The sequence below is a fragment of the Afipia massiliensis genome (genome assembly GCF_001006325.2).
Classification (GTDB): domain Bacteria; phylum Pseudomonadota; class Alphaproteobacteria; order Rhizobiales; family Xanthobacteraceae; genus Afipia; species Afipia massiliensis_A.
On record NZ_LBIA02000001.1, the window covers coordinates 2,116,883 to 2,171,235 of the forward strand.

The following is a 54,353-nucleotide window of genomic DNA, read 5'->3' on the forward strand; positions in this document are numbered from 1 at the left end:
ACTAAGCTCCGGGCCTAGCCGCGCGGTCGTTGTTCTTTCCATCACACAGGTGCTGGGCTGGGGCGTTCTGTTCTATCCGCCCGCGCTCACCATGACGCACATCGCCGCCGCCCATGGCTGGTCGCTGGCGCAGGCGCTGGCGGGGTTCTCCATCGCGCTTGGCGTCTCGGGTCTGTGCGCCCCGCTGGCTTGCGGATTGATCGATCGGCACGGCGGGAATCTGGTGATGGCCTTCGGCGCGCTGATCGGCGCGCTCGGCCTGCTGATCCTGCCGCTCGCGGATCGATACTGGCTCTATGTTCTGGGCTGGATGTTGCTCGGCGTCGCGATGGCGTCGATCCTCTATGATCCGGCATTCACCACCCTGACCCGCATCTTCGGGACAGCGTCGCGACGGCCGATCACGCTGGTGACGTTTGCCGGTGGCCTCGCCTCCACCGTGGCATGGCCCGTGACCCATTTATTGATCGAACACGGCGGATGGCGCAGTGCCTATTTCGTTTTCGCCGGCGTACTTGTTTTCATTGTCGCGCCGCTCCACGCATTTGCGCTGCCGCGCCACGCGGTGCATGTGCCGCCTCCGCCGGTGGCGGGCGCTCCGATAGCCGCCCCGGCCAAGATCATTCCGCCGAGCGGCTGGCCGTTCATTCTGATGGCCACGGGATTTGCAGCCCACGCCTTCGTGCTGTCCGGGACGTCCACGCATCTGCTCGCAATCCTGCAACGCGGTGGTCTCGATGCCGGGACGGCTGTGTTTATCGGGGCGCTGTTCGGGCCTGCTCAGGTTCTGACGCGGTTTGCCGATTTCATGACCGGAGGGCGATTGCATCCGCTCTGGGTGGCGCGCGTCTCGATGGCGTTGATGGCCTGCGCTTTCATCCTGCTGGCAACGGCAGGATTCTCCATCGGGATCGCGGCCCTGTTCGCCCTGATGTATGGCGCGGCCAACGGCGTGGTGACGATTGCGCGCGGTGCTTTGCCGCTGGCGATGTTCGGGGCTGTTGGATATGGGCGCGTGGTGGGGCGAATATCCCGGCCGGCGCAGATTCTCCAGGCGCTGGCGCCTTTCGCGCTGGCATTCGTGATCGAACGCTGGTCCGATCAGGGGGCTCTTGAGATCTCGATTGCAGGCATTCTGCTGGCGCTGGCGTGTTTCGCGGCGCTTCGGCGGTCGACATAAGCAAAGAGCCCGGAAGCGAGGCCTCCGGGCTCTTTGAACCTGTTTTGAAATGTCGCGGCGCTTAGCCGAACATCGCGTCGATATCGTCCTGCGAGGCGTGTCCCTCGTCGTCCATGCCCTTGGGGCCGTTCAACAGCTTGGCATCGCCGACGCGGGTGTCGATGATGGCCGGAGCGTGCTGCTTGATCGCATCGACGCCGCCCCAGATTTCCATCATGACGTTGATGTGATGCTCGATGAACTTCATCGTCGTCATCACCTTGTTGATGCGCTGGCCGGTGAGGTCCTGGAAGTTGCAGGCCTCGAAGATGCTGACGACGCGCTCCTGGATGTCTTCACTGAGCTGAGCCTGCTGATCTGGCGGCATCACTTTGCCAAGCGCGCTGGCGGCCTGATCGATCGCCTCCGCGGCTTCGAGGATCTGCTGGGTGGCTTCCTCGGTCCCGCCGACAACTGCGCCCAGTTCGCCGGTGACTTTCGACATCTCGTCGCCGCTGAAGCTCTTGCCGTGCAGCACCGCGATTTCCTGCTTGGTGCGGTTGATGGCGTCGTGAATCAGATCGAGTTCGACCTTCAGCTTTTCGCACTGCTCGATTTGGGCGCGATAGCTTCCAAGGAGCTGCTGGGCTTCCGTCAGTTCCTGCGGCGAAGGATTTGCGTCCTGCTCGGCGACCGGTCCGTTGTGATGAGATGCCATCTGCGCGCGAATGGCGCGCAGCTCGCTCATGATCTGATTGTGATGCGGCGCGGCATCGCCTTCGATGAGGTCGAGTACCGGCATATCGCCAGACTGAATTCTTTCAATACGAAATCGCTTACGCTGTACGGCCATGGTTTTCCCCACTCCCTGATGAAGTGTTTGTACCCGCTGACTTTTAACGTGAGGTTTCAAACGGAATTGCGGATGCCATTATGCAGAATGCGCTGCATACCAACGATTAACCATGCGGTTCGCGCCTTCATCGAAAATAAACGCTACCGCGAGGAACACGCCGCACTTGTTGACGTGGTGAATCCCAAACCCGGCCCCGTTTACCAAACCGACGCGATTTTAAATCTAAATTGAGCGTGTTCAGGCGCGCTGTCCGCGCGTCAACGACGAAACAGTGCAGAGTACGTCGCGATGACCAGAAAAATGTCCCTCGCGCTCATGGCGGGCGCAGTGTGTTTTGGCGCCAGTTCCATACAGGCCTTCGCATTTGACGAGCCCCGCGTGATCTACGCGCAACCTCCGTCAACACCGCCGTTGCCGATCCGCGTTGCCTATCAAGAGCGATCCAATATGGGCGGCGGCTTGATCGAATTCCTTTTCAGCGGCGGTCAGTCCGGCGACCCGAATTATCAGGCGCCGCGCTACGAGCAACGCTATGAGCAGATGCCGTCGCGCGGGGGATTGCCGCCGATGGATCCGCAGTACCGTCAGGATATGCGTCAGGGCGATATGGGGATCGAACCTGTCCGTCCGGGGATGGACCCGAAATTCGAGAAGCAGGTGGTCGAATACAGTGGCCGGCATGCACCGGGCACGCTGGTGATCGATACGCCGAACCGGTTTCTTTATCTGGTGCAGGGCGGCGGCAAGGCGCTGCGCTACGGCATCGGTGTCGGCAAGCCGGGCTTCGAATGGTCCGGCGTGAAGACGATCTCCGCCAAGAAGGAATGGCCGGCGTGGACGCCGCCGCCGGAAATGCTCAAGCGCCGTCCCGATCTGCCGCGTCACATGGAAGGTGGTCCGGAAAATCCGCTCGGCGCGCGCGCGATGTATCTCGGCTCGTCGCTGTATCGCATTCACGGCTCCAATGAGCCGTGGACCATCGGCATGGCGGTCTCTTCGGGCTGCATCCGGATGCGCAACGAAGACGTGATCGATCTCTATGGCCGGGTGAACGTCGGCACGCGTGTTATCGTCATCTGAGCGATTCCAAGTTCAAATAAAAACGGCCGCTGAACCTGGTGCGGTGGTTCGCAAGTCCGCCTGATTGTGAAGCAGGGTCCATTTGCGGACTTGCGAACCAAAACCGCACCAGAATTATATTGGGCTAGTGTCCTTTCGAATCCGAAGTTCGCTGCGGAAAGTGCCGCGAAAGTCTGGCGAACTTCGGATTCAGGATACCAGCGGCCGTTTTCTTTTGTCCGGTGCGACACCAATCAGGCGAAATCGCTGTCGCCATCATCGAAGTCGTCGTCACCGTAATCATCATCGTCATCGTGGCCCTGATCGGTGTCGGCCTGCGCCTGATCGTAAGAACTCTGACGCTGGCTGTCGCCGCTGCCGCTCTTGCCGACGTCGTTGACGCCCGCATCGCGCGCGAGATTGCCCGAGGACTGGCTGCTGTTATCCCACGGCATCTTGCTGCCGCCGGACTCTGCGGTGTTGCCGAGGCTCTGCTGCTGGCTGCTCCCGCCGCCCATCATGCCGCGAATGCTGTTCATCAGCATCGATCCGCCGATGACACCGGCCGCCGTTGCCGCCGCTGTTCCGAGGAACGAGCCGCCGCCACCACCGGCATTGCCGCCGCCGAACAGTCCACCACCCGGATTTCCAGACCTTGGATCATTGAGCCTTGAATCATTAAGTCTTGAATCATTAAGTCTTGGATCATTCATACGGGGATCAGCGTTCATGCGCGGATCGCCGCCCATGCGCGCGTCGGCCTGTCCCAGCGCCTCACCGCTGTTCCAGACCGGACCACGTTGCGAACCGTCTCCTGGACGCACGCTCGGCACCGAACCGCGACCCTGACCGGGGCCGAGAATCGCATCGCGCATCGAATCAAGGAAACCGCCGGAGGGTTGCTGCTGCTCGGCGCCGCCTTCGAGTTCCTGAATGCGGGCGTCGGCACGCCTCAGCGCTTCGTCCTGCACCAGCACGGTCTGCACGAGCGCGTAGACGGCGTTGGGCGCGCGGCGCAAACCCTGCGCGATCGCGGCATCCGCATCCGGCTCGCGTGGCGACGTCTCCAGCCTCGCAAGGCGGTCGAACAGATCGTCGACGAGTTGGCGTTCCTGTGGCGTCATAACATCCTCCTGAAGCATCCGGCATGCGAATGCGCGTCATGATGTAAGGCCGCATTGTGTCGGGTTAAGTCCCGGCGCGAATTAAATTTAGGAAAGCCGGTCATCGCGGTGCGACAAAAAGACTTAACCCACGCATTGAACCATCAGGCCCGGTCGAGCGTGACGTTGTTCGCGGCCAGCATACGCGGGAAATCGTCGCCGGCCAGAAACGCGAATTCGCGTTCGCGCTGATGGGTCACGTTGTCGAGGCTGAGTAGCGTCTCGTCGACGAAACCGGGATGGCACATCACAAGGCCGCCGTCCGGCAGGCCGTTGAGAAAGCCCTGCATCGCGTCGGCGAAGTCGCGGCCGCGCACCATGTCATAGGCGCCCGCGAAACCTGGATTGAATGCGATGCCGAGGCGGGCGCTTTTCTTGCGGAACGTATCGCTCAGCGTATCGAGCAGCAGCGCCTTCGGACTGTCGAGCCGCTGCGCCAACGGCAGGCTGCGGCCGCACTGGCGCACCCACGCGCCGGGAGCCGCGTCTTTCAACGCAGCGAGAAACGCGTCGCGGATCTGCGGAAACAACTGCACATGCTGATGGCCGTCGATGTAATCGGGTGCGCGCCCGAACATCTGTCTGAAGGCGGCGATCTGCGCCAGCAGTTCAGCCTGAATGATTTCCGGATCGAGCCGCCGCAGCAGGCTTGCGCGCAACAGCCTGCCGAGTGGCAAAAACTGGCCGCCGTTGAGCGGCTTGAAATGCATGGTTAGCGGGTGGAACGGGGCGGTGAGCGTCGCATGCAGGCCGATGGCGCAGTTCGGATTGGCAGCGACGGCCTGCATCAAACCATCTATCTCGGTGCGATCGACAGCGGCACCGACCACCATCACCGAGGTCGCGTTGAGCCGCTTCATGCTGATCAACTCGCGGATCGCGCGATTGACGCCCGGGCTCATGCCGTAATCGTCGGCGCACAACCAGATGCGGCGCGGCGGCAAATCCACGCTCATTCAGCCGCGGTCTGCGGGGTCTTGTCGGCAGCCGCCCCGGCGTCGGCGTTCTTCACGCTGTGCTCCGCGACGAAGTAGATCGGGCGCGCCTTGATCTCGGACAGGATCTTGCCGATGTACTCGCCGACCACGCCGATCATGATGAGCTGCACGCCGCCGATGGTCATCAGGCCGACCACCAGCGAGGGATAGCCGGGGACCGACTTGCCGTCGATGAAGGTCTCCCACAGGATCGACAGGCCGAACAGGAACGCGACGAAGGCGAGCAACAACCCGAGCAGGCTGGCTGCACGCAAAGGCGCCACCGAGAACGAGGTCAGGCCTTCGATCGACAGGCCGAGCAAACGTCCCGGGCTGAAAGTTGTGACGCCATGGGCGCGGGCTTCCGGCTCGTAGTCGACGCGGATTTGCTTGAAGCCGATCCAGGTCGCCAGCCCCTTGAAGAAACGATTGCGCTCCGGCAGTTGCCGCAAGGCCGCGGCCGCGCGGGGCGACAGCAAGCGGAAATCGCCGGCATCTTCCGGAATTTTCTGACGCGCACCCCAGTTGATCAGCGTGTAGAAAGTGCGCACGCCGAGCCGCCGCAGCGCCGACTCGTTGTCGCGGTGCGCCTTCGCGGTATAGACCACATCGTAGCCGTCGACGATCCAGTGCTTGACCAGCCGCTCCACCAGTTCGGGCGCATGCTGGCCGTCGCCGTCCATGAACAGCACCGCGCCGCGGCGGGCATGATCGAGCCCGGCCATCAATGCGGCTTCCTTGCCGAAATTGCGCGACAGCGACACCACCTGCACATCGAGCGCCGTCGGCGGCAGACCGCGTGCGATGCTCAGCGTTGTGTCGCTCGATCCGTCATCGACATAAACCACTTCGCAGGCGAGGTCGTATGTCTGCCGGAGCGTGCCGGCGAGCGCGCACAGACGTTCATGCAGCAGGGCGAGACCCGCCGCCTCGTTGTAAACGGGCACGACGATCGACAGGCCCTGAGTCGGTGAGCCTTGCGCAGCCGGAGCGCGGCTGCTGCCTGGCAGGTTCGAAATATCGGCACTCGGCGTCATCGGTCGGTTTCCAGCACGTTACGTCCGGGCATGATGCGATCCGAAAACCGCTTCACATTGTTCGGCGTCATGTTCCTGATCATCATATGGTCATCGCCGCGCTGTCGCCAAGGTAGCGGAGTGTCTGATGGTCGGTTGCACCGCCGCAAGCCTTGAATCCTATTGCCCCAGGAATGTCTGGAGTTTGGCGAAAAGCGGATTGTCGCGGTCGAACACATAGTCCAGCGACGCGACCGATACCGTCTCCGCGCCGCGATCGCGCAGGAAACTCCCAAGCGCATAGAGCTGAGCCGGCGGACAGTGCAGCGTCACCATGCCCGACGAGGTCGGCCCGCCGAACGGCGACACCACGCCGAACCGGTTATGAGCCTCGGCCAGCAGCGCGGCATCGCAGGCCGCGAACCGGGTGCGGACTTCCTTGTATTTGCGTGCCCGGGCACTGGCCGCGATGTGATCGAGGATGATCCGCGCCGTCTCCCGTGCGCTGTCCGACCAGTCGGCCTCACGCGAGGCCACGAGATTGGCGTGGCTGCGCAGCATCACGCCATCGTCGAGCACCTTCAGGCCGTTGGCCGCGAGCGTGGCGCCGGTGGTGGTGATATCGACGATCAGTTCGGCTGTTCCCGCGGCGGGGGCGCCCTCGGTCGCTCCGGCGCTTTCCACGATGCGGTAATCGACGACGCCCTGCGCGGCGAAGAAACTGCGCGTCAGGTTGATGTACTTGGTCGCCACCCGCATGCGGTGATTGTGCCGGGCGCGGAACGAGGTCGCGACATCGTCGAGGTCCGCCATGGTGCGCACATCGATCCACGCCTGCGGCACGGCGACAACGACGTTGGCGCTGCCAAAGCCGAGGCTTTCGATCAGCATCACGCGCTTGTCGGCGTCGTGAATGTTCTCGCGGATCAGATCCTCGCCGGTGATGCCGAGATGCACCGCACCGCGCGCAAGCTGGGCAGCGATTTCGCTGGCTGAGAGATAGGCGATCTCGACATTGTCGAGGCAGGGCATGGTGCCGCGATATTCGCGCGCGCCACGGGGCTTTGCGAGCGTCAGGTTGGCTTGCGCGAAGAAGGCCTCGGCGTTTTCCTGCAGGCGTCCCTTGGAGGGAACGGCGACGACGAACGGCGTGCTCATGCGGCGCTCCCTTGCGAAAGCGCTTCGATCCAGATCGAGAACCCGACCGCTGGAATGGGCGCGCGTGCGCCGAGCCGCGTCAGCAGCCCGTCATAGCGTCCGCCGCCGACCAGCGGCTCCGTGCTGTTGCCCTTGGCGTGCAGTTCGAATTCGAAGCCGGTGTAGTAATCGAGACCGCGTCCGAACGCGGTGGAAAAGCGGATCGTCTTGGTGTCGATGCCGCGTGCGGCCATGAAACCGGTGCGGCTTTCGAACTGGTCGATGGCAGCGTTCAGGTCGAGCTTCGCGTCCGAGGCCAGCGTACGCAACTGGCTTGCCGCATCGTCCGGTTCGCCGGCAATGCCGAGGAAGCGTTCGATCAACTGCAGCGCGTCGCGCGGCAATGCGCCGCCCTTGAGAGTCGATTGCTCGAGAAAGCGGTCGGCGATTTCCGACACGGTGCGGCCGCCGACATTGCTGGTGCCGGCGATCGACATCAGGTCGGTGACAAGCGCCAGCGCAGCCTTGCGATCCGAGCCTGCGAGCGCGGCCAGCACGCCTTCATATTCATTGCGGGTCTTGCCGGTCTCCAGCGTCAGGCGCTGCAGATCCTGCGCGAGCGAGATCTTGCGGTTGAAATCCTTGATCAGCCGGCGCTTCCAGACCGGGTACAGATCGAGCGCGTCGATCAGCGCTGCGAACAGTGCGACGTCGCCGGTGCGAATATCGAGGCTCGCGACGCCGAAGGCGGCCGCGGCCTCGACGCCGAGCGCCAGCATCTCCGCGTCAGCCGCCGCGCGATCCTGCCGGCCGAAGGATTCCACGCCGGCCTGGTTGAATTCGCTGGCGGTGCCGCCGCGAAAACGAAACACCGGCCCGAGATAAGAGAACCCCGCGGGGGCGCCTGCGCGCTTTGACGCGAGATACTCGCGCGCCACCGGGATGGTGAGATCAGGCCGCAGGCACAGTTCCTCGCCGGTGGCGTCGGTGGTCAGATAGAGGCTCTTGCGAATGTCTTCGCCGGACAGATCGAGAAACGGTTCCGCCGGCTGCAGGATCGGCGGCCGCGCATGGGTGTAGCCAGCCCGCGCAAAAGTCTGCAGCAAGGCCTCCGCCTGTGCGGCGGACCCGGTCGCGGTTGCGGCACTGGTCTGGCTCATTCTTCGGTGTCCAAATAGGGTGTAAAGGCTTGAATCGGCAGTCCCTTAGCACGGGATTGCCGGGGTTTCGACGACGATCCGGAAAAGGGCTTAATAAGACGCTTTCCGGAATGCAACCTCAGCGTGCATCGGGTTTGCCCCAATCGCCGAGGGCCGTCTGTACCACGGCCAGTGCCGCGACCGCAGCCGTATCGGCGCGCAGGATTCGCGGTCCGAGCGCCAGCCGCGCGACGTGCGGTTGCTTCAGCAGCAATGCGCGTTCCTCCTCGGCAAATCCGCCCTCGGGACCGATCAGCACGTCGGTGCCCTTTGTGCCGTCCGCACCGGCGAAGGCGGCCATGGGATCGGCGATCGGGGCGTCCTCGTCGCAGAACACCAGCAGGCGCTCGCCATCGCGCTGGTTCAGGTAACGTTCCAGCGGTTCCGGATCGTGGACGTCGGCGAGGCTGAGGATGCCGCATTGCTCGGCGGCCTCGATGACGTTGGCGCGCATGCGCTCGACATTGACGCGGTTCGCCTGCGTAAATCGCGTCGTGACAGGCCGCAGCGCTGCAACGCCCATTTCAACGGCTTTTTGCACCATGTAGTCGAGCCGCGCATGTTTCAGCGGAGCGAACACGTAATGCAGATCGGGCAGGCGATCCTGGGTGCGGGTCTGGCTGACGATTTCCGCGCGGTCCGGCCGTTTGCGGCCGGCGAGATTGGCTTGCCATTCGCCGTCGCGGCCGTTGAACACCAGCACGGTATCGCCGGCGGCAAGCCGCAGCACGTTTCCGAGGTAATTGGACTGGTCGCGATCGAGTGCGATGCCGGTTTCGGCCGCTAGCGGAGCATCGACGAAAAGCCGGGGGCTGCGAAAATCGAGTTTGGGCATCACACCAATCCGTTCATTTTCCGACTTCTAGCCCAAATGATTACGGATTCGCAGCTAATTGGGTGGCGAACTGCCGCGCTGCTGCCGGATTCATCGGGTTGTTAAGCGGCGGCGAGAATCGTAAAAGTCCCCAGTGTGGTGGTTCGCACTAGGGACACTGGAACCCGCCGGAGGAGAATCCGTGATCGCCTACCGTCTTATCGCATCGCTGGCTGCCGCCACGTTCGTCATGCACGCCGCGGATGTCCGCGCGCAGGGCGCGTTTCCGGCGCCGCTGCCGGGGCAGGCTGCGCCACCGCCTGCCAGCAATTCGTCGCCATTTCCCCCGGTGAACAATGCGGCGTCGCCGTTTCCGCCCGTCAATGGTACGGCCAGTGCGCCGGTCAGGCAGCAGCCGTCATCCAATGCCTTCTCGACCGGCGCTCCCCCGGTTGGCGGCGGTGGCTTCGGCGCGCCGCAGCAGCAGGCCGGCCCGCCGCCCGGCGCCGAGGAGTGCCAAAAGGGCTTTTTGCCATTGCGTGCGGATGCCGAAGCCAAGGCCAAACTGATTCAGGCTGCCGGCAAGCGCAAAGCGCCGCCGCAGGAGGCGTGCAAGCTGATCGGAAATTTCGCGCAAGCCGAAACGAAGATGATCAAGTTCGTTGAAGCCAACGCGCAAAAATGCGGCATCCCTGCTCAGGTCAGCGACCAGATGAAGAAGGGCCACGCCAACACCTCCCAATTGCAGCAGAGGGTGTGCGCAGCCGCGTCGCAGGCTCAGGCCGCACCGGCGGGTCCCAGCCTGAGCGAAGCGCTCGGTTCCGCATCGTTGCCCGAGGCCAAGCCGTTGAAGCGGGGCGGCAGCACTTTCGACACGCTGAACGGCAACGTCCTGACCCGCTGATTGGCTCCGAATGAAAAGGTTGCGATGAGCAACGCCGCAGCCCCCGTCGCCGACTCAACCGCCAACTGGGTCGATACCCACGCGCCGATCTGGATGCGGCCCTATCTGCGGCTGTCGCGGTTCGACCGCCCGATCGGATGGTGGCTGCTGCTGCTGCCGTGCTGGTGGTCGGCTGCGCTGGCGGCGGGCATTGCCCATGATGTTCGCGGTCTGCCGCTGGTCATCGTGTTGTTCTTTATCGGCGCGGTGGTGATGCGCGGTGCGGGATGCACCTGGAACGACATCACCGATCGCAATCTCGATACGCAGGTCGAGCGCACACGGTCGCGGCCGATTCCGGCGGGGCAGGTGACGGTCACGCAGGCGGCGATCTTTCTCGTCCTGCAGGCGCTGATCGGGCTGGCGGTGCTGCTGCAGTTCAACCGCTTTGCAATTCTCACCGGCATCTGCTCGCTGGTGGTGGTTGCGGTCTATCCCTTCATGAAGCGCATCACCTACTGGCCGCAGGTGACTCTCGGTCTTGCGTTCTCATGGGGTGCGCTGATGGGATTTGCGGTGATCCTCGGCCGGATCGATGCCACCGCGCTGGTGCTGTACGCCGGATCGATTTCGTGGGTGATCGCCTATGACACGATCTACGCCCATCAGGACACCGAGGACGACATCCTGGTCGGCATCAAATCGACGGCGTTGCTGTTCGGCGAACGGACGCAGATGGCGCTGACGATTTTTTACAGTCTGGCGGTGGTGCTGATCGGTGTCGCGCTGTGGCGCGGCGGATCGCAATGGCTCGCATGGATCGGGCTCGCGGGGTTCGCCGCGCATCTGGTCTGGCAGGTGCGGACGATCCGGATCGACAATCCCGCGCTGTGTCTGCGGCTGTTCAAGTCGAACCGCGATGCGGGGCTGATGCTGTTCGCCGGCCTGCTCGCCGACGCTGTGCTGCGTAGCTATTAGAAACTAGTTGCGCGCGATGATCTCGCGTTCGCCGCGATGAATGGATATCTCCATCGCAGCGCGTCCGGCCTTGCGACGCACCAGAAATTTCGGACGACGATCCTTGATGATGTTGCGGCGGCGGCGGCGCGGAGCCGGTTCGCGTGCTGCTTCGTTTTCATCCTCGATCTGCGGCAGAGCGAACAGGTCGCCCCACATCTGCCAGGCCAGATCGAGTTGCAGTTCATCCGCGGTGACCAGCAGCGGCACCGACAGCGACGGATCGCTGTGAACCAGCACCAGCGCGCGTCCGTCGTTCGTTTCGCGGCAGGCGATGCCGAGAAAATCACGCACGCGAACATTGATCGCCATCCGAATGCCGCCAATGGCACGACGCACGGTGACGCGCTCGCGATTGATTTCGATGTGCCTGACGCCGCCATCGGCGCGGCCATCGCGCGCTTCAAAGCTGACGGGCAGGGAATGGGGGTCGAGCTGCAACATGCAGCTCGACCCGACGGGTTGCACCCCGCCGACTCCGAATTGACGCCTCACGACTTTATCTCCCACGCCGGAATTATGTTCCCGGTCGATGGGAGGAGCATGCCAGAGCCGTGTCCGAATCCGCTTAAGAAGGCTGGTTAATCGTCTCTCACTGCTATTGCTTCAGTTCTCATGATTGACGAGAGGTTGGCGCGGATGATTGACGAGACCTTGCCAGTGTCCAAAATCCGACGTTCGCCTGCATTTTGCCGCGCGTGCCGTAGCGAACGTCGGATTTGTAAGGACACTGGAAATGATGATTGCTGGTGGTCCTTTGGTTCTGACATTCGCGGAGGCCGATGCCGCGACGGGATGCGAATGTCAGAACCGGACCACCAGGGCCCGCCGAAATATCTTCCGCAATGGCCTCGAAAACGCTTGAAGTCCGCGTAAAACAGGCACATCTCATGATAGGTTGCATTCGTCTCCAAGTTTCTTGAATCCAAGCCTCGGGAATTTGTTTGTGAACTCTTCACCAAACGCGTCGTTGTCGCCGTCGCCGAAATCAACAACATCCGGACTTCTTGATCAGAGCGCGCTGAGCGATCTGGCGCAGCGTCTCGTGGAAGCTGCGAAGCGCGCGGGCGCCGATGCAGCCGATGCCATCGCGGTGCGCGGCGTATCGCAAGGCGTTGAAATCCGTGAAGGCAAGGTTGAAGAATCCGAGCGCTCCGAAGGCGACGATGTCGGCTTGCGCGTGTTCGTCGGAAAGCGGCAGGCCGTGGTCTCGACCAGCGACATCGGCGGTGATGTCGCCAAACTCGCCGAGCGTGCAGTGGCGATGGCGAAGGTCGCGCCCGACGACGATTATGTTGGTCTCGCCGATCCGTCGCTGCTGGCGAAACAGTTTGCCAATCTCGACCTGCTCGACCCACAGGTGCCCTCCGTCGATGAACTGGAGCGACGGGCGCAGGAAGCGGAAGCTGCGGGATTGGCGGTCAAGGGTGTATCAAAGTCCGGCGGTGCATCGGCATCGGCAGGCATCGGCGGTATGGTGCTCGTGACATCGACCGGTTTTCACGGCTCATATCTGAGGTCGAGTCACGGCATCTCGATGACGGCGATTGCGGGTGAAGGCACCGGCATGGAGCGCGACTACGATTTCACCTCGGCGATCCATGGCGCCGATCTCGAATCTCCTTCGAGCGTCGGACAAAGTGCTGGTGAGCGCACCGTGGCGCGGCTCAATCCGCGCAAGGTCGCGACCTGCAAGGCGCCGGTGGTGTTCGATCCGCGTGTGTCGAATTCGCTGGTCGGCCATCTGATCGGCGCGGTCAACGGCGCATCGATTGCGCGCAAGACCAGCTTCCTGAAGGACCGCCTCGGCCAGCAACTGTTCGACAAGAACATTCGCATCATCGACGATCCGCTGCGCGTGCGCGGAATGCGGTCGCAAACGTTCGATTCAGAAGGTGTTGCGACCAAGAAACTTGCCGTCATCGATGGCGGCGTGCTGACCACATGGCTGCTCGATTCCGCCACCGCGCGCGAGCTGGGCATGGCGACAACGGGCCACGCCCATCGCGGTGTGTCGTCGTCGCCCTCGCCCGGGCCGTACAATCTTCATCTCGAAGCCGGCCAGGTTTCGCCGGCGGAATTGATCTCCGACATCAAGGAAGGCTTCTACGTCACCGACCTGATCGGCTCCGGCGTCAACGGCGTGACCGGCGACTACAGCCGGGGTGCCGCGGGCTTCTGGATCGAAAACGGGAAACTGTCGTATGCGGTCAGCGAGGTGACCATCGCGGGCCATCTGCTCGAGATTTTCAAGTCGATGGTTCCGGCCAACGATCTGACGTTCAAGTACGGCGTCAACGCGCCGACCGTGCGCATCGGGGAATTGACGATTGCAGGCCGCTAACACCGACATCTCCAGCGCGGACCTGACGCGCGACGCTGCGCTGCTGGCCGACGTGGTGCGGGAAGCCGGCGCGCTGGCGCTCAGCCTGTTTCGCACCGAACTGAAAACCTGGATCAAGGGCAAGACGTCCCCGGTGTCGGAAGCCGACATTGCCGTCAACGACCTGATCGAGGCGCGGCTGCGTGCGGCGACGCCGGATTACGGATGGCTGTCGGAAGAAAGCGCTGACGATTCCGCGCGGCTCGGCAAATCGATGACTTGGATTGTCGATCCGATCGACGGCACCCGCGCCTATCTGGCGCGGCAGGACGACTGGTCGGTCTCCGTCGCGCTGGTCGCGGACGGGCTGCCGGTATTGGGTGCAGTGTTCGCGCCGGCGAGCGATGAGTTCTTTTTCGCAACGCGCGGGCGGGGCACCGCGCTGAATGGTGCGCCGATCGCCGCTGCGCCCGGTGCGGAAATTCACTTCCCGAAAATCGCCGGGCCGAAGCCGTTGGTCGAGCGCCTCGGCGGCATGCGTGACGACGAAAGCCTTTACCCGCGCATAGGCTCGCTGGCGCTCCGGCTGGTCCGGGTGGCCGAAGGGCGGCTCGATGCCGCATTCGCAGGCGGGAACAGCCGCGATTGGGACCTTGCCGCCGCCGATTTAATCGTGCACGAAGCGGGCGGGGAAATGACCTCACTGGCTGGCGAGCGCCTGGTTTACAATCAAACCGACGTGCGTCATGGATTGCTGGTGGCGGCGGGGCGTGCGCGGCACGCGCATATCGTGAAACATTTTCGGGAAAACCCGATTCCGTGGTGATCGCAAGCATGTTTTTTGCTTGAATTCATCAGTCGGTCCTTGGTTTTAGGAAAACACCTCATGTCCGAAACTGTGCAACCGCAGTTGCTTCATCTCGTCATCGGCGGCGAACTTCTCGACCTCGATCATGTGACCTTCAAGGATCTCGACAAGGTCGAGGTCGTCGGCCTGTTCCCGAACTACGCCACGGCCTATGTGGCGTGGAAGGGCAAGGCCCAGCAGACCGTCGATAACGCGCACATGCGTTATTTCATCGTCCATCTTCACCGGCTGCTCGACCCGGGCCAAGATGCGAAGCCGTCCCATTGAAAGCCACGCTTCGAAAACTCGGCCGCGCCAGCTGGGTGCAGCATGCTGCGGGTTTCACCGCGGCTGAATTCCTGCGGCTGGTGTGGTGGACGAATCGCTTCACGCTCGATCCGCCGGACGTTTACAAGCGCGTCGAGCCGGACATGCCCGTCATCATCGCGTTCTGGCATGGCCAGCACTTCATGATGCCGTTCCTGAAGCGCAAGGAATATCAGGCCAAGGTCCTGATCTCGCGTCATCGCGACGGCGAGATCAATGCCATCGCGGCGGAGCGTCTCGATGTCGGAACCGTGCGCGGGTCCGGCGATCATGGATCGGAATTTCACCGCAAGGGCGGCGTGAGCGCGTTCAAGGCGATGCTGCGGACGCTGGATGAAAAGATCAACATGGCGCTGACCGCCGATGTGCCGAAGGTTTCGCGCAAGGCGGGGCTCGGCATCATCATGCTGGCGCGCGAATCCGGACGGCCGATCTTGCCGGTGGCGATCGCCACCAGTCGCTTCAAGCGCCTCAATAACTGGGACCGCTCCGTAATTCATCTGCCATTCGGACGCGGTGTCATCGCAGGCGGCGAATTGATCAGGGTGCCGCCCGACGCGGACAATGAGACCATGCAGACGATCCGCTTACAGCTTGAAGAGCGGCTGAACGAAGTAACGCGCCGCGCCTACGAATGCGTGGGCCGTCCGGACGAGGGCATCCATGCCTAGCGCTCTGCCAGCGACGCTTGCGGCGTATCGGCGGCTGTCGGCCCTTGCCGCGCCGCTCGCGACCCCGCTGATTGCGCGGCGGCTGAAGCAGGGCAAGGAAGACCCCGAACGTCTCGGCGAGCGCCGCGGTGTTGCGAGCGCGCCGCGCCCGCCGGGGCCGCTGATCTGGATTCATGGCGCGAGCGTCGGCGAGGTTCTGGCGGTTGCGGGACTGATCGAACGGCTGCGGGCGCTGAACGTCCGCATCCTGCTGACGTCGGGAACGGTCACGTCGGCTGCGATTGTTGCACGGCGGTTTCCGCCTGACGTGATTCATCAATATGTGCCGTTCGACTCGCCGCGCTTCGTCTCGGCGTTTCTCGATCACTGGAAGCCAGGTCTGGCACTGTTCATCGAGTCCGATATCTGGCCCAACCTGATCCTGTCGAGCGCCGAGCGGCGCATTCCGATGGTCATCATCAATGGCCGGATGTCGCCGCGCTCGTTTCCGCGCTGGCGGAAACTGCGCGGCACCATCTCGGCGCTGCTGGAATGCTTCGACCTTTGTCTCGCGCAATCCGAGCGCGACGGCGAACGCTTTGCGGCGCTCGGCTGTCCCAATGTCGTCACCTCAGGCAATCTGAAACTCGATGTCGAGGGACCGCCGGCGGATGTGCGGAAGCTGGAACGCCTCAAGGAGGCGATGCAGCGCAGGCTGGTGTTCGTCGCGGCGTCCACGCATCCCGGTGAAGACGAAATCGTGCTCGACGCGCACCGTCGTCTGGCATCGCGCATGCCGCAGTTGCTGAGTGTGATCGTGCCGCGTCATCCCAACCGGGGCGGCGCCATCGCGCAGATGCTGACGGCCGCCGGCATGCAGGTGGCGTTACGCTCGCAGGATGAATTGCCGGGTCCCGACACGGATATGTACGTCGCCGACACCATGGGCGAACTCGGATTGTTCTACCGGCTGGCGCCGGTGGTGTTCATGGGCGGATCGCTGGTGCCGCACGGCGGGCAGAATCCGATCGAGGGCATCAAGCTCGGCGCTGCGATCCTGCACGGGCCGCATGTGTTCAACTTCAGCGACATCTATGAGTCACTCGATCAGGCGGGCGGCGCCATTCGCGCCGAGACCGGCGAGGACTTCGTCAAACTGCTCGGGCACCTGCTAGTCAATCCGATTGCGCGGCAGCGGTCGGTGGGAGCTGCGGAAGGCGTCGTGAACAGGCTCGGCGGCGCGCTAGACAAGACACTCGCCGCGCTGGAGCCATATCTTCTGCAGTTGCGGCTGGAGGGGGGCTCCGATGCGTGAGCCGGCCTTCTGGTATCGGCCGCCATCGTTGTTATCGCGACTGCTTGCGCCGCTTGGTGCGATCTACGGCGCCGTTACCGCGCGGCGCATGGCGCGCGATGGTGCATCTGCCGGGCTTCCGGTGCTCTGCATCGGAAACTATCATGTCGGCGGCGCGGGCAAGACCCCGGCGACTTTCGCGCTGGTGAAACTGTTGCGGGAGATGGGCGAGCAGCCGTTCGTTGTCAGCCGGGGTTACGGCGGTTCGCAACAAGGTCCCGTTCGTGTCGATCAGGCTGAGCACACGGCTGCGGACGTGGGCGATGAGCCGCTGATGATGGCTTCAAGCGTGCCCGTCGTCGTGTCGCGCGATCGTGTGGCCGGTGCGGCGCTGGCGCGTGCGCAGGGTGCGAGTGTCGTCCTGCTCGATGATGGTTTCCAGAATCCGGCGCTTGTGAAGAACGCCTCGCTGATCGTGATTGATGCGTCGCGCGGGGTCGGCAACGGCGGTGTGTTTCCGGCCGGTCCGCTGCGTGCGCCGCTCGAACCGCAAATCGCGCGCACCGATGCGTTGATCGTGATCGGTGCGGGCAACGCGGCCAATGGCATCGCGGCAAGAGTGTTGAAGCATGGAGCGCCGGTGTTGCGCGCGCGCCTTGTACCCGATCAGGGCTCGGTCGACAGGCTGCGTGGTCAACGCGTGCTTGCCTTTGCAGGGATCGGCGATCCAGCGCGATTCTTTGCGACATTAACGGCCTGCGGCGTGACTGTGGCCGAGGAAAAAGCCTTCGCCGACCATCACCCGTTCACGCCGGACGAGATTGAGCGGTTGGTATCCGGTGCTGCAGAAAGGTCGTTGACGCTGGTGACGACCGAAAAGGACATGGCGCGCATCCGCAGCGATGCCCGCTTTCGAGAGCAAACGAATGGCATCGCGACCTTTCCGGTCACGCTCGATTTCGATGATGCGGCGATGTTGCGGAATTTTGTGGCCGAGCGGCTGGCAAGAGCGCGTTAGATTCGATCAACCCGCAAATCTCTCATTCGTCATGCCCGGGCTTGTCCCGGGCATCCACGTCTTCTTCTTCCAGGCAAATCAAGACGTAGATGGCCGGGACAACCCCGGCCATGACGGAATTCAACCGTTAGCCTTCAATTGCGCCGGATAATGCCGCTGCAACACGGCTTCCGGTGTCGCGTAGGCTTCCTGCCGGTCGACGCTCCAGTATTTCAGTTCATCCAGCGGGATGTGTTCGCCGGTGATGGCGCAACGGACGTAGGACCCGGGAGAGGTCACGCGAAAATCGCCGTCGAGATATTCGACCTGCGCTTCGCCCTGGCCGGAAGGCCCGAATTTATTGAGCACGATAATTGTCCTTGTGGGATCCGGCAGATCTTCGTCCGGAGAGATTGCTCAAATATATGCATGATCCCGAAAGGTGGAAACCGGTTTCGGGAACGATCATGCGAAAATCAAAAGCGAAATCTCTCAAAAAAGGTCGCCCTGGACCTTTTTAACGCCGAAATCGGTGGTGCGCTTCGACGCGGGCTTTGCCGGCGCCGCTTTCGGCTTCGCTTCGGTTGTTCCATAGCCATCCGCCGTCGCACCGATGCGCCCGTCGGCGAATTCGATGGTGAGGCGCTGGCCGGAACCGACATTGGCTGCGGCATGCAGCGGCTGGTCATGCTCGTCGCGCACCAGTGCGAAGCCGCGATCCAGCACGCCCTTGTAGGAGAGTGCCTTGAGAAGCTGCGCGACATATTTCAGGCGCGTCTCGCGTTGCTGGATCTGCAGATCCGCGCCGCGCCGCGCGCTTGTCGCCAGCCGCGCCACCTTCTCCTTGCCGCGATCGATTTGCGCGCGCAACGCCGTCACCGTCAGGCGTCCGCCGATGGCCGACAGCCGCCGCTCGTAGACATGCGCGTTGGCGCGCAACGCGCGGGGCAGTTGCGCGCTGGCGCGATCGAGGCGCTGGCGCGGAATGTTCAGCAGCTCGGTTGCCTTCGGCAGCGCGCGGGCCGCTGCGCGCAGTTCACTGCGCCGATGTTCCTGGCCGCGCTGCCAGCACAGCATCGCACGCCGCTCCAGTGAGGTGACCTCGACGAACAGTTCGGCGCGCACCGGCACCGCCATCTCGGCCGCTGCAGTTGGCGTCGGTGCACGCTTGTCGGCGGCGAAATCGATCAGCGTCACGTCGGTCTCGTGGCCGACGGCCGAGATCAGCGGGATCATGCTCTCTGCCGCTGCGCGCACCACGATCTCTTCGTTGAACGACCACAGGTCTTCCAGCGAGCCGCCGCCGCGCGCAACGATCAGCAGATCCGGCCGTGGAATCCTGCCGCCTTCCTCCAATGCGTTGAAGCCGTGGATGGCGGCGGCGATCTGCTCGGCGGAGCCTTCGCCCTGCACCCGCACCGGCCACACCAGCACGCGGCGCGGGAATCTGTCTTCGAGACGATGCAGGATGTCGCGGATCACCGCGCCCGTCGGCGAAGTCACCACGCCGATCACTTCAGGCAGCCATGGCAGCAACTGCTTGCGCGCCTCGTCGAACAGTCCCTCGGCGGCGAGCTTCTTCTTGCGCTCTTCCATCAGCGCCATCAGAGCGCCGACGCCAGCGGGCTCGATGGCTTCGATGACGATCTGGTACTTCGATGAGCCGGGATAGGTCGTGAGCTTGCCGGTGGCGATGATCTCGAGGCCTTCCTGCGGCTTGAACCGCATCCGGCCATGAACGCCCTTCCAGATCACTGCCTCGATCTTGGCGCTCTCGTCCTTCAGCGCGAAATAGCAGTGGCCGGAAGAATGCGGTCCGCGAAAGCCCGAGATTTCGCCGCGCACCCGCACATGGCCATAGGCGTCCTCAACCGTCCGCTTGAGCGCCGAGGACAGTTCGGAAACGGTAAATTCCGGCGAATTGGGCAGCGGTGTGACAGCAGCTTCGGGCATCGAATCGATCTTTCAAGATGAAGCCGACCGTAAGCTCTCCTTGCCGATGATGCCAACCGGGCGAGGGTCTCGCCATTGACTCTGTATTATAGAGTACTCTATAAATACATTACGGCGCCAAACAGGTGAGAAGTGTCATGTCGAGAACGGTGCTCCGGGGAATGCTGAAGATTTGCGGCTGCAGCCTGGCCGCCATAGGCTTTGTGTCTCTGCTGCTGTTCGCGTTGATCGTGCCGTCGGTCTCTTCGCCGCCCGCGCTGGATTCGATTGCGCAAACGGCCCGCTCTGTTGACAGGGCCGGGATGCCGGAACCCGGACAGTTCCAGGCGAGGGACGGCACGTATCTCGCGTTCCGTCACTATGCGCCCCGCGCCGCGGGCATCAATAAAATCGTCGTCCTGGTGCATGGCTCGGCCGGGTCGAGCATCAATGTCCACGCGCTCGCCAAGGCGTTCGCCGAGCGCGGTGTCGAAACCTTCGCGCCGGATATTCGCGGCCACGGTCGATCTGGAACGCGCGGCGACATCAGGTATGCCGGCCAGTTGCAGGACGATCTGGCGGATCTGGTTGCCCATATCCGCCAAGCGCATCCGGCCACACCCCTCACTCTGATCGGTCATTCCGCCGGGGGTGGATTCGCGCTTCGCATGGCGGGATCCCCGATCCAGAACCTGTTTGTGCGCACTGTGTTGCTCGCGCCGTATCTCGGCTATCGGGAGTCGACCAACCGGCCGAACGGCGGCGGATGGGCTGCGCCCGATTATTCCCGAATCATCGGCTTGGCCGCTTTGCGCGCGATGCACATCGCTTGCTGCGACTCGCTGCCGGCGATTGCTTTCGCGGTGCAGCCGCAGTTCAAACAATTCGTGACGTCCAACTATTCCTACCGGCTGCTGCAGGACTTCGGGCCGGGTTGGAATTTCCGCACCGAACTGGCGGCGGCCACGCGGCCGGTGTCGATCTACAGTGGCGCGGACGACGAACTAATGCAGTCCCAAAATTACCAAGATACGGTTGGCCGTGATGTGAATGTCACGATTCTCAAGGGCGTTACTCATATGGGCATTGTCGGCGATCCCGCGGCGGTGTCGCGTATCGCGGACGACATCGCCATGACGGACGTAAAATCATGACCAGCATCAACCCACAGGAAGCCGCTTCGGCGCTATCGGATGTCGATGCGATCTCGCGGCGCGTGCGACAGTCGGTTTTCTACAACCACGCCAGCCAGATGCTGGTTCTGTGGGGGGCGCTGGTTTTCGCGGGTCACGTTGCGAGCTACGCATTTCCACGGCAGGCGCAGCTGATCTGGATCGCCGTCTATGTCGCGGGGATCGGCGGATCGCTGATAATCGGCGCACGCGATCACAAGCGGTCCGGCGTTCGCACCTTCGACGCCCGGATGCTCACGGCGCTGCTTCTGTTCTTTGCCTTCGGCTTTCTGTGGTCGGTCGGCATCGTGCAGCTCACGCCCCGCCAGCAGTGCGCATTCTGGCCGACCTATTTCATGCTTGCCTACACCCTGGTGGGGCTTTGGCTGGGCTGGGCCTTTGTGGCGATCGGCCTCGGCATTACCGCGCTGACCATGGTGGGCTATTTTCTGATTGGTTCCTGGTTCGATCTGTGGATGGCCGTCGTCAACGGCGGCGGCCTGATACTGGGCGGTCTCTGGATGCGGCGGAACTAGGCGATGGCAGAGCTGGATGAAATCATTCATCAGCCGCTTCGCCTCAGGATCATGGCCGCGCTGAATGCGCTGCCCGTCGGCACGGGACTGGATTTTCCCCGGCTGAAAAAACTGACCGGAGCCACCGACGGCAATCTCGGCGCCCATATCGAAACGCTGGCAAAGGCGGGTTATGTGGCGGTGGCCAAGGCATTTGTCGGCAAGAAGCCGCAAACCACGGTGACCGCCACCCCCGCCGGACGGGGGGCATTCACGCGCCATGTGGCCTCGCTGCGGCAGATTATCGAGGCCGGCGGATAGCGTTTCGGACCTCTTGTGCAGGCTGCGCCGACCCGGTAACCGAACGGGTTAGGAGACATCATGAACATCCTCTTGATCGGTTCCGGCGGGCGCGAGCACGCGCTGGCGTGGAAAATGGCGGCCTCGCCGCTGTTGACGAAGCTGTGGTGCGCGCCGGGCAATGCCGGCATCGCGCAGGACGCGGAATGCGTCGCGCTGGATGTCGCGAACCATGCCGCGGTGATCGACTTCTGCAAGGCAAACACGATCGACCTGGTTGTGGTCGGGCCGGAGGCACCACTGGCGGCGGGTATCGTCGACGATCTTGCCGCGGCGGGTATCAAGGCTTTCGGTCCGAGCAAGGCTGCCTCGCAACTCGAAAGCTCCAAGGGCTTTACCAAGGACATCTGTAAGGCGAACAACATCCCGACTGCGGCCTATGAACGGTTTCGCGATGCGGACGCGGCGAAGGCCTATATCCGCAAGCGAGGCGCGCCTATTGTCGTAAAGGCCGACGGCCTCGCGGCCGGCAAGGGCGTCGTGGTGGCGATGACGCTGAATGAGGCGGAAGCCGCGGTCGATGCGCTGTTCACCGCTGCCGGTGCGGAAGCCGTGGTCGAGGAATTCATGGAAGGCGAGGAGGCCTCGTTCTTCGTGCTGTGCGACGGCGACAATGCGCTGCCGTTGGTCGCGGCACAGGACCACAAGCGCGCCTTCGACGGCGACAAGGGACCGAATACCGGCGGCATGGGCGCCTATTCGCCAGCGCCGGTGTTCACCGACGCGGTGCGCGAGCGGACGATGACCGAGATCATCCAGCCGACGCTGCGCGCGATGAAGGCGATGGGCATGCCCTACAAGGGCGTGCTGTTCGCTGGACTTATGATTACGAAGGATGGTCCCAAGCTGATCGAATACAATGCGCGCTTCGGCGATCCGGAGACGCAGGTGCTGATGATCCGTTTGATATCGGATCTGGTGCCGGCGCTGCTGGCGTCGGTCGACGGCGAATTGAAGCATTTCGATCTGCGCTGGCATTCCGAGCCCGCACTCACCGTGGTGATGGCGGCGAAAGGATATCCGGGCGACTACGCCAAGGGCACAACCATCGAGGGGCTCGATGATGCCGCGAAGGTGGAGGGCGTCGAGATTTTCCATGCCGGCACCAGGGCCGACGGGAACAGGATTCTCGCCAATGGCGGCCGCGTGCTGAACATCACCGCGACAGCGAAGACCGTCAGCGAGGCGCAGCGCCGGGCCTATGAGGCGATCGATCGCATCAAGTGGCCGGAAGGGTTCTGCCGCCGCGACATCGGCTGGCAGGCGGTGGCGCGGGAGAACAAGCCTTAAACGGCGTATTGTCCTGCGAGGACGGGGACCCAAACCCCGCCAAATCGTTATATCTGCCGAAATATCCTTTGTAGTGTCGCGTTAGTGCAAGATTGAACTTCGATAATTGAATTCAGTGAGGGCTTGTCCCGCGTTCGCGGGGCGCCGCCAGGGTCTAGGATTTTCCATGCCTGATCTCGCCGATCTCTATCCCGGATTTGCGTCTGAATGGGTCAGCACGTCGCGCGGCCGCATTTTCTCTCGCGTCGGCGGCAAGGGTCCGCCGTTGCTGCTGTTGCACGGTTATCCGCAGACCCACGTGATGTGGCATCGCGTCGCGCCGATGCTGGCAGACAAATTCACCCTCGTGATTCCTGATCTGCCCGGCTACGGCTGGTCCGACGTGCCGAAGACCGACGAGGACCATACGCCGTTCACCAAGCGCGCCATGGCGCAGGTGATGATTGAGGTGATGGAAAAGCTCGGCCATGTGCATTTCGGCCTCGCGGGTCATGACCGCGGCGGTCGCGTTGCGTACCGGCTGGCGCTCGATCACCCCGGGCGGCTGTCGCGCTTGGCGACGCTGGATATTCTGCCGACATATGACTACTGGGCGAAAATGGATCGCGGCTTCGCGCTCAGGATCTATCACTGGGCGTTTCTGGCGCAGCCGCACCCGCTGCCCGAAAATCTGATCGCGTCCAATCCCGACGATTATTTCGGTCGCACCTTCAAAAGCTGGGCCAAGGCCGATGCACCCACTCCGTTCGATCCGCGTGCGGTCGAACATTACCTGACGGCGTTTCGTGATCCGCTGCGCATTCATGCGGCGTGCGAGGATTATCGCGCCGGGGCCTATGCCGATTTCGAGCAGGATAAGGCCGACGTTGAAGCCGGCAACAAGATCACTGTGCCGCTGCTGGCGCTGTGGGGCGGCGCAGGCATCGCGTCCTCGGCCTCGAGCCCGCTCGACACCTGGCGCAGGTGGGCGACGAACGTCAGCGGGAACGCCATCGATTCCGGACATTTCCTTGCCGAGGAAAACCCTCAGGCAACGGCTGACGCATTACTTGAATTCTTTTCGGAGCAGGGTTGATGGCATTACGAGAGGCACGGCGAGAGGACATCCGACGCATCGTCGAAATGCTGGCGGACGATGAGGTGGCGCGTGGGCGCGAGGATTTCTCCGGTGACATGGCGGCGTATTATGCCGCCTTCGACGCCATCGCGGCGGACCCCAACAACACCCTTTACGTGTGGGATCACGAGGGAACGGCGATGGGTTGCCTGCAACTGACGTTCATTCCCGGCATATCCTATCACGGCGCATGGATCGCGAAGGTCGAGGGCGTGCGGGTCGATCGCTCGCTGCGCGGTCTCGGCATCGGCGAACAGATGATGGATGCGATGATTGCCAGGTCACGCGCGCGCGGCTGCAAGCAATTGCAGCTTACGACCGACAAGCGGCGTGCCGACGCGCAGCGCTTCTATGCGCGGCTTGGCCTCGACGCCTCGCATGAGGGCATGAAGATCAATCTATTCTAGCGCCGCGCCTTGAAGAAATTCGTCAGCAGTGTCGCGGCTTCGCTTTCGCCGACCGAAGGATAAATCTCCGGCGCATGATGGCAGGTCGGTGAGGCGAAAAATCTTACGCCGCTGTCCACCGCGCCGCCCTTTGGGTCGGCCGCCCCATAGTAAAGCCGCCGGATTCGCGCGAAGGAGATCGCTCCCGCGCACATGGTGCAGGGTTCCAGCGTGACGTAGAGGTCGCAATCGGTCAGCCGCTCGCTGCCGGTGACGCGGGCGGCCTCACGGATCGCCAGAATTTCGGCATGCGCTGTCGGATCGCGGTCGGCGAGGGTGCGGTTGCCGGCCTGCGCGATCACCGTGCCGCCCCGCACGATGACGCAGCCGATCGGCACTTCCCCGGCTGTTTCGGCGATTTCGGCCTGTTTGAGCGCCAAATCCATGAAAGATCGTGCCGTCATGCCTCGTTTCCGGCAATAAACTCTGTTAGTAAGACGTCTTCAGCAAACGCGAGACCGGTTTTGCGCGAAAATGCGCCCTGACTTAAAAGGGCGCGTGCCGCCAGCCAATTTCACGTTGTGCGACAGTCCCATATTCCGCCCAACGTCCTGAGAGATCATTCATGCCCCGCGACAACGATAAAAACAACGGCCGTCCGCCGCGCCGTGAAGGCGGAGCCGGTGGAGGCTTCAAGGCCGGTGGCAGAGGCCGCCCCGGTGGAGGCTCGCGCAGCGGAGGAAGCTCGCGTGACGAGCGGCCCGCACGATCGGCCGGCCCGCGTGGTGGTGACAAGAAATTCGGTGATCGCAAGTTTGGTGACAAGCGGCCGTCCGGCGACAAGCGCCCTTATGCGGCGAAGCCTTACGCCGGCAAGCGCGACGATTTCCGCAAGGACGGACCGGATCGCGGCCCGCGCAAGGACTTCGGCTCGCGGGATCGCGGCGAAGCGCGTTCATTCAAGCCACGCGAGGATCGCGGTGAGGGACGCCCGTTCAAGCCGCGAGAAGATCGTGGCGAAGGCCGCTCGTTCAAGCCGCGTGAGGATCGTGGCGAGGGACGTCCATTCAAGCCACGTGGAGATCGTCCTGAAGGACGTTCATTCAAACCGCGCGAGGATCGTGGTGAGGGACGTTCGTTCAAGCCACGTGGAGACCGTCCCGAAGGGCGTTCGTTCAAACCACGTGAGGATCGTGGTGAAGGACGTTCCTTCAAGCCGCGTGACCGCGACGACCGCGCGCCGCGCAGCGCGGGTGCAGGACGTTTCCAGGACAAGAAGTTCGGTGAGAAGCGGCCTTACACGCCGCGCGGCGAGGGCGGCGATGCACGTCCGGCCCGCTTCAATCGGGACGACCGGCCGCAGCGCGATGAGCGCCCGCGGTTCAACCGCGATGACCGGCCCGCGCGTGGAGCGCCGGACCGCGGACCGCGCAAGGATTTCAGCCGCGGTGAAGACCGCGGTGGCGACAAGCCCTGGCAGAAGCGCGGACCGTCACGCGACGCTGAGAGCCGTCCGCCACGCCGCGAAGGTGGCGGTTTCGACAAGCCCCGGTTTGACCGTGGCGACCGTGATCGCGATTCCAGCGAACGTCCGCGTTTTTCGCGTCCCCGCTTCGACAAGCCGCGTGATGACCGCGCGCCGCGTGGCCGCAGCGACTGGCAGGAGCATCCGCGCAGCGAAACCGGTGATCGTCCGCGCCGCGACAACGAGGACGACAGCAAGGTCTTCGCCAAGCGGCCGGCATTTGGCGGGCGCGGCGAATATCGCGAACGCAAGCCCGATTTCGAAAAGCGTGCGCCGCGTGCCGCGCCGGAGAAGAAGAAATCCGGCGAACGCATCGCCAAGATCGTCGCGCGTGCGGGTCTGTGCTCGCGCCGCGATGCCGAGGAATGGATCGTGCAGGGCCGCGTTGCCGTGAACGGCCGCGTCATCAACTCACCGGCGCTCGATGTCACCGCCAATGATGTCGTCACCATCGACGGCAAGCCGTTGCCGGAGCGCGAACGCACGCGGCTGTTTCTCTATCACAAGCCGCGTGGCCTGATGACAACCCACGACGATCCCGAGGGGCGTCCGACGGTGTTCGACAACCTGCCGGAAGGTCTGCCGCGCCTTATCAGTATCGGCCGGTTGGACTTCAACACCGAAGGCCTGTTGCTGCTGACCAATGACGGCGGGCTGGCCCGTGCGCTGGAACTGCCGGACACCGGCTGGCTGCGGCGCTACCGCGTCCGCGCGCATGGCGAGGTCACTCAGGGTCAGCTCGATCAGCTCAAGAACGGCGTCGAGGTCGATGGCGTCAAATATGGTTCGATCGACGCGACATTGGAACGCGACAAGGCGGCCAACGTCTGGATCGTGTTTGCGATCCGCGAAGGCAAGAACCGCGAGGTCCGCAACGTCATGGCGCATCTCGGCCTCGAGGTGAATCGCCTGATCCGCATTTCTTACGGACCGTTTCAACTCGGCGAGATCGAGGAAGGCCAGGTCGAGGAGATCAAATCGCGGGTGCTGCGCGAGCAGCTCGGCGACAAGATTGTCACGATGTCCGGCGCGCAGTTCGACAAGCCGGTAAACGGCGCGTCCCGCGGCGAACAGCCGAGTGGCGGTCCGAAGCCCAAGCCAAAGCGCAGCGTGACTGAGGATCGGAAAGGCCGTCGTGTGCTTGTGATGCGCACAGGCAGCGAGAACACGCGTGCGCGCAACGAGGAAGAAGCCAACGGCTACGGCCCGCCGCGCCGCCCGACGCGCGGCTACAAGGGCAAGCGCGATCTGAAGCCCAAAGACGACACCACGGAAGACTGAGCACATCCATGCGCGTCGTCGGTGGTCGTCTGAGAGGCCGTAACATCGCCTCGCCCGCGTCGAATGACATCCGTCCGACGCAGGATCGCCTGCGCGAGTCGCTGTTCAATATCCTGATGCACGCCTACGAAAATCCGATCGACGGTGCGCGGGTGCTCGACCTGTTCGCCGGCACTGGTGCGCTCGGCATCGAAGCCGTGTCGCGCGGCGCAGCGTTCACATTGTTCGTGGACAACGGCGCGGAGGCGCGGGCGCTGTTGCGCAACAATGTCGAGGCGCTGGGGCTCGGCGGCGTCACCAAGGTCTATCGCCGCGACGCGACCAATCTCGGCCCGGCCTATCCGGTCGAGCCGTTCTCGCTGGCATTTCTCGATCCGCCCTATAAGCGCGGACTTGCCGACAAGGCGCTCGCGTCGTTGCGCGACGGCAAATGGCTGACGCCGGAAGCGCTGGTGGTTATCGAGGAATCGAAGGAGGCGAGGTTTGTGACGCCCGAGGGCTTCGAGGAACTTGAGCGCCGCGCCTATGACGACACGGAGTTCGTGTTTTTGCGGACTTCGGCCTGACTCGATTGTGGTTGTCAAACACGCGATGTCGTCCCCGCGCAGGCGGGGACCCATCGTTGCGCGAAACACTCCAGTCCGAGAATGAGGGAACGAAGGTCTGGGTCCCCGCTTTCGCGGGGACGACGTGAGTTATCGTTCCCTATCTTCGCCCGAACAGTTTCTCGATGTCGGCGAGCTTGAGTTCGACATAGGTCGGCCGGCCGTGATTGCACTGGCCGGAATTCGGCGTCACTTCCATCTCGCGCAGCAGCGCGTTCATTTCCTCGGGCTTGAGGATGCGGCCGGCGCGCACCGAGCCGTGACAGGCCATGGTGGCCGCCACATGCATCAGCCGTCGTTCAAGCGGCAACGCCTCGTCCCATTCGGCCATATGCTCGGCGAGATCGCGCAGCAGTGAGGCGGCATCGGCCTTGCCGAGCAACGACGGCGTCTCGCGCACCGCAACGGCACCGGGCCCGAAGGACTCGATGCTGAGTCCGAATTTCTCCAACTCGCTTGCGCGCGCGACCAGCCTCTCGACGGTGGCCTCGTCCATCTCGACGATCTCGGGGATCAGCAGGATCTGCCGCTGCACGCCGTTGCGTTCGAGTGAGGCCTTCAGCCGCTCATAAACGATGCGCTCGTGGGCGGCATGCTGGTCCACCACCACCAGTCCGTCGCGGGTCTGTGACACGATATAGGTTTCGTGAATCTGCGTGCGAGCCGCGCCGAGCGGACGGTCGATCAAATCACTCGCGGGGGCCTGTTCGTAGCGCACGTCGGCGGTCGGCGCGCCGGTGTCGAACGCGGCCTGCGCGGCTTCGGCGAACGTATTGGACGAAAATGCATTCGCATAAGCCGGCGCAGCAGGCGCTGCTGGAAAATTCGGCGAGCGCCGCCAGTCCCATCCGCCACGCGGAATGCTGCCGGGCCGGAACGCCATGATTGCGGCGCCGTCGGAATTCGCCGCCGTTCGCTGGCCTTCGCGGGCGAGGCCGTCCTTCAGCGCATGCACGATCAGCGCGCGCACCAGACCGGCATTGCGAAAGCGGACCTCCGTCTTGGCCGGATGCACGTTGGCGTCGACCTCCTGAGTGTCGAGGGTCACGAACAGCGCTACCACCGGATGCCGGTCGCGCGGCAGATAATCCGCATAGGCTGCGCGCACCGCGCCGAGGATCAGCTTGTCGCGCACCGGACGGCCGTTGACGAACAGATATTGTCCGAGCGCATTGGCGCGGGTCAGCGACGGGGCTGCCGCAAAACCTTCGACGCTCACACCATCGCGTTCGGAACGCACTTCAATGGCGCTGGCGCGAAAGTCCGCGCCCAGAATGTCGCCGAGCCGCGTTAGCCGCCCCGGTGCACCGGGCAGCGCCGCCGCCCATGTCACAGGCGCGCGTTCTTCGCCCGACAGCGAGAACGCAATGTCAGGCCGGGCCATCGCGAGACGGCGCACCACTTCGCGCACCGCTTCGGCCTCGGTGCGGTCGGTTTTGAGAAACTTCAATCGCGCCGGTGTGGCATAAAACAGATCGCTGACCTCGACGCGCGTTCCGGCGGTCAATGCCGCCGGCACAATGTCGGACTTCGCTCCGGCATCGACACTCAACGTCCATGCATGAGGTTCGCTGGCGTGCCGCGTGGCAATGTTGAGCTTTGACACCGCGCCGATCGACGGCAGCGCTTCGCCGCGAAAGCCCAGCGTGCGGATGCGCAGCAGGTCTTCGTCGTCGAGTTTCGAGGTGGCGTGGCGATCGACCGACAGCGCGAGATCGTCGTGGGTCATGCCCGCGCCATCGTCGGTGATGGCGATGCGCCGGCGTCCGCCACCTTCGGTGAAAATATCGACGCGGGATGCGCCCGCGTCGATGGCGTTTTCCACCAGTTCCTTCACTGCGCTCGCAGGCCGCTCCACCACCTCGCCGGCGGCGATGCGGTTGACGATCTGAATGGGAAGCTGGCGGACGGGCATAAATGTTCCTGGCGCGACTCGATGCGGCGTGGATGCATTTTACCGGGTCGGATGCATCAAAGGGAACCTCAACCGCATCTATTTGTCCGGCTTTCACCGCTGCGCACAGGGAAGATCAATCGCCGCATATGCGGTCGGCGTGTGGCGGAATGTCCCCAAAATGACCCTGAAATCTCTGAACAATGGTCACACGACGCAGTTTGCATGCGGTCACGCCGTTCGTGAGAGATATCTCGGCGAACTGATCCGGCAGATGCGGACGGCGCATGAACGAAACCGGACTGGACGCCGCCATTGAAGGAGAAGTGGATGAAGGTCGTAAAAACTGCAGCGATCGTACTCGCAACCTCGGCAATGCTGACCGGCACCGTGCTGGCGCAGGGCGCTTCGTCTGACACGCGGGTTCGCGGTGGCGCGCAGGGCGGTGTCTCCGGCCCTGCCGGTGTGACTGGCGGGGCCAATACCGGAGCCGGCGTTGATTCACATGTCGGAGGCTCGGGCGCGCATGTCGGAGCCGGCGGTCAGACTGGCGCGAAGGGCACTGTCGGATCGGGCGCCGGTGGAGCCGTCAACGGGGCGGCCGGCGCAGCCGGTGGTGCTGCGGGCGGCCTCAAACGCTAGAGCGCCCGAAAGCTCTTAGTCTCTCCGCACAACAAGAACTCCGGTCGCGTCCGCGGCCGGAGTTTTCAATGGATGTGACGGCAATCAATCGTCGAAGCTGCGCGTATTGCGCTTTGCCTTGACGTCGCTGCGACGTTTCTTGCCGTCGAGCCGGCGTATCTTGGAGCCCAGCGTAGGCTTGGTGGCGCGGCGCGGCTTCGGGCGCACCGAGGCTTCGCGCAGAAGGTCCAGCAGCCGGTCGATGGCGTCGGCGCGGTTGCGCTCCTGGGTGCGGAAGCGCTGGGCGTGAATGACGATCACGCCGTCCTTGGTCATGCGCTGGCCCGCGAGTGTTGTCAGCCGCATCATGGTATCGGGCGCCAGCGCCACGCGGCTGACATCGAAGCGCAACTGCGCGGCGGTCGAGAGCTTGTTGACGTTCTGCCCGCCCGGCCCGGAGGCGCGGACGAAGGCGATGTCGAGGTCCTTCTCGTCGATGGTGATGTCGCGGGTGACTCGGAGCATACAGAACGCCTAGCACGATCCGGATACGTCGGCACCGGTTTTCCGGAACGACGGCGAAAAGCTCTAGGCGTAAATCTTCGCCAGCATGTCGCCCGCGAGATAGATGCCGAGCAGCAGCATGGCGATCAGAAACCAGCGCCGGAACGTGTCCGCATCCATGCGCGAGCGCAGCAACTGGCCGAGATACATGCCGGAAAAGGCCGCGACCATCGCGACAAGGCCGGGAACGGCGACCGTTGCATTCAGCAACCCCGCGCTGGTGAGGTTGAATGCCAGTGCCACAGTCGCCGTGGTGAAGAACACACCGAGCGCCTGGACCAGTTCGTCCTTTTCCATCCCGATGGCCTGCATGAAGGGCATCGATGGAATCACCTGCACGCCGGTCGCGGCCGAGATGACACCCGTGACCAGTCCGACGATGCCGCCGACCCATTTCTCGTTCCGGCGGGCGACGCTGAAGCGGACCTTGGACAGGCCGATGATCGCGTAGATCACCAGCAGCACACCGAGAATGATGGTGCCGTAACGCGCATAGGGACCGGTCATCAGTCCTGCGCCGAGCCAGATGCCGATCATCGTCGCGATCATTAGCGGCCACAGCCTGCGCACGATGTCGCGCAGATAGGGGCCGACGAAGGTTTGCCAGATGTTGGTGACGATGGCGGGCACGATCACGATGGCGAGGGCGTGTGCCGGCGGCATCCTTGTCGCGAGAAGGCCCATCGCCACAGTCGGCAGGCCGAGACCGATGGTGCCCTTGACGAAGCCTGCAAGGAGAAACACAGCGGCGATGGTGATGATGAGAATCGGATCTGACATTGAACTGAGCATGGCACGCACATTGACCGGCAGCGGCAAACTGCACAATCTGGAGAATACGGAGTTAGCCTTCGGGTGTGGCGAAGGCCGTGTAAAGGGTCCAGGCCATGCATTTTGATCTGGTGGATATGCGGCTGTTCGTGGCGGTCGCCGAGGCACGCAGCATCACCCACGGCGCGGAACGATCGGCCCTGGCACTGGCGTCGGCCAGCGCGCGCATCAAGAGTATGGAAGCGGCGCTGGGCGTGCCGCTGCTCGAGCGGCAACGGCGCGGCGTCCGGCTTACCGCCGCGGGTGAAAGCCTGCTCGATCATGCCCGCGTCGTGCTGCATCAGGTGGCAGCGATGCAGGGCGAACTCACCGCATACGCGCGAGGCCTGAAGGCGCGCATTCACATGCTCGCCAACACGTCCGGCGCAAGCGAACACCTGCCGAAGGCGCTGGCGTCGTTTCTCGCGAGATATCCCGCGATCAGCGTCGACGTGGAGGAACGCGAGAGCGCGGAGATCGCCACGGCGGTGGCGTCCGGCGCGGCCGATATCGGTCTCGCCGTCGAGGCGATGCTGCCCGAGGGGCTCCACCGTTTTCCGTTCTGCGACGATCGGCTGGTGCTGATCGCGCCGCCGGGTGACGAGATCGCGCAGCGGCGGCAGACGAATTTCCGCGATGTCGCGGCGCGCGATTTCGTCGGTCTCACCGAAGCCAGCGCGCTGCAGAATCATATCGCGATGCAGGCCGCGAAACTGGGAGTCCGCCTGCGGATAAGGGCGCGGCTCAGAGGCTTCGATGCGATCTGCCAGATGGTGGAAGCCGGCGTCGGTCTTGCGATTATTCCGGACGTAGCCGCGCGCCGCTACAGCCGGTCAATGCGAATCAAAATGGTCCGCATGTCCGATCCATGGGCCAGCCGCAGGCTGGCGATCTGCATGCGCAGCCGGCAGTCACTGCCCCGGCCGGTGCAGCAACTGGCGGATCATCTGAAGGCGTTTGTGAAGGTGTAGTGCCGAGGGTGAACGCCTTACCCATTCAGCAACTTCAATGCCTCGTCGTGTAACCGCTTGTCGCCGGCCGCGACGATGCGTCCGCCGGACTGCGCGGGCTTGCCGTCCCAGGTGGTGATGATGCCGCCGGCGCCGGTGACGATCGGGATCAAGGCGGCAACGTCATACGATTTCAGCTCGGTCTCGATGATGAGATCGAGATGACCGGCAGCGAGCATGCAGTAAGCGTAGCAATCGCCGCCGTAGCGCGACAGCCGCACGCCGGCTTCGACGCGCTCGAACTGGGCGCGGTCCGGCGCATTCATCAAACGGGGGCTGGTGGTAAACAGCGTGGCCTCCGCCAGCGTCGCGCAGCGTCGCACCGACAGTTTGCGCTTGCCGGAAGGCCCTTCATAGCGCGCGGAGCCGCCGTCGCCGCTGAAACGCTCGCCGATGTAAGGCTGATGCATCATGCCGAACACCGGCGCACCGTTATGCATCAGCGCGATCAGCGTCCCCCAGATCGGCAGGCCGGCGATGAAGGACTTGGTGCCATCGATCGGATCGAGCACCCAGACATACTCGGCATCGGCCCGCTCAGATCCGAACTCCTCGCCGACGATGCCGTGTAAGGGGAAGCTGTCCTTGATCATCCGGCGCATCACGGCCTCGGCGGCGCGGTCGGCTTCGGTGACAGGATCGAGGTCGCGACCCACGTTCTTGTTCTCGACGCTCAGCGAGGTGCGAAAAAAGGGAAGGATGGTGTCGCCTGAGGCGGTCGCCAGTCGTCCGATAAAAGCGGTGAAGTCGATAACCGTCACGGGGATTCCTTTGAAGCGACTGCGAGTGGGGCGGACTGTAAATGCGAACTGGTGACGGCCCTAATATGAGTCCGGGCGACGGCAAGCATCGAAAATTTAACCCGCGTACCACTAATCCAAATGTTCATTCCTTACTTCCTGATTCCAAAGCGAAGGTCGAAATGAAAGCCTCTCAGGCTAAATATAGTATTTGAGATTCATTTCATGGGTGCGATTCCAAGCTTTTTTGGCAGTTTGGAGAGGACTATATTTCGATTAAGTGTTTGTATTTAAACGTGTATTTCCTCATAAATCTCGATTTCGGTCGCAAGTCTGTTATGCATTCAGAGCATGACAAAATCTTTAAAAATACTTGCCCTGAGTGCGCTGCGGTTGCATATTGTTGCGGTGCGATAACGCCTTGCGTTATTGCTGCCCTCCTTGGGCGTTTCCTCCCTAGACTTGGGCCACTTGCTTTCGCGAGTGGCCCTTTTTTTCTGTCCGGCGATGGGGGAAGCAAACGCCGGCATTGATTCATCATGCACAGGAAAAATTTCGCGCGCTGAAACAGGCGCGGGAAGACGCCTATTCGGCTGCGGCCTGGAATGGCCCGAGACTGTCGAGCGGGATCGCGGCCAGTGCCTCGGCGAGCACGATGAAATCATCAGCCACCTTGCGGAATTGCGGGCCACGCTCGCGCCGCCGCTCGTCCATGTAGATCGCGCGGTTGAGTTCGAGCTGAATCGTATGCAGTCCGCTGGCCGGGTTGCCGTAGTGTTCGGTGATAAAGCCGCCTGCGTAAGGCTTGTTGCGGCCGACCGAATACCCCTGCGCCGTCAGCGTTTCCTCGACGACATCAGGCAACAGGCTTGCGCAGCTTGTGCCGTAACGGTCGCCGATCACCACGTCGGGACGCTTCGGCTCGTCACGCGACACGCCGACCGACGGCATCGAGTGGCAATCGACCAGGACGACCGTGCCGAACGCCTGATGCGCCTTGTTGATGAGGCGACGCAGCGCACGGTGATAAGGCTTGTAGAGCGCCTCGATCCGGTTCAGCGCGTCCTCGACATCGAGGCGCTCGAAATAGATCTCCTGGCCGTCGCCGACCACGCGCGGAATCGTCCCCAGGCCGCCCGCGACCCGCATCGAACGGGTATTAGCGAAGCTCGGGAGCCGGCCCGCGAACATGCGCGGATCGAGCTCATAAGGCTCGCGATTGACGTCCACATAGGAGCGCGGAAAATTCACCCGGACCATGGGAAATCCGCGGCCGGTGAGATCCGCGATGATTTCGTCCATGAACGAATCTTCCGAACGGCGCAGCGCAGCCTCATCGATGCGGGAAGCGGCCAGAAACTCGCGCGGATAGACCGATCCTGAATGCGGGGAGTTGAAGATGATCGGCGCGCGCCAGACCGGCGGCTCGATAATTTCGAATGGAGGCGACAACTCGTCCTCGAACTGGGTCATTGCCACCTCTCTACTTCGCCATTCGCACCCGCGGCGTTATTTTTGCCGCTGCTGAAATGCCTGACCAGACAACACATTTTCGCCGGAAAAGCGGGTGTTTTGTGCAACATCATTGTCCGCAAACCTAACCGATCTGCCAATAGGAACTTCGCCTTCACCCGAAATTTACTACCGTGCGGGCAAATAGAGGGCAGGGGACTTTCTCCATTCACGGGATTTGACGACCAGCGCCATGCAGCACAAAATTCTCCTTGCCGAAGACGACAACGACATGCGCCGCTTTCTGGTCAAGGCACTGGAGAATGCAGGGTTTCAGGTCTCGTCCTACGATAACGGGCTGTCAGCCTATCAGAGGCTGCGCGAAGAGCCTTTTGAAATGCTTCTAACCGACATCGTGATGCCGGAGATGGACGGGATCGAACTGGCGCGCCGCGCCTCCGAGCTGGATCCCGACATCAAGATCATGTTCATCACCGGTTTCGCCGCCGTGGCGCTGAATTCCGACTCCGAGGCGCCGAAAAACGCCAAGGTGCTCTCCAAGCCCGTGCATCTGCGCGAATTGGTCAGCGAAGTGAACAAGATGCTGGCGGCCTGAGGCGGCTGTCGATTGGGGGCGATTTGCCCCGAAAACACGGTTTCCCGTCCTTGCCTGCGGCGATCCAAGCCGATATAGGGACGCATCCCGGCACCAGTGGTCTTAAGGGCGCGTAGCTCAGCGGGAGAGCACCTCGTTGACATCGAGGGGGTCACAGGTTCGATCCCTGTCGCGCCCACCATCCTTTCTTCTCAATGCGCGCAGCTGCGTGACCTTGCAGAGACACTCCTGGTTTGAATCTCGGCCCGCGAACGTGCGCCGATTGTAACCCACAGACTCCCCCTCTACGACTTCTTCGGGGACTGGGGGATTTCATGACCAAAACAGCCGTTTTTTCGGTGATCGCGGTGCTTGCCTTTTCGGCGCTGCCCGCATCTGCGCAAACTGCCCGCGATATTGCGCTTCGGGTTTCACCTCCGGCCCCGGTGGCCAATCCCCTTTCGTGGGGCGGCCTTTACATCGGCGCGGGTTTTGGCCGCGAAAAGAAATCGCTCGATCAGGGAACGGCCTACCAGACGGTCACGCCAAGTGGGCCTGGCTTCGCGACGAACGAACCGATCCCGTTGCAGAACACGAATTATCTCAATCGCGGTCACGTTCTTGGGGGATACCTCTGGCAGTACGAACGGCTTTTGCTCGGAGCCGAGGGAGACTATTCGTTCGGCGACCGTGTCCCGACTTCGATTCCGTTCGGGCCTGAGCCCGGCGCATGCGGCGTGGGAACGACCGGCAACTTTATCTGCGGCAGCCCGACATCCTTTGGCTCGGTCGAAACGATGGGACATTTGCGCGCAATCGCGGGCGTTGCCATCAGCCCGAACCTGATGGCTTTTGTCAGCGGCGGTGCCGCCTTCGGCAAGAGCGATACCGTCGGCTCCCATGTCGGGTTCTTTTTGACGAGCAGCCCGAGTCTACCTGTTCTTGTCACCGGAAACTCTTTAGCTCCGAACAAGAATCTGGTCGGCACATCCATCGGCGGCGGCATCCAGGTGAAAGCCAGCCAGAATCTCGTCGCCCGGCTCGAATATCTGAAGGATACCTACGATGGCGTGGTGACGAGCGGCGCAGCCGTTCAGGCCAATCTCGGCGGCACACTCGTGACGATGACGTCGCCGAGCGAGAAAGTGAAAGTGACCAACGAAACCATTCGTGCGTCGCTGATCTATCGCTTCGATCCTGACATGTCGCCATCTTCGGCCGCCGCCCTCGGCTGGCAGTCGTTCACGACCGATCCCGCGCTTTATGCCAACACATGGGCAGGCTTCTATGTCGGCGGCGGCATCACCCAGAATAATTACAGGGTCAGCCAGGACAGCGGCATGACGCTGACCATCGATGACAGCAATACGCCCGGCTTGGACGTGTCCAAACAAGGAGGTTTTGCACGAACGATGGATCGCACCGGCGATCACCTTCTTCTCGGCTATCGCGCGCAACTGCACAGGTTCTGGCTCGGGGTCGAAGGAGATTTCGAGTTCAATTCGCTCTCAAGTCTCGCGAGCAGGAAGAGCCCCGGACAGTTCGGAGGCCCGGGGGGAGGTAACATGACCTGTTATCTCCAGTTCACGAACACCACTCATTGCCTCGGGTTGTCGATGCAGGGAAATCTTTCCGTCGAAACCAAAAATCACCTTCGTCTGATGGCCGGCTTCGTCATCACACCTCAACTGTCCGGATTCTTCTCCATCGGAAAGTCCTACGGCGTGGTCGCGGGCAGCCTTGGAACGAGCGCCGGCGGCATCGTTTCTGTCCCGCCAAGCTGGCCACTCGTAGGGGCCGCAACAGTCACCCGGACTTTTGCTCCCGAGAACCTGATCGGCAACACGATCGGCGGCGGGTTTGAATTCAAGGCGACGGAAGATCTTTCCATCCGGGGCGAGTATCTGCGCGACACGTATGCGTGGAAGCATCTCGGGGGCCACGGCGCAGGCTTTGGCGGAACCATTGGCACTGTTACCACCAACTCCTTCGCCGCGACGGCCAGTGAACATAAGATCGTGAACGAAGCCTACCGGGTCTCGCTGGTCTATCGTTTCCTGAATCCGCAGAGCGATCGGTTCTGTTCGTTCTGCTGGTGATCTTCGTTGCAGGCAATCGCGCCTGCCGGTCCTGAGATCGGCGGGCGTTTTCTTGTGTGCGGAACTCTCAAGGCGCTGCCGCGTTGCATGTGTCGGAGGACCTGACATGCGAACTTTTCTGGGAATGGTACTGGGCTGCCTGCTGACCATCGGCGTGGTTTATGTGCACGATTCGATGGCGACATCGACGGTCGCCAGCGGCGCATCGGCGGGCACGTCGCGCCAGATCGTGAACTGGGACGTCGCCGCCAGCGAGTGGGGACAGGTCAAGGAGAATGTCCGCACGACGTGGCTGAAGCTCACCGCCAGCAGCGGTTAGAGACTTCCCTGACTCACGCGATTGACATTGGACGAGCCCGGCAGCAATGCCGGGCTTTTGTTCGGATGGATCAGACGTCCGTTGTCTTCTTCTCCAGCATGCGCGTGGCGCGGGATCGGATCGTCGCCTGAACGCCGTGCGCCAGGCCCGCAAGCAGCCAGGGCAGCGTCACTTCGACTTTGACGTGATCCTCCGCGACATCGACCGTTCCGCTGACCTGCTGTCTCAGCGCCGTCAGCTGAAACGCGAGACGATCGCCGCTCCAGATCTCCTCGTTGATCTGGAGAATCTTTGCGTATTCCGAACGGACGCTGCCGAGCCCGGCTTTCAGGCGGCGGGCCGCTTCCTCCTTGCCGAGCTTGTGGGGAATGGAGACGATGAACGGTTGAGCCAATGTCGTGCCTCGGAACAATGCGATCCGCGTTTCGGGGCCGACTATAGCAATTCGGGCTCCGCGACGGCGGAAAATAACCCGGCCCGCGGTCCCGGCGGCGTTTCATCTTCATTAACGCTGAGGCGTGCGGCCGCGTGCGGCGCAGGCCTTCTCGTGCTATTTTGAAGCATGCTCCGCCTTGTGACAGTCGCGTCCGTGCTGTCGTCGAATACTGGTGCGCGTCCCGCACCTGTGATCGACACGACGGATGACGCCGCCACGGGCTATTGGGCTTACCGCCTCAGCGTCTCGCCGCAGGATCTTGCCGCTGCGATCGAGGAGGTCGGACCCGCTGTCGCCGCGGTGCGCCGGCATCTCGGCAAATAAACATCTTCCGAGCAAACAAAACTCGCCGAGTCGTGGCGAATGGGCGCACGCAAAAGCCCGGCGCGGGGCCGGGCTTGAATTCGCAAAATCAGATGATCGGTTGAATTGGCAGTTCCATCAATCGCATTGCTGGTAGCCGGACGAGGCGCACTTCTGCGCCTTTGCACGTGCTTCCGCGACCTGCTGTGAGCTGAGCTGGCTGGACACGGCTGCGAGTTCTTTCTTGGCCTCGTCATTCCCCTGCGTCGCGGCGATGTCGTACCACATGTACGCTTTTTCGATGTCGTCGGATTCTTTGCCTTCGCCTTTGTAGTACAGGCTTCCCAGCAGGACCTGCGCGTCCGTATTGCCCTGCTTCGCGGCAAGCCGGCTCCATTTCTGCGCCTGCTTGCGGTCTTTGGAGACGCCCAGTCCCATCTTGTGCATCAACGCAATTCGATACTGCGCGACGGCGCTTCCCTTTTCCGCCAGCGGGCGAAACAGTTTCGCCGCGGCGGCATATTCCTTGCGCGCAAAAGCCTTCACGCCGTCTTCCCACGTGCCCGCCTGCGCGACAGGAGCACTGACAATCAATCCGAACGCAACGACCGCCGCAGTCAATCCAGTCAGTCTGAACATTTGCAAGACCCCGTTCCCCGATGAAATTCAGCAAGTATGGAATCCCATATATCCTGAACGTCACATCGGCACAACGCGGACACGACGTCTCTGCCGATCGGCGGGCTTCGCCGGCAGACGAAAGTGTCGTGCAAACATTCTCAATCCGCGCACGCGTCCCTTGCGCATGCCAAGGCGCGCGTTGATACGCGCGCCTTTCGCTCAATGCGTTATCCTGAATCAGTAGTAGTCGCGCAACGATCTGCGGCGGCGCGGCTGCCGGTTCAGCATCAAGGCCAGCGCGAAACCGACCGCGCCCGCGACAAGCAGCGCGCCGAGCGGCTGTTCGCGAACGGTAGATGCCATCGCCTTGCTGCCGTCACGATAAGCCCGGCTACCGGTATCGAGCGCGTCCTTGGCGTAATCACTCGCTGCATCGCCGATGTCGCGCGTGGCGTCCTTGGCCTGGCCGTACAGATTTTGCACGGTTCCCGCGGCTTCGCGCGTCCGCCCCGAGGCTTCGGTTGATGCATCGCCGGTTGCGCGGCCGAACGCGCCTTCCACCTTGCCTGCGGCGTCCTTCGCGGCGCCTGTGATCCGATCCTTGTCCATCGTGTTGTTCTCCGGGGTGATGGACCGACAACGGTCCGACCTGCCATGGGTTCCGTCTGAAGGCGCCGCAATCTCTGAACAATTAAAAAACGGCCCGCTTAATGAGCGGGCCTTTTCGCAGGATTCGTTGTCTGTCAGCTTTTGATGAACGCCAGCAAGTCGGCGTTGATCGTCTCGGCTTCCGTCGTTGGCATGCCGTGCGGAAAACCCTTGTAGGTTTTCAGCGTGCCGTTCTTCAGCAGCTTGGCGGATAGCGGTCCTGAATCGGCATACGGCACGATCTGGTCGTCGTCGCCGTGCATCACCAGCACCGGCACAGTGATCTTCTTGAGGTCTTCGGTGAAATCCGTCTGCGAGAAGGCGACAATGCCATCATAGTGTGCCTTGGCGCCGCCCATCATGCCCTGCCGCCACCAGTTCTGAATGATGCCTTCCGATGGTGTCGCGCCGGGACGATTGTAACCGTAGAACGGCCCTGCCGGCAGATCGCGATAGAATTGCGCGCGGTTGGCGGCAAGCTGCGCCTGCAATCCGTCGAACACTTCTTTCGGAAGACCGCCGGGATTGTTCGCGGTCTTGACCATGATCGGCGGTACTGCGCTGATCAGGACGCCCTTGGCGACGCGGCTCTCGCCGTGACGCGCGATATAATGCGCGACCTCACCGCCACCCGTCGAGTGACCGACATGCACTGCATTTTTCAGATCGAGATGCGCGGTCAGCGCGGCCAGATCGTCGGCATAGTGATCCATGTCGTGGCCATCGCCGGTCTGGGTCGAGCGGCCGTGACCGCGCCGGTCATGGGCGATGACGCGAAAGCCTTTGCTCAGAAAGAAAAGCATCTGCGCGTCCCAGTCGTCAGCCGAGAGAGGCCAGCCGTGGCTGAAAACAATGGGCTGTCCCGAGCCCCAGTCCTTGTAAAAGATTTCAGTGCCGTCCTTGACCTTGATCGTCGGCATGGTGCTTGCTCCGTCTTGCCTCAAAACAACAGAATAACCCGGCGGAGAGGAACCTAGCTTTTTCCGATGGCAATTGCGCGGCCGTCATTGGTCGTAGCCGCTTGGCACCTGCCGCAGTGCCGATCCAGCCCTATCGTGCCGCGCAGGACCGTGCGGCGAAGTCCTTTGCACATCCAGTTTCGCGCCAGCGCGCGCATCGGTCCGCGCGCAAGATTGAACAGATGTATCGCGTCGATCATGGCGTCTCTCTATTTCGTGAGTCATGGAAATGGCGGCGCTGTTGCCAGCGCCGCCGCTTGTCGTTTAGCCGTGGAGCTTCTTCGCGGTTTCCGCGATGGTGCGGCCCTGATAGCGCGCGCCGTCGAGTTCGTTCTGGCTTGGCTGGCGGCTGCCGTCGCCGTCGGTGATGGTGGTCGCGCCGTAGGGCGCGCCGCCGGTGACTTCCTTGACGCCCATCTGGCCGGCGAAGCCGTAATTGAGGCCGACCACGACCATGCCGAAGTGCAGCAGGTTGGTGATGATCGAGAACAGCGTCGTCTCCTGGCCGCCGTGTTGCGTGGCGCTCGACGAGAACGCGCCGCCGACCTTGCCGTGCAGCGCGCCCTTCGCCCACAGACCACCGGCCTGATCGAGGAAGTTCGCCATCTGCGACGACATGCGGCCAAAGCGGGTGCCGGTGCCGACGATGATCGCGTCGTAGTTCACGAGATCGTCGATCTTGGCGACAGGCGCGGCCTGATCGACCTTGTAGTACGACGCCTTGGCGACGTCCGGCGGAACCAACTCGGGCACGCGCTTGATGTCGACGGTGGCGCCGGCTTCGCGGGCGCCCTCGGCGACGGCATTCGCCATCGCTTCGATGTGTCCGTAGGCGGAATAGTAAAGTACGAGAACCTTGGCCATGATGGCTTCCTTCAGTTTTCACGGTAGAGGGGAGTCTGCTGGCGGAGGGATGCGGCTTACGCCGCATCCACCAGCACGAGTTCGGTGTCTTCGAGCGCGGTGATCTTCACCGAAGCTTCCTTCTGGACGGCGACGCCATCGCGGGTGTTGGCGCGCACGCCGTTCACCTCGACGCTGCCACTGGCCGGCACGAGATAGCCGTAGCGCTTCTCGCCGAGAGTGTACTCGGCGGTCTCGCCGGCCTTCAGCGTGGTCGCGAGCACGCGCGCATCGGCACGGATCGGCAGCGCATCGTTGTCGGCCTTGAAGCCGCTGGCGATGGTGACGAACTTGCCGGAGCGATCAGCTTTCGGAAACGGCTTCGCGCCCCAGGTCGGCTGTCCGCCGCCCTGCGTCGGTACGATCCAGATCTGGAAGATCTTGGTCGTCACCGGCTCAAGATTGTACTCGGAGTGGCGGATGCCCGAGCCTGCGCTCATCACCTGCACGTCGCCGGCTTCAGTGCGTCCCTCGTTGCCGAGCGAGTCCTGATGCGTGATAGCGCCTTCGCGCACGAAGGTGATGATTTCCATGTTGGCATGGGGATGCGCAGGGAAACCGGTGTTCGGCGCGATTTCGTCGTCGTTCCAGACGCGCAGGCTGCCATGGCTGATGTTGGCAGGGTTATGATAGCTGCCGAACGAGAAGTGATGCCTGGCCTTGAGCCAGCCGTGATCCGCACTGCCGAGTTTGTTGAAAGGGCGAAGTTCGATCATGGGATATTCCTTCACTGAATGTGCTGAGGGGACCGCCGGGCGCGTGATGCGCTGGCGTTATCAATCTGGATCAGGCGCCGAAGCCGCCATCGACATTGAGCACCGTGCCGGTCACGAACGACGCGCCGGGGCTGGCGAGAAACACGACACCCGCGGCGATCTCTTCAGGTTTGCCGTAGCGCTGAAGCGCATGCAGCGTGCGCTGCGCTTCCGAGCCCGGACCGTCAGCCGGATTCATGTCAGTGTCGATCGAGCCGGGCTGCAGCACATTGACGGTGATGCCGCGCGGGCCGAGGTCGCGTGCCGCGCCCTTGGTGTAGCCGACGATCGCAGCCTTGGTGGCGGCGTAGTCGGCCATCCCGGGAAATGACGCGCGGGTGGCGATGTCCGAACCGATGGTCACGATGCGGCCGCCGTCGCCCATCAGCTTCGATGCGGAGCGGATGGCCGTTACGACGCCGTCGAGATTGACAGCGTACTGGCGGTCGAACGCGGCGGTATCGCTGTTCGGATCGTCGACAGCGCCGGTCACTGCGACGCCCGCATTGTTCACGAGGATGTCGAGACGGCCGAAATGCTTGGCGACGTCCTTTACCAACTGATCGACTTCGGCGCTGTTGGCCTGATCGGCCTTGAAGGCTTTCGCCTCGACGCCCTTGGCCTTCAGGTCGCGGACGACCGCTTCGGCCTTGTCGGCGGACGCCGAATAGCTGATGGCGACGTTGGCGCCTTCATCCGCCAGCGCCCTTGCGCTTGCTGCGCCGATGCCGCGCGATCCGCCGGTCACGAGTGCGACTTTGCCTTTGAGGGACTTGGACATTGGATGTCTCCTTGACTGGAGTTCACGTGTTGAATTCGTCGATGGGGTATGGATAAGCACTCCCGTTTGGTGCACAAATAGAAACTATTGAAACTCATTGTTTCTATTTGTGACACTTGAAGGATGGCCAACATGTCCAGGCTCCCGGACTTCGAGGCGCTCGCGATCTTCGCGAAAGTCGTGGAAATGCGGTCGTTTGCAGGGGCAGCGGCGGAACTAGCGCTGTCGAAAGCGACCGTGTCCAAGGCCGTCAGCCGGCTCGAGGAACGGCTCGGCGCGCGGCTGTTCAACCGCACCTCGCGGCAACTCGCACTGACCGATGCCGGCCAGAAACTGGCCGAGCGCGCGGCGCAACTTCTGATGGACGGCGAGGCTTTGGAGAGCGAAGCGCTGGCGCAATCATCCGTCCCGCGCGGGCTGGTACGCTTTGCGGTGCCGATGACCTTCGGCGTCAGGGTCATCGCGCCGCTGCTGCCGGAGTTTCTCGCCGCTTATCCAGAAGTGTCCATCGACCTGCATCTGAGCGACGCCATGGTCGATCTGATCGGTGACGGTTTCGATGCCGGTATCCGCATCGCGCGCCTGCCGGATTCGTCACTGGTCGCGCGCTGGCTCTGCGGCATGCGGCGCTACACGGTGGCGGCGCCCTCCTACCTTAAGAAGCATGGCCGGCCGACCCATCCGATGCATCTCGCCGACCACAAGTGCTTCGGCTACGCGTATCTCTCAACCCCGGGGGTCTGGCACTACGTCAATACGGCGGGCGAGCAGGCGACGGTAAGGCCGTCGGGGCAGTTGCGCGTCAACAACGGCGAGGCGCCGATGCCGGCGTTATTGGCGGGGCTCGGCATCGCCGATCTGCCGGACTTCATTGTCGGTGACGCCATCGCCGATGGCCGGCTCGAGGTGATCCTCAAGGACTGGAAGCAGCCAGAAGGCGCAGTGCATCTGGTGATGCCGCCGGGCGGGCCGCGTCCGGCGCGTGTCGAAGTGCTGGCGGAGTTTCTTGCCGAAAAACTCGGCCGCACCAAGCGCGCGGCGAGATAGGCATGTGTCACATTCCCGGCGAGGGGTGGATCGGCGCGGCAAGTCCGCGTAGTCTTGACCTCCATTCTCGAAGGTTTCCCTGATGCGCAATTTCATCTCGCCGTCCCGCTCCATCGCAGTGGGGGAACGCGGCATGGCCGCGACCTCGCACCCTCAGGCGACTCTCGCCGCGCTCGACATTCTCAAAGCCGGCGGCAACGCCATGGATGCCGCCATCGCAGCGGTTGCCTTGCAGGGCGTGGTCGAGCCGCAGATGACCGGCGTCGGAGGCGACTGTTTCGTGCTGTATTCGCCGAAAGCCGGTAAGCCGGTGGCGCTGAACGGATCGGGCCGCACGCCGGCGAAGACCGATCTCGCGGCGACCATGGCCAAGGGCGCGAAGGCTCTCACGCCGACGTCGATCGAGGGCATCACCATTCCCGGCGCCATCGATGCCTGGTGCAGGCTTGCAGAAAAGCACGGCAGCAAATCGCTGGAGGAAATTCTTAAACCCGCGATCGACGCCGCCGAAAACGGTTTCCGCATCACGCCGCGCGTCGCCTTGGACTGGTCGCGCAACCGCGCCCGGCTCGAAAGTAATCCCGCGGCGAAAGAACATTATCTGCCCGGCGGCGTTGCGCCCGCCATTGGCGACCGGCGCAGCCAGCCCGCGCTCGGCAGGACGCTGCGGCGCATCGCGCGCGAAGGCCGCGCCGCGTTTTACGAGGGCGAAGTAGCGGAGGAGCTTGCGAGCGTGCTGCAGGGTCTTGGTGGTACGCATACCGTCACGGATTTTACCGCGAACGCGCCGGAAGATGTGACGCCGATCTCCGCAAGCTACGGCGGTCATGAGATTCTCGAATGTCCACCGAACGGGCAGGGCCTCGCGGCGCTGATGATCCTGCGCATGCTGGCCGGCTACGACATTAAATCAATGTCGGAGGTCGACCGCGTGCATCTGCTGGCGGAAGCGAGCAAGGCGGCCTACCGCGCGCGCGATGCGTTCTTCTGCGACCCCGCGCACGGCAAGGTCGATGCGGCGCACTTTCTCTCGGACGCGTACATCGGCGCGATCCGCAGCAAGATCGACATGACCCGCGCCAGTGCGGCCGTCGACTGGGACGACATCGAACACAAGGATACGGTCTACGTCACGGTGGTGGACCGTGATCTGAATGCGGTGTCGTTCATCAATTCGTTGTTCCAGCCGTTCGGCAGCGGCATCTACGCGCCGAAGTCAGGCGTGCTGCTGCACAATCGCGGCTGGGGCTTCCGGCTCCAGCCGGGTCATCCGAATGCGCTTGGACCGAACAAGCGGCCGATGCACACCATCATTCCGGGCATGGTCATGAAGAACGGACGCTGCATGATGCCGTTCGGCGTCATGGGCGGCCACTATCAGGCCACCGGCCACGGAAATTTTCTCTCCAACGTGTTCGACCTCGGCATGGATATTCAGGCGGCGTCGGAAGCGCCGCGCTCCTTTGCATTCGAAGGCGTGCTGTCGCTGGAGCCGACCTTCGGCAAAGAGATCGGCACTGAACTGGCTGCGCGCGGGCATGATGTGAAATGGGCCGACGCCGCGATCGGCGGTTGTCAGGCGATCTGGATCGATCACGAACGCGGCGTCTTGCTCGGCGCAACCGACCATCGCAAGGATGGTGTCGCGCTCGGCTTCTAGCCGCGTGCCTCAACACCGCAGCATTGGCGCGGGTTAGCCGGAAGCCACAAGCTTCGGCAGATCCGCCAGCGCGCCAATGCGATAGTCCGGTTCCAGGCCGTACTCATCCATCTGCATGCGGATCGCCTTGAACATCGACAGCGGGCGGACGAGGTCGGCCTTCACGAACTCGGCTGCCATCGCCTGCGGCGTCACGCGCTCGATCCATGCCACGTTCAGGCCGAAGGCCTTGGCGCCGCAGGTGTCGAACGGATTGGATGAGACGAACAGCACCTCGTGCGGCTTCACGCCGAGGTTCTTTTCAATCAGCTCATAAGTGCGCGGCGACGGTTTGAAGATTTTCGTCGTATCGATGCTGATGGTGGCGTCGAGAATGGTGTCGAGGCCGGTGTTGCGCACCAGCGCGTTGAGCATGTCGGTGCTGCCATTCGACAGAATTGCAAGCTTCTGGTCTTTCAATCCTGCCAGCGCCTGCTTCGCATCCGGATAGAGATCGAGGTGGACATACTTGTCCATGATGCGCTCGAACATCGCGGCATCGAATGTCAGGCCAAGCGTCTTCAGGGTGAAGCTCAGCGAGTCCCGGGTGATGACCGAGAAATCCTCGTAGCGGTCCATCAACGAGCGCAGCCAGGTGTATTCGAGTTGCTTCAGCCGCCAGATCTGGCTGATCAGCTCGCCGTAGCCGGGAAAGGCCTCGTCGGTAACGGCGGCGACCGACTGCACGTCATAGAGCGTGCCGTAAGCATCGAACACAACGGCCTTGATCGTCATCTGCGCTTCCTTCAGGGTGTGGCGATAAAGAATAAAAACAAATTCTCAGGGAGGCTTCATGAATCGGCGCGAGGTTTTGAAGGCGGCCGCTGTTCTGCCGCTGTCGCAGGTTGCATTGCACACGCTCTCCGGCACTTCCCATGCGCAGGCGGCTTGGCCATCGCGCAACGTCTCCATGATCGTGCCGTTTCCCGCCGGAGGACAGGCGGATCTCGCGGCGCGTCCGGTGGCGCTGGCGCTGGAGCGCATTCTCGGCAAGTCCGTGATCGTGGACAACCGCGCCGGTGGCGGCGGCGGTTCCGTCGGCAATGCGGCGGCCGCACGCGCCGAGCCTGATGGCTATACGCTGTTGATGACGCTCTCGTCGCTGGCGGTCTTGCCGGAAGCGGACCGGCTGTTCGACCGCCCCGTGGCCTATGAAATGTCGCAGTTCGCGCCGGTGGCGCGGGTGCTGGCCGATCCGACCATGCTCGCGGTCCCTGCGTCCGCGCCGTGGAAAACGGTGAAGGATTTCGTGGACGATGCGAAGGCGCGGCCGGGCCAGATTCCCTACGGCTCGTCCGGCCCCTACGGCACGCTGCATATCGCGATGGAAATGTTCGCGGCGAGCGCCGGGATCAAGCTGCTTCATGTGCCGTTTCGCGGCGCCGCGCCTGCGCTCAACGCGCTGCTCACAGGCACCGTGCAGGCGGTGGCCTCCGCACCGGGCACGCTGCGCGCGCAGGTGGATGCCGGCAAAATGCGCGTGCTGGCCGGGTGGGGCGCAAAGCGCGTCGCAAGCTTCCCGGACGTGCCGACGTTTCAGGAACTCGGCTACAAGGATGTCGAGTTCTACATCTGGGCGGGATTGTTCGCGCAGACGGCGCTGCCCGCGCCGATCATGACAAAGCTGCGCGAGGCGATGGGCGAGGCGGTGCGCGCGCCGGAAGTGGTGAGGACGTTCGAGACCGCAGGCAGTCCCGTCGCTTACATGGATGCGCCGGAGTTTGCGAAATTCGTGGAAGCCGACAGTGCGCGGCTGATCGCGGCGGTGAAGAAGATCGGCAAGGTGGAGTAGGGACGCTCACACCACCTCGCTCGGTTCCCGGACCTCGCTGACGTCGACCCATTCCGCGTTCGTCAGTTCGGCCATGCGCGCTGGCGAAATGCGCACGGCGCTGTTGATCGAGCCAGCTGCGGGCACAACCTCGCTGAACGCCTGCAGCGAGACGTCGCAATAAACCGGCAGCGGCGTCTTCAGCCCGAACGGGCAAATCCCGCCGACCGGATGGCCGGTGGCGTCCAGCGCCTCCTCGGCGTTGAGCATGCGCGGCTTGCCGCCGAACACCGCACGCGCCTTCTTGTTGTCAAGGCGGGCTGTGCCGCAGGTTACCAACAGCAGCACGCGGTCACCGACGCGCAGGGACAAGGTCTTGGCGATCTCCGCCGGCGTCACGCCAAAGGCTTCGGCGGCGAGTGTCACGGTCGCCGAGCTTTTTTCGGATTCAATCACGGCAATGTCGGGCGCGTTGTCAGCGAAGAACGCGCGAACGGATTCAACGGTCATGCTTTTGTAATTCCAAAACAACTGTTTGAGGTAGCCTTATGCCCGACCGGGCTTCAGATGCCCAGCAGCTTGCGTGCATTGGCCTTCAACACCTTGGGCCGCACCTCGTCGCGGATGTCGAGTTTCTCGAAATCCGCCATCCAGCGGTCGGGCGTGATCACCGGCCAGTCCGATCCGAACAGCATCTTGTCCTGCAGGATGGTGTTGACGTAGCGCACCAGGATCGGCGGGAAGTATTTCGGCGACCACCCGGAGAGATCGATGTAGACGTTCGGCTTGTGGGTCGCGACCGACAGCGCTTCCTCCTGCCAGGGGAATGACGGATGCGCGAGAATGATTTTCATATCGGGAAAATCCACCGCAACGTCGTCGATATACATCGGGTTGGAATATTTCAGGCGCATGCCGTTGCCGCCGCGCATGCCGGAGCCGACGCCGGTCTGGCCGGTATGAAACAGCGCGATCGACCCGGACTCGGCGATCGCCTCGTAGAGCGGATAGGCCATCCGGTCGTTCGGATAAAAGCCCTGCATGGTCGGATGAAACTTGAAGCCCTTGATGCCGTAATCGGCCACCAGTTTGCGGGCCTCGCGTGCGCCGAGCTTGCCCTTGGCGGGATCGATGCTGGCGAACGGAATCAGCACGTCGGAGTTCTGCGCCGCCAGTTCCGCCATCTCGTAGTTGTTGTAGCGGCGGAAACCGGTCTCGCGTTCGGCATCGACCGGGAAGATCACCGCGCCGATCTTCTTGGCGCGGTAATAGGCCGCGGTCTCGGGCACGGTGGGAGGATGCTTGTGCGGAGACTTGAAATATTCCGACATCGCGGCCTGAAAATCGTCGTAGCCGTCGTCGCCGTGGGTGCCGCATGGCTCCTCGGCATGGGTGTGGATGTCGATGGCGATCAGGTCGTCCGGATTAAGCATGCGCATGTCCCGGCTGAGGCGGTCCCGCGCTGTGGACGCGGGTCGCCGTGAATTGATTATAGTCTATAATCAAATCGCGCCGGGACGCAACGCGCGGCTTTAGTTATTGGCGGTGGTCTGGGTCCTGATGTCCTGCGCGGTGCGTTTCAGCGCCACCAGGAACTTCTTCTTCGCCTCGGCCTCGGTCACTGTGCCCGAAATGGTGTTGATGCTGACGGCGGCCACGACATGGCCGGCCTGATCGCGCACCGGCACCGCGATGCCGCAGATCGCGGGATCAAGTTCGCCATCAATCCAGGCGTAACCTTGCTGCTCCACGCGCGCGAGCTCCTCGGCAAGCTGAATCGGCGAGATCACGGTGCGAGGGGTCACCTGCTTGAATTCGATGCTGGAGACATATTGCGCACGCTGCTCCGGCGGCAATGCCGCGAGCAGCACGCGGCCGAGCGAGATCAGATGCGCGGGCAGGCGGCTGCCGATGCCGAGATTGGCGGAGAGGATGCGCCGCGCTGGCAAACGCAGCGCATAAACGATTTCGGTTTCGTCGAGCACCGCCAGCGCGCAGGATTCACCGATGTCGTTGCGCAGATCTTCCAGCGCGCGCTGCGCGTAGCCCCAATAAGGCAGCGCGTTGAGATAGGACAATCCAAGGCCGAGCGCACGCGGGCGCAGGCTGAAGTAGCGGCCGTCGGCCTCGCAATACTTCAGCGCCACCAATGTCGCCAGCATGCGCCGTGCGGTTGCGCGCGTCAGCCCGGCCGCAACGGCAGCCTCCGACAGCGTGTGCCGTCCGGGTGGACGCCCCAGCGCCTCGACCACGGAAAATCCTCTGGCAATGGCACGGACGAAGCCGTCGCTTTCCTTGGACATTCAAGTTCCCTCATCTTCCGGCTTGTCAGGTGCTGAAAGCCAGACCATAATGTTCGTGTGGTGAGTATAAAGTTCGCCTGATGAACATAGATGAGAGATTGCCATGGCGCAAGCACAAGCTTTCGAAACGGACTTCTGGAAGGACGAAAATCTGCGGAAGGTCTGGGACGAGATCGTTCCGGGTGAACCGCGCAAGACGATCCCCTACCTGCTGACAAAGGAAGCCATCGCGCTTCTTTGCAAGGCGGTCGGTGAAACCAACCCCCTTTATCTCGATGAAGCCTATGCGAAGACCACGCCCTGGGGCGGGATCATCGCGCCGCCGTCGATCCACATCCTGCTGATGTTCTCCTGCACGGAAGCGGACGACTGGATGCGCTCACCGGGCACCGTGAACGCTGGACAATCCTGGAGCTACAACAAGCCCGCGCGGCCCGGCGATACCATCACGCTGCAGGCCCGTGCGCTCGACAAGTTCATCAAGCGCGAGCGGCTGTTCGTGGTTCACGACAACGTCTTCTTCAATCAGCACGGCGATGTGATCTGTTCAGGCCGCGGCCAGACCATCCGGCCGATGTAACGCGAGGAGTTGAAAACATGACGACGACATTCGAAACCCTCACGGTCGGCGACAGCATCGACGGTCCGAAGTTCTCGGTCTCGCGCGAATCCATCCGCCTGTTCTGCGATGCATCGCTCGATTACAACCCGCTGCATCTCGACGACAACTATATGAAGGGCGATTTCGGCAAGACCAATTTCGGCGGCATCATCATGCACGGCATGAACAACTTCGGGCTGATCACCCGGATGCTGACCGACTGGGCTTATCCGGCGGGCGCCATTCATCGCCGTCTCGAAACGCGCTGGGTCAAGCCGGTGAAGCCGGGCGACACCATCCAGCCTGTGGGAATCATCAAGGCCAAGCAGACCACCAAGAACTCGCGCTTCGTGCTGATCGACGTGCTGGTGAAGAACCAGAACGACGAGAAGGTGGCTGTCGGCGAAGCGATGGTGGAATTCCCCGTCGCAGCCGCTGCAGCCTGATCGGAGTAGAAGCGCGATGTCGATCGCGATCATAGGAGCGGGGGTTGGCGGACTGACGGCGGCGTTGTCTTTGCACGCTGCCGGCCGCGACGACATTCTCCTGCTCGAAGCAGCGCGTGAAATTCGCGACGTCGGCGTCGGCATCAACCTGCCGCCGCATGCCGTTCGCGAGTTGAGCGAACTCGGTCTCGGCGACGTGCTTGAGAAAGCCGGCGTGCCGACCAAGGAACTGGCCTATTACGATCCAAAGGGCCGCCTGATCTGGGCCGAGCCGCGCGGGCTCGACGCCGGTTACAAATGGCCGCAATACTCCATTTATCGCGGCACGCTGCAACGGCTCCTTGTCGAGGCGGTGCGCGAACGTCTGGGTCCATCGTCGATCCGGATCGCGCAGCGCGTAACGGGCGTAAGCACCGCAGATGACAACAAGGTCGTGATCGCGGCGATCGATCAGGCCGCGGCGGATCGTCCGGTATCTTATACTGCGGATGTTGCGATTTGCGCTGACGGCATCCGCTCGCCGGCACGCGACAGCCTGTATGGCTCGGTCACGCCGCTCGCATCGAACGGCTGGGTCATGTATCGCGGCGTCACGAAAACTGCGCCATTTCTGAGCGGGCGCTCGATGGTGATCATCGGCGACGAAACCCAGCGGGTCGTGGTCTATCCGATCGCGGACGGGGTGCTGAACTGGCTGCTGGTCCGTCCGAAGGATGCGACGCGCGCCGAGTCCGAACTTGGCAACTGGAATCTTCCGGTTTCGACCAGCGCCATTGCGGAATTCGTCAAGGATTACCGCTTCGACTGGCTGGACGTGCATCATCTCGTGGCCTCGTCGTCGGAATCCTACGAGTATCCGATGGCCGACATTAATCCGTTGCCGCGCTGGGTGTTCGGGCGTTGCGCGCTGCTCGGCGACGCGGCGCATGCGATGTATCCCTTCGGCTCCAACGGCGCCTCGCAGGCGATTCTCGATGCGCGCGTGCTGGCCTACGAACTCGCTACCGCTGCGACCGTCGATGACGCGCTGCGCGGCTATGAGACGCAACGCCGTCCGGTCGCCAGCGAAGTACAACTCGCGAACCGGCGGCAGGCGGGTGACGTAATGGCGCGGGTGAGCGCGCTGGCGCGCAGCGGCGCTCACGGCGATGCTGCGACCGAACTGCAGGACGTCGAGCGCCGCTACAAGCAGCTTGCGGGCTTCGACGTTGATGCCCTGAACACCCGGAAATCGTGGAGCGTTTTAACCGCCTCTCGATAGCCGACCGATAAAGAGCCGGAGCAAACCGGAATAAGGGAGATGAGAATGCGTTGGTATTTGGATGCGATGCGGTCTGGATTGCTCGCGATCGGTTTGATCGGTGCGACGCCTCAACTTGCCGCCGCCCAGGATTCGTACCCGACCCGGCCGATCAAACTGCTGGTCGGGTTCGCGGCGGGTGGTGCGACCGATACGACATTCCGCAAGCTCGGCGAACTCGCTGCCAAGGATCTCGGCCAGCCGATCATCATCGAGAACAGGCCGGGCGCGGGTGCGACGCTGGCGCCGTCGACGATGGCGAAAACGGAAGCGCCCGACGGTTACACCATCGCGGCCGCCACAGCCGGATTGCTGCGCTATCCCTACATGCAGAAGGTGGACTGGGATCCGATCAAGGATTTCACGTGGATCACGGGTCTCGGCGGCTACACCTTCGTGCTGGCGGTCAATGCCGACTCGCCGATCAAGACCACTGCTGATTGGGTGGCCTACGCCAAGAAGAATCCCGAAAGCCTGACGGTTGCCACCGCGGGTGCAGGCACCACCATGCATCTGCTGGCGGAAGCTCTGGCCGGCATGGCCGACGTGAAGATCACCCATGTCGGCTACAAGGGCAGCAGCGAAGCTGTCACCGCGATCCTCGGCGGTCACACCATGGCGACGGTCGACGCCATCGGCACCATTCTGCCCTATGTCGAGTCGGGCAAGATGCGCGTGCTGCTGTCGTTCGATCCGCAACCGGTGGCGTCGCTGCCCGGCGTGCCGACGGCGAAGGGCCTTGGCTACGATCTGGTTTATCCCGCGCCTTACGGACTGGTGGGGCCGAAGGGCATGCCGCCGGCCGTGGTCGATAGGCTCTACAAGGCGTTCAAGACCGCTGCCGACAGCGATGAATACAAGAAGCTGCTGGTGACCCTGGGTCAGACCCAGTGGCAGAAAGCTCCGGCCGACTATCAGAAGTGGGCCGGCGAATTCTATGTGTCCGAGCGCTCGCTGGTCGAACGCGCCAAGCTGTTGCGTCAGCCGTGACAACGGCTGCCGTTCGCCAACGAGATCACGTCATACAAACTTGGGTCAGGTTGAAATCATGAAGTCAGTTCTTGCAGCAGTCGTGTGCATGTTCATGCTCGGCGCCGCCTCCGGCGATGCCAAAGCCAGCGAACAGTTTCCCAGCAGCATCAAGATCATCGTGCCGTTCCCGGCCGGCGGCACCACCGACATCCTGGCGCGTTTCGTGGCGCAGTATCTCGGCGACAAGCTCGGCGTCACCACCATTGTCGAGAACCGTGCCGGCGCTTCAGGGACCATCGGTTCCGAGATGGTGGCGAAGTCGCCCAATGACGGTAGCGTGCTGCTGTTGACCGCAACCCATCACGTCATCAATCCAAGCCTCTATGTGAAGCTGCCTTACGACACCCAGAAGGATTTCTCGCCGATCGCCGTGGTGGCGAGCGCGCCGAACGCGCTGGTGGTCAACAAGGACTTTCCGGCGAAGAGCGTTGCCGACCTGATCGCAATGGCGAAGAAGGAGCCGGGCAAGCTGTCGTTCGGTTCGGCCGGCATCGGCGGCGCCAATCATCTGTCCGGCGAACTGTTCAAGCAGATGGCGGGCGTCGACATCGTGCACGTTCCCTACAAGGGCGCTGCGCCTGCGATGAACGACCTGATCGGCGGACATATTCCAATCATGTTCGATACGCTGCCGACGGTGTTGCCGGCTGCCGCGGCGGGCACCATCCGCGTGCTGGCCGTCACCAGCAAGGAGCGTGCGGCGTCGCTGCCCGATGCGCCGACGCTCGATGAGTCCGGCGTGA

At 62.9% G+C, this 54,353-nt stretch carries 59 protein-coding genes and 1 tRNA gene (2 of these 60 running past the window's edge); 33 read left to right on the plus strand and 27 right to left on the minus strand.

The genetic code is table 11. The annotated features are described in order from the left end of the window. A protein-coding gene (locus YH63_RS10045) for an MFS transporter (protein WP_046827727.1) crosses the window boundary here: on the plus strand, positions 1-1,180 show its 3' portion. Its footprint begins 17 nt before the window's first position; 1,180 of the gene's 1,197 nt are visible here — the last part of the coding sequence; the start codon falls outside the window, past its left edge; its stop codon occupies positions 1,178-1,180. Between the two features lie 61 nt (positions 1,181-1,241). Here the strand turns inward: YH63_RS10045 and YH63_RS10050 are convergent, their stop codons facing one another. After that, positions 1,242-2,012 (minus strand): protein phosphatase CheZ, encoded by a 771-nt coding sequence (locus YH63_RS10050; protein ID WP_046827726.1) that lies wholly within the window; start codon positions 2,010-2,012, stop codon positions 1,242-1,244. 291 nt (positions 2,013-2,303) lie between these two features. Between YH63_RS10050 and YH63_RS10055 the strand changes: the two genes are divergently transcribed. Then, positions 2,304-3,095 (plus strand): L,D-transpeptidase, encoded by a 792-nt coding sequence (locus YH63_RS10055; protein WP_046827725.1) that lies wholly within the window; start codon positions 2,304-2,306, stop codon positions 3,093-3,095. A gap of 233 nt (positions 3,096-3,328) precedes the next feature. Here YH63_RS10055 and YH63_RS10060 read toward each other — a convergent pair whose 3' ends face one another. The 6 genes from YH63_RS10060 to YH63_RS10085 all read right to left on the minus strand — a co-directional run bounded on the left by YH63_RS10060 (position 3,329) and on the right by YH63_RS10085 (position 9,401). Beyond that, the gene (locus YH63_RS10060) at positions 3,329-4,198 is read right to left on the minus strand and encodes a DUF2076 domain-containing protein (protein WP_046829616.1); all 870 of its coding nucleotides are present in this window, start codon (positions 4,196-4,198) and stop codon (positions 3,329-3,331) included. 143 nt (positions 4,199-4,341) lie between these two features. Next, the gene (locus YH63_RS10065) at positions 4,342-5,193 is read right to left on the minus strand and encodes a ChbG/HpnK family deacetylase (RefSeq protein ID WP_046827724.1); all 852 of its coding nucleotides are present in this window, start codon (positions 5,191-5,193) and stop codon (positions 4,342-4,344) included. Then, positions 5,190-6,251, minus strand: a complete 1,062-nt coding sequence (locus tag YH63_RS10070; RefSeq protein WP_046827723.1) for a glycosyltransferase family 2 protein — start codon at positions 6,249-6,251, stop codon at positions 5,190-5,192. Before YH63_RS10070 ends, YH63_RS10065 begins: the two co-directional genes overlap by 4 nt. A gap of 159 nt (positions 6,252-6,410) precedes the next feature. After that, the gene (gene hisG, locus YH63_RS10075) at positions 6,411-7,388 is read right to left on the minus strand and encodes an ATP phosphoribosyltransferase (RefSeq protein WP_046827722.1); all 978 of its coding nucleotides are present in this window, start codon (positions 7,386-7,388) and stop codon (positions 6,411-6,413) included. After that, a complete protein-coding gene (locus YH63_RS10080) occupies positions 7,385-8,527 on the minus strand; it encodes an ATP phosphoribosyltransferase regulatory subunit (protein ID WP_046827721.1) in 1,143 nt (380 codons plus the stop codon). Before YH63_RS10080 ends, hisG begins: the two co-directional genes overlap by 4 nt. A gap of 118 nt (positions 8,528-8,645) precedes the next feature. Further along, entirely contained in the window at positions 8,646-9,401 is a 756-nt protein-coding gene (locus YH63_RS10085; RefSeq protein ID WP_046827720.1) for a 16S rRNA (uracil(1498)-N(3))-methyltransferase, read from the minus strand. A 181-nt stretch (positions 9,402-9,582) separates the two neighbouring features. On the opposite strand from YH63_RS10085, the gene YH63_RS10090 reads away from it, so the two are divergent. Together YH63_RS10090 and ubiA are read left to right on the plus strand one after the other, a co-directional pair. Beyond that, positions 9,583-10,284 carry a hypothetical protein gene (locus tag YH63_RS10090; RefSeq protein WP_046827719.1) on the plus strand — a complete coding sequence of 234 codons (702 nt, stop codon included), beginning with the start codon at positions 9,583-9,585 and terminating at the stop codon, positions 10,282-10,284. 24 nt (positions 10,285-10,308) lie between these two features. Next, on the plus strand, positions 10,309-11,241 hold the full coding sequence (ubiA, locus tag YH63_RS10095; RefSeq protein ID WP_046829615.1) for a 4-hydroxybenzoate octaprenyltransferase: 933 nt from the start codon (positions 10,309-10,311) through the stop codon (positions 11,239-11,241). A gap of 3 nt (positions 11,242-11,244) precedes the next feature. Here ubiA and YH63_RS10100 read toward each other — a convergent pair whose 3' ends face one another. After that, the gene (locus YH63_RS10100) at positions 11,245-11,775 is read right to left on the minus strand and encodes a DUF6101 family protein (RefSeq protein WP_046827718.1); all 531 of its coding nucleotides are present in this window, start codon (positions 11,773-11,775) and stop codon (positions 11,245-11,247) included. A gap of 451 nt (positions 11,776-12,226) precedes the next feature. Between YH63_RS10100 and YH63_RS10105 the strand changes: the two genes are divergently transcribed. Genes YH63_RS10105 through lpxK form a run of 6 tightly spaced genes read left to right on the plus strand, consistent with a single transcriptional unit; the run spans position 12,227 to position 17,739 of the window. Next, entirely contained in the window at positions 12,227-13,624 is a 1,398-nt protein-coding gene (locus YH63_RS10105; protein ID WP_046827717.1) for a TldD/PmbA family protein, read from the plus strand. Further along, entirely contained in the window at positions 13,611-14,429 is an 819-nt protein-coding gene (locus YH63_RS10110; RefSeq protein ID WP_046827716.1) for a 3'(2'),5'-bisphosphate nucleotidase CysQ, read from the plus strand. Before YH63_RS10105 ends, YH63_RS10110 begins: the two co-directional genes overlap by 14 nt. 60 nt (positions 14,430-14,489) lie before the next feature. Beyond that, positions 14,490-14,738, plus strand: a complete 249-nt coding sequence (locus tag YH63_RS10115; protein WP_046827715.1) for a DUF4170 domain-containing protein — start codon at positions 14,490-14,492, stop codon at positions 14,736-14,738. Further along, the gene (locus YH63_RS10120; RefSeq protein WP_170978680.1) at positions 14,735-15,448 is read left to right on the plus strand and encodes a lysophospholipid acyltransferase family protein; all 714 of its coding nucleotides are present in this window, start codon (positions 14,735-14,737) and stop codon (positions 15,446-15,448) included. The genes YH63_RS10115 and YH63_RS10120 overlap by 4 nt, the downstream gene beginning before the upstream one ends. Then, on the plus strand, positions 15,441-16,742 hold the full coding sequence (locus YH63_RS10125) for a 3-deoxy-D-manno-octulosonic acid transferase (RefSeq protein ID WP_046827714.1): 1,302 nt from the start codon (positions 15,441-15,443) through the stop codon (positions 16,740-16,742). The genes YH63_RS10120 and YH63_RS10125 overlap by 8 nt, the downstream gene beginning before the upstream one ends. Next, on the plus strand, positions 16,735-17,739 hold the full coding sequence (gene lpxK / locus YH63_RS10130; protein ID WP_046827713.1) for a tetraacyldisaccharide 4'-kinase: 1,005 nt from the start codon (positions 16,735-16,737) through the stop codon (positions 17,737-17,739). The genes YH63_RS10125 and lpxK overlap by 8 nt, the downstream gene beginning before the upstream one ends. A 120-nt stretch (positions 17,740-17,859) precedes the next feature. Here the strand turns inward: lpxK and YH63_RS10135 are convergent, their stop codons facing one another. Both YH63_RS10135 and xseA read right to left on the minus strand, forming a co-directional pair. Further along, positions 17,860-18,087 carry a DUF2093 domain-containing protein gene (locus tag YH63_RS10135; RefSeq protein WP_046827712.1) on the minus strand — a complete coding sequence of 76 codons (228 nt, stop codon included), beginning with the start codon at positions 18,085-18,087 and terminating at the stop codon, positions 17,860-17,862. A 123-nt stretch (positions 18,088-18,210) separates the two neighbouring features. Next, positions 18,211-19,671 (minus strand): exodeoxyribonuclease VII large subunit, encoded by a 1,461-nt coding sequence (gene xseA / locus YH63_RS10140; protein WP_046827711.1) that lies wholly within the window; start codon positions 19,669-19,671, stop codon positions 18,211-18,213. A gap of 137 nt (positions 19,672-19,808) precedes the next feature. On the opposite strand from xseA, the gene YH63_RS10145 reads away from it, so the two are divergent. The 6 genes from YH63_RS10145 to YH63_RS10170 all read left to right on the plus strand — a co-directional run bounded on the left by YH63_RS10145 (position 19,809) and on the right by YH63_RS10170 (position 24,511). Further along, on the plus strand, positions 19,809-20,804 hold the full coding sequence (locus YH63_RS10145; protein WP_046827710.1) for an alpha/beta hydrolase: 996 nt from the start codon (positions 19,809-19,811) through the stop codon (positions 20,802-20,804). Continuing rightward, on the plus strand, positions 20,801-21,358 hold the full coding sequence (locus tag YH63_RS10150) for a hypothetical protein (protein WP_046827709.1): 558 nt from the start codon (positions 20,801-20,803) through the stop codon (positions 21,356-21,358). Before YH63_RS10145 ends, YH63_RS10150 begins: the two co-directional genes overlap by 4 nt. Positions 21,359-21,361: 3 nt before the next feature. Continuing rightward, complete coding sequence (locus YH63_RS10155; RefSeq protein ID WP_046827708.1) at positions 21,362-21,658, plus strand: winged helix-turn-helix domain-containing protein; 297 nt, start codon at positions 21,362-21,364, stop codon at positions 21,656-21,658. A 60-nt stretch (positions 21,659-21,718) separates the two neighbouring features. Beyond that, positions 21,719-22,987, plus strand: coding sequence for a phosphoribosylamine--glycine ligase (gene purD, locus YH63_RS10160; protein WP_046827707.1), 1,269 nt, complete (start codon positions 21,719-21,721; stop codon positions 22,985-22,987). A gap of 166 nt (positions 22,988-23,153) precedes the next feature. Then, positions 23,154-24,062 (plus strand): alpha/beta fold hydrolase, encoded by a 909-nt coding sequence (locus YH63_RS10165; RefSeq protein WP_046827706.1) that lies wholly within the window; start codon positions 23,154-23,156, stop codon positions 24,060-24,062. Next, a complete protein-coding gene (locus tag YH63_RS10170) occupies positions 24,062-24,511 on the plus strand; it encodes a GNAT family N-acetyltransferase (protein ID WP_046827705.1) in 450 nt (149 codons plus the stop codon). Before YH63_RS10165 ends, YH63_RS10170 begins: the two co-directional genes overlap by 1 nt. Here YH63_RS10170 and YH63_RS10175 read toward each other — a convergent pair. Beyond that, positions 24,508-24,954, minus strand: coding sequence for a nucleoside deaminase (locus tag YH63_RS10175; protein WP_046827704.1), 447 nt, complete (start codon positions 24,952-24,954; stop codon positions 24,508-24,510). The genes YH63_RS10170 and YH63_RS10175 overlap by 4 nt on opposite strands. A gap of 161 nt (positions 24,955-25,115) precedes the next feature. On the opposite strand from YH63_RS10175, the gene YH63_RS10180 reads away from it, so the two are divergent. Together YH63_RS10180 and rsmD are read left to right on the plus strand one after the other, a co-directional pair. Further along, the gene (locus tag YH63_RS10180; RefSeq protein ID WP_046827703.1) at positions 25,116-27,296 is read left to right on the plus strand and encodes a pseudouridine synthase; all 2,181 of its coding nucleotides are present in this window, start codon (positions 25,116-25,118) and stop codon (positions 27,294-27,296) included. An 8-nt stretch (positions 27,297-27,304) separates the two neighbouring features. After that, positions 27,305-27,862 (plus strand): 16S rRNA (guanine(966)-N(2))-methyltransferase RsmD, encoded by a 558-nt coding sequence (gene rsmD, locus YH63_RS10185; RefSeq protein WP_046827702.1) that lies wholly within the window; start codon positions 27,305-27,307, stop codon positions 27,860-27,862. A 139-nt stretch (positions 27,863-28,001) separates the two neighbouring features. Here rsmD and mutL read toward each other — a convergent pair whose 3' ends face one another. Continuing rightward, complete coding sequence (gene mutL / locus YH63_RS10190) at positions 28,002-29,816, minus strand: DNA mismatch repair endonuclease MutL (protein WP_046827701.1); 1,815 nt, start codon at positions 29,814-29,816, stop codon at positions 28,002-28,004. A 309-nt stretch (positions 29,817-30,125) separates the two neighbouring features. Between mutL and YH63_RS10195 the strand changes: the two genes are divergently transcribed. Next, the gene (locus YH63_RS10195; protein ID WP_052753831.1) at positions 30,126-30,437 is read left to right on the plus strand and encodes a hypothetical protein; all 312 of its coding nucleotides are present in this window, start codon (positions 30,126-30,128) and stop codon (positions 30,435-30,437) included. Between the two features lie 84 nt (positions 30,438-30,521). Here the strand turns inward: YH63_RS10195 and arfB are convergent, their stop codons facing one another. Next, positions 30,522-30,941: an alternative ribosome rescue aminoacyl-tRNA hydrolase ArfB gene (arfB, locus tag YH63_RS10200; RefSeq protein WP_046827699.1), complete on the minus strand. Its 420-nt coding sequence runs from the start codon at positions 30,939-30,941 to the stop codon at positions 30,522-30,524. A 63-nt stretch (positions 30,942-31,004) separates the two neighbouring features. Further along, positions 31,005-31,760, minus strand: a complete 756-nt coding sequence (locus tag YH63_RS10205; protein WP_046829612.1) for a sulfite exporter TauE/SafE family protein — start codon at positions 31,758-31,760, stop codon at positions 31,005-31,007. 107 nt (positions 31,761-31,867) lie between these two features. Between YH63_RS10205 and YH63_RS10210 the strand changes: the two genes are divergently transcribed. Further along, positions 31,868-32,761: a LysR substrate-binding domain-containing protein gene (locus YH63_RS10210; protein WP_046827698.1), complete on the plus strand. Its 894-nt coding sequence runs from the start codon at positions 31,868-31,870 to the stop codon at positions 32,759-32,761. A 17-nt stretch (positions 32,762-32,778) separates the two neighbouring features. Here the strand turns inward: YH63_RS10210 and hisN are convergent, their stop codons facing one another. Both hisN and YH63_RS10220 read right to left on the minus strand, forming a co-directional pair. Continuing rightward, entirely contained in the window at positions 32,779-33,561 is a 783-nt protein-coding gene (gene hisN / locus YH63_RS10215; protein WP_046827697.1) for a histidinol-phosphatase, read from the minus strand. Positions 33,562-34,125: 564 nt separating this feature from the next. After that, positions 34,126-35,013, minus strand: coding sequence for an N-formylglutamate amidohydrolase (locus YH63_RS10220; RefSeq protein ID WP_046827696.1), 888 nt, complete (start codon positions 35,011-35,013; stop codon positions 34,126-34,128). A 232-nt stretch (positions 35,014-35,245) separates the two neighbouring features. Here YH63_RS10220 and cpdR point away from each other — a divergent pair, with 232 nt between their 5' ends. From cpdR to YH63_RS10240, 4 genes are all read left to right on the plus strand, one after another. Continuing rightward, positions 35,246-35,608 (plus strand): cell cycle two-component system response regulator CpdR, encoded by a 363-nt coding sequence (cpdR, locus tag YH63_RS10225; RefSeq protein WP_002713397.1) that lies wholly within the window; start codon positions 35,246-35,248, stop codon positions 35,606-35,608. Between the two features lie 106 nt (positions 35,609-35,714). Then, positions 35,715-35,789, plus strand: a tRNA-Val gene (locus YH63_RS10230). A gap of 133 nt (positions 35,790-35,922) precedes the next feature. Then, positions 35,923-37,686, plus strand: a complete 1,764-nt coding sequence (locus YH63_RS10235) for an outer membrane protein (RefSeq protein ID WP_046827695.1) — start codon at positions 35,923-35,925, stop codon at positions 37,684-37,686. Between the two features lie 106 nt (positions 37,687-37,792). After that, a complete protein-coding gene (locus tag YH63_RS10240) occupies positions 37,793-38,005 on the plus strand; it encodes a hypothetical protein (RefSeq protein WP_046827694.1) in 213 nt (70 codons plus the stop codon). Positions 38,006-38,075: 70 nt separating this feature from the next. Here the strand turns inward: YH63_RS10240 and YH63_RS10245 are convergent, their stop codons facing one another. Continuing rightward, the gene (locus YH63_RS10245; protein WP_046827693.1) at positions 38,076-38,399 is read right to left on the minus strand and encodes a polyhydroxyalkanoic acid system family protein; all 324 of its coding nucleotides are present in this window, start codon (positions 38,397-38,399) and stop codon (positions 38,076-38,078) included. 168 nt (positions 38,400-38,567) lie between these two features. Here YH63_RS10245 and YH63_RS10250 point away from each other — a divergent pair, with 168 nt between their 5' ends. Continuing rightward, a complete protein-coding gene (locus YH63_RS10250; RefSeq protein WP_046827692.1) occupies positions 38,568-38,765 on the plus strand; it encodes a DUF3606 domain-containing protein in 198 nt (65 codons plus the stop codon). A 117-nt stretch (positions 38,766-38,882) separates the two neighbouring features. On the opposite strand, the gene YH63_RS10255 is transcribed toward YH63_RS10250, so the two are convergent. The 6 genes from YH63_RS10255 to YH63_RS10285 form a co-directional block, all read right to left on the minus strand. Next, the gene (locus tag YH63_RS10255; RefSeq protein ID WP_046827691.1) at positions 38,883-39,383 is read right to left on the minus strand and encodes a tetratricopeptide repeat protein; all 501 of its coding nucleotides are present in this window, start codon (positions 39,381-39,383) and stop codon (positions 38,883-38,885) included. Between the two features lie 219 nt (positions 39,384-39,602). Next, complete coding sequence (locus tag YH63_RS10260) at positions 39,603-39,974, minus strand: CsbD family protein (RefSeq protein WP_046827690.1); 372 nt, start codon at positions 39,972-39,974, stop codon at positions 39,603-39,605. Between the two features lie 134 nt (positions 39,975-40,108). Continuing rightward, positions 40,109-40,933, minus strand: a complete 825-nt coding sequence (locus YH63_RS10265; protein WP_046827689.1) for an alpha/beta fold hydrolase — start codon at positions 40,931-40,933, stop codon at positions 40,109-40,111. Between the two features lie 303 nt (positions 40,934-41,236). Then, positions 41,237-41,836 carry an NAD(P)H:quinone oxidoreductase gene (gene wrbA, locus YH63_RS10275; protein ID WP_046827687.1) on the minus strand — a complete coding sequence of 200 codons (600 nt, stop codon included), beginning with the start codon at positions 41,834-41,836 and terminating at the stop codon, positions 41,237-41,239. A 56-nt stretch (positions 41,837-41,892) separates the two neighbouring features. Then, positions 41,893-42,591 (minus strand): pirin family protein, encoded by a 699-nt coding sequence (locus YH63_RS10280; protein WP_046827686.1) that lies wholly within the window; start codon positions 42,589-42,591, stop codon positions 41,893-41,895. 70 nt (positions 42,592-42,661) lie between these two features. Then, positions 42,662-43,411: an SDR family NAD(P)-dependent oxidoreductase gene (locus YH63_RS10285; RefSeq protein WP_046827685.1), complete on the minus strand. Its 750-nt coding sequence runs from the start codon at positions 43,409-43,411 to the stop codon at positions 42,662-42,664. Positions 43,412-43,543: 132 nt separating this feature from the next. Between YH63_RS10285 and YH63_RS10290 the strand changes: the two genes are divergently transcribed. Next, a complete protein-coding gene (locus YH63_RS10290) occupies positions 43,544-44,458 on the plus strand; it encodes a LysR family transcriptional regulator (protein ID WP_046829611.1) in 915 nt (304 codons plus the stop codon). An 82-nt stretch (positions 44,459-44,540) separates the two neighbouring features. Beyond that, positions 44,541-46,118: a gamma-glutamyltransferase family protein gene (locus YH63_RS10295; protein ID WP_046827684.1), complete on the plus strand. Its 1,578-nt coding sequence runs from the start codon at positions 44,541-44,543 to the stop codon at positions 46,116-46,118. A gap of 33 nt (positions 46,119-46,151) precedes the next feature. Here YH63_RS10295 and YH63_RS10300 read toward each other — a convergent pair whose 3' ends face one another. Beyond that, positions 46,152-46,892 carry a haloacid dehalogenase type II gene (locus tag YH63_RS10300; protein WP_046827683.1) on the minus strand — a complete coding sequence of 247 codons (741 nt, stop codon included), beginning with the start codon at positions 46,890-46,892 and terminating at the stop codon, positions 46,152-46,154. 58 nt (positions 46,893-46,950) lie between these two features. Between YH63_RS10300 and YH63_RS10305 the strand changes: the two genes are divergently transcribed. Next, positions 46,951-47,949: a Bug family tripartite tricarboxylate transporter substrate binding protein gene (locus YH63_RS10305; protein ID WP_046827682.1), complete on the plus strand. Its 999-nt coding sequence runs from the start codon at positions 46,951-46,953 to the stop codon at positions 47,947-47,949. Between the two features lie 6 nt (positions 47,950-47,955). Here the strand turns inward: YH63_RS10305 and YH63_RS10310 are convergent, their stop codons facing one another. From YH63_RS10310 to YH63_RS10320, 3 genes are all read right to left on the minus strand, one after another. Continuing rightward, entirely contained in the window at positions 47,956-48,438 is a 483-nt protein-coding gene (locus YH63_RS10310) for a YbaK/EbsC family protein (RefSeq protein WP_046827681.1), read from the minus strand. A gap of 53 nt (positions 48,439-48,491) precedes the next feature. After that, the gene (locus tag YH63_RS10315) at positions 48,492-49,361 is read right to left on the minus strand and encodes an amidohydrolase family protein (protein WP_046827680.1); all 870 of its coding nucleotides are present in this window, start codon (positions 49,359-49,361) and stop codon (positions 48,492-48,494) included. Between the two features lie 99 nt (positions 49,362-49,460). After that, a complete protein-coding gene (locus tag YH63_RS10320; RefSeq protein ID WP_046827679.1) occupies positions 49,461-50,231 on the minus strand; it encodes an IclR family transcriptional regulator domain-containing protein in 771 nt (256 codons plus the stop codon). A 103-nt stretch (positions 50,232-50,334) separates the two neighbouring features. On the opposite strand from YH63_RS10320, the gene YH63_RS10325 reads away from it, so the two are divergent. The 5 genes in view from YH63_RS10325 to YH63_RS10345 are tightly spaced (at most 58 nt apart) and all read left to right on the plus strand, a layout consistent with a single transcriptional unit that may run on beyond the window. Further along, positions 50,335-50,811, plus strand: coding sequence for a MaoC family dehydratase (locus tag YH63_RS10325; protein ID WP_019195537.1), 477 nt, complete (start codon positions 50,335-50,337; stop codon positions 50,809-50,811). 17 nt (positions 50,812-50,828) lie between these two features. Then, entirely contained in the window at positions 50,829-51,278 is a 450-nt protein-coding gene (locus YH63_RS10330) for a MaoC family dehydratase (RefSeq protein WP_046827678.1), read from the plus strand. 16 nt (positions 51,279-51,294) lie between these two features. Continuing rightward, complete coding sequence (locus tag YH63_RS10335) at positions 51,295-52,539, plus strand: FAD-dependent monooxygenase (protein ID WP_046827677.1); 1,245 nt, start codon at positions 51,295-51,297, stop codon at positions 52,537-52,539. A gap of 45 nt (positions 52,540-52,584) precedes the next feature. Further along, positions 52,585-53,568, plus strand: coding sequence for a tripartite tricarboxylate transporter substrate binding protein (locus YH63_RS10340; protein WP_046827676.1), 984 nt, complete (start codon positions 52,585-52,587; stop codon positions 53,566-53,568). Positions 53,569-53,626: 58 nt separating this feature from the next. Next, positions 53,627-54,353: the 5' portion of a tripartite tricarboxylate transporter substrate binding protein gene (locus tag YH63_RS10345; RefSeq protein ID WP_046829610.1), read on the plus strand. 242 nt of this gene lie beyond the right edge of the window; only the first 727 of its 969 coding nucleotides appear in the window; it begins with the start codon at positions 53,627-53,629; its stop codon lies beyond the right edge, outside the window.

What these genes read in the sequence shown, in the direction of transcription:
- YH63_RS10050 (WP_046827726.1), bottom strand. Translation starts at nt 2,012, where the DNA reads ATGGCCGTACAGCGTAAGCGATTTCGTATTGAAAGAATTCAGTCTGGC.
- YH63_RS10055 (WP_046827725.1), top strand. Translation starts at nt 2,304, where the DNA reads ATGACCAGAAAAATGTCCCTCGCGCTCATGGCGGGCGCAGTGTGTTTT.
- YH63_RS10060 (WP_046829616.1), bottom strand. Translation starts at nt 4,198, where the DNA reads ATGACGCCACAGGAACGCCAACTCGTCGACGATCTGTTCGACCGCCTT.
- YH63_RS10065 (WP_046827724.1), bottom strand. Translation starts at nt 5,193, where the DNA reads ATGAGCGTGGATTTGCCGCCGCGCCGCATCTGGTTGTGCGCCGACGAT.
- YH63_RS10070 (WP_046827723.1), bottom strand. Translation starts at nt 6,251, where the DNA reads ATGACGCCGAGTGCCGATATTTCGAACCTGCCAGGCAGCAGCCGCGCT.
- hisG (WP_046827722.1), bottom strand. Translation starts at nt 7,388, where the DNA reads ATGAGCACGCCGTTCGTCGTCGCCGTTCCCTCCAAGGGACGCCTGCAG.
- YH63_RS10080 (WP_046827721.1), bottom strand. Translation starts at nt 8,527, where the DNA reads ATGAGCCAGACCAGTGCCGCAACCGCGACCGGGTCCGCCGCACAGGCG.
- YH63_RS10085 (WP_046827720.1), bottom strand. Translation starts at nt 9,401, where the DNA reads ATGCCCAAACTCGATTTTCGCAGCCCCCGGCTTTTCGTCGATGCTCCG.
- ubiA (WP_046829615.1), top strand. Translation starts at nt 10,309, where the DNA reads ATGAGCAACGCCGCAGCCCCCGTCGCCGACTCAACCGCCAACTGGGTC.
- YH63_RS10115 (WP_046827715.1), top strand. Translation starts at nt 14,490, where the DNA reads ATGTCCGAAACTGTGCAACCGCAGTTGCTTCATCTCGTCATCGGCGGC.
- YH63_RS10125 (WP_046827714.1), top strand. Translation starts at nt 15,441, where the DNA reads ATGCCTAGCGCTCTGCCAGCGACGCTTGCGGCGTATCGGCGGCTGTCG.
- lpxK (WP_046827713.1), top strand. Translation starts at nt 16,735, where the DNA reads ATGCGTGAGCCGGCCTTCTGGTATCGGCCGCCATCGTTGTTATCGCGA.
- xseA (WP_046827711.1), bottom strand. Translation starts at nt 19,671, where the DNA reads ATGCCCGAAGCTGCTGTCACACCGCTGCCCAATTCGCCGGAATTTACC.
- YH63_RS10145 (WP_046827710.1), top strand. Translation starts at nt 19,809, where the DNA reads ATGTCGAGAACGGTGCTCCGGGGAATGCTGAAGATTTGCGGCTGCAGC.
- YH63_RS10150 (WP_046827709.1), top strand. Translation starts at nt 20,801, where the DNA reads ATGACCAGCATCAACCCACAGGAAGCCGCTTCGGCGCTATCGGATGTC.
- YH63_RS10155 (WP_046827708.1), top strand. Translation starts at nt 21,362, where the DNA reads ATGGCAGAGCTGGATGAAATCATTCATCAGCCGCTTCGCCTCAGGATC.
- purD (WP_046827707.1), top strand. Translation starts at nt 21,719, where the DNA reads ATGAACATCCTCTTGATCGGTTCCGGCGGGCGCGAGCACGCGCTGGCG.
- YH63_RS10165 (WP_046827706.1), top strand. Translation starts at nt 23,154, where the DNA reads ATGCCTGATCTCGCCGATCTCTATCCCGGATTTGCGTCTGAATGGGTC.
- YH63_RS10170 (WP_046827705.1), top strand. Translation starts at nt 24,062, where the DNA reads ATGGCATTACGAGAGGCACGGCGAGAGGACATCCGACGCATCGTCGAA.
- YH63_RS10175 (WP_046827704.1), bottom strand. Translation starts at nt 24,954, where the DNA reads ATGACGGCACGATCTTTCATGGATTTGGCGCTCAAACAGGCCGAAATC.
- YH63_RS10180 (WP_046827703.1), top strand. Translation starts at nt 25,116, where the DNA reads ATGCCCCGCGACAACGATAAAAACAACGGCCGTCCGCCGCGCCGTGAA.
- rsmD (WP_046827702.1), top strand. Translation starts at nt 27,305, where the DNA reads ATGCGCGTCGTCGGTGGTCGTCTGAGAGGCCGTAACATCGCCTCGCCC.
- mutL (WP_046827701.1), bottom strand. Translation starts at nt 29,816, where the DNA reads ATGCCCGTCCGCCAGCTTCCCATTCAGATCGTCAACCGCATCGCCGCC.
- YH63_RS10195 (WP_052753831.1), top strand. Translation starts at nt 30,126, where the DNA reads ATGAAGGTCGTAAAAACTGCAGCGATCGTACTCGCAACCTCGGCAATG.
- arfB (WP_046827699.1), bottom strand. Translation starts at nt 30,941, where the DNA reads ATGCTCCGAGTCACCCGCGACATCACCATCGACGAGAAGGACCTCGAC.
- YH63_RS10205 (WP_046829612.1), bottom strand. Translation starts at nt 31,760, where the DNA reads ATGTCAGATCCGATTCTCATCATCACCATCGCCGCTGTGTTTCTCCTT.
- YH63_RS10210 (WP_046827698.1), top strand. Translation starts at nt 31,868, where the DNA reads ATGCATTTTGATCTGGTGGATATGCGGCTGTTCGTGGCGGTCGCCGAG.
- YH63_RS10220 (WP_046827696.1), bottom strand. Translation starts at nt 35,013, where the DNA reads ATGACCCAGTTCGAGGACGAGTTGTCGCCTCCATTCGAAATTATCGAG.
- cpdR (WP_002713397.1), top strand. Translation starts at nt 35,246, where the DNA reads ATGCAGCACAAAATTCTCCTTGCCGAAGACGACAACGACATGCGCCGC.
- YH63_RS10235 (WP_046827695.1), top strand. Translation starts at nt 35,923, where the DNA reads ATGACCAAAACAGCCGTTTTTTCGGTGATCGCGGTGCTTGCCTTTTCG.
- YH63_RS10240 (WP_046827694.1), top strand. Translation starts at nt 37,793, where the DNA reads ATGCGAACTTTTCTGGGAATGGTACTGGGCTGCCTGCTGACCATCGGC.
- YH63_RS10250 (WP_046827692.1), top strand. Translation starts at nt 38,568, where the DNA reads ATGCTCCGCCTTGTGACAGTCGCGTCCGTGCTGTCGTCGAATACTGGT.
- YH63_RS10255 (WP_046827691.1), bottom strand. Translation starts at nt 39,383, where the DNA reads ATGTTCAGACTGACTGGATTGACTGCGGCGGTCGTTGCGTTCGGATTG.
- YH63_RS10260 (WP_046827690.1), bottom strand. Translation starts at nt 39,974, where the DNA reads ATGGACAAGGATCGGATCACAGGCGCCGCGAAGGACGCCGCAGGCAAG.
- YH63_RS10265 (WP_046827689.1), bottom strand. Translation starts at nt 40,933, where the DNA reads ATGCCGACGATCAAGGTCAAGGACGGCACTGAAATCTTTTACAAGGAC.
- wrbA (WP_046827687.1), bottom strand. Translation starts at nt 41,836, where the DNA reads ATGGCCAAGGTTCTCGTACTTTACTATTCCGCCTACGGACACATCGAA.
- YH63_RS10280 (WP_046827686.1), bottom strand. Translation starts at nt 42,591, where the DNA reads ATGATCGAACTTCGCCCTTTCAACAAACTCGGCAGTGCGGATCACGGC.
- YH63_RS10285 (WP_046827685.1), bottom strand. Translation starts at nt 43,411, where the DNA reads ATGTCCAAGTCCCTCAAAGGCAAAGTCGCACTCGTGACCGGCGGATCG.
- YH63_RS10290 (WP_046829611.1), top strand. Translation starts at nt 43,544, where the DNA reads ATGTCCAGGCTCCCGGACTTCGAGGCGCTCGCGATCTTCGCGAAAGTC.
- YH63_RS10295 (WP_046827684.1), top strand. Translation starts at nt 44,541, where the DNA reads ATGCGCAATTTCATCTCGCCGTCCCGCTCCATCGCAGTGGGGGAACGC.
- YH63_RS10300 (WP_046827683.1), bottom strand. Translation starts at nt 46,892, where the DNA reads ATGACGATCAAGGCCGTTGTGTTCGATGCTTACGGCACGCTCTATGAC.
- YH63_RS10305 (WP_046827682.1), top strand. Translation starts at nt 46,951, where the DNA reads ATGAATCGGCGCGAGGTTTTGAAGGCGGCCGCTGTTCTGCCGCTGTCG.
- YH63_RS10310 (WP_046827681.1), bottom strand. Translation starts at nt 48,438, where the DNA reads ATGACCGTTGAATCCGTTCGCGCGTTCTTCGCTGACAACGCGCCCGAC.
- YH63_RS10315 (WP_046827680.1), bottom strand. Translation starts at nt 49,361, where the DNA reads ATGCTTAATCCGGACGACCTGATCGCCATCGACATCCACACCCATGCC.
- YH63_RS10320 (WP_046827679.1), bottom strand. Translation starts at nt 50,231, where the DNA reads ATGTCCAAGGAAAGCGACGGCTTCGTCCGTGCCATTGCCAGAGGATTT.
- YH63_RS10325 (WP_019195537.1), top strand. Translation starts at nt 50,335, where the DNA reads ATGGCGCAAGCACAAGCTTTCGAAACGGACTTCTGGAAGGACGAAAAT.
- YH63_RS10330 (WP_046827678.1), top strand. Translation starts at nt 50,829, where the DNA reads ATGACGACGACATTCGAAACCCTCACGGTCGGCGACAGCATCGACGGT.
- YH63_RS10335 (WP_046827677.1), top strand. Translation starts at nt 51,295, where the DNA reads ATGTCGATCGCGATCATAGGAGCGGGGGTTGGCGGACTGACGGCGGCG.
- YH63_RS10340 (WP_046827676.1), top strand. Translation starts at nt 52,585, where the DNA reads ATGCGTTGGTATTTGGATGCGATGCGGTCTGGATTGCTCGCGATCGGT.